Annotated in this window: 61 protein-coding genes (2 of these 61 cut by a window edge); 35 read left to right on the top strand and 26 right to left on the bottom strand. The window is 59.8% G+C overall.

Annotated elements, in window-relative coordinates:
- Both rmuC and GRI41_RS02085 read left to right on the top strand, forming a co-directional pair.
- Positions 1–199, top strand: the end of a protein-coding gene (rmuC, locus tag GRI41_RS02080; protein WP_160602987.1) for a DNA recombination protein RmuC. The gene continues 1205 nt to the left of window position 1, outside the view; the window shows 199 of its 1404 coding nt (coding positions 1206–1404); the start codon falls outside the window, past its left edge; its stop codon occupies positions 197–199.
- Complete coding sequence (locus tag GRI41_RS02085) at positions 196–840, top strand: SH3 domain-containing protein (RefSeq protein ID WP_160602988.1); 645 nt, start codon at positions 196–198, stop codon at positions 838–840. The genes rmuC and GRI41_RS02085 overlap by 4 nt, the downstream gene beginning before the upstream one ends.
- Here GRI41_RS02085 and GRI41_RS02090 read toward each other — a convergent pair whose 3' ends face one another.
- From GRI41_RS02090 to GRI41_RS02120, 7 genes are all read right to left on the bottom strand, one after another.
- On the bottom strand, positions 841–1653 hold the full coding sequence (locus tag GRI41_RS02090) for a TrmH family RNA methyltransferase (RefSeq protein ID WP_160602989.1): 813 nt from the start codon (positions 1651–1653) through the stop codon (positions 841–843). It lies immediately after the preceding gene.
- Entirely contained in the window at positions 1653–1931 is a 279-nt protein-coding gene (locus tag GRI41_RS02095) for an HPr family phosphocarrier protein (RefSeq protein WP_160602990.1), read from the bottom strand. The genes GRI41_RS02090 and GRI41_RS02095 overlap by 1 nt, the downstream gene beginning before the upstream one ends.
- Complete coding sequence (locus GRI41_RS02100) at positions 1928–2341, bottom strand: PTS sugar transporter subunit IIA (RefSeq protein WP_160602991.1); 414 nt, start codon at positions 2339–2341, stop codon at positions 1928–1930. The genes GRI41_RS02095 and GRI41_RS02100 overlap by 4 nt, the downstream gene beginning before the upstream one ends.
- A 61-nt stretch (positions 2342–2402) precedes the next feature.
- Positions 2403–3359, bottom strand: coding sequence for an RNase adapter RapZ (rapZ, locus tag GRI41_RS02105; RefSeq protein WP_160602992.1), 957 nt, complete (start codon positions 3357–3359; stop codon positions 2403–2405).
- A gap of 42 nt (positions 3360–3401) precedes the next feature.
- The gene (locus tag GRI41_RS02110) at positions 3402–3845 is read right to left on the bottom strand and encodes an HPr kinase/phosphorylase (RefSeq protein WP_160602993.1); all 444 of its coding nucleotides are present in this window, start codon (positions 3843–3845) and stop codon (positions 3402–3404) included.
- Positions 3842–5422 carry a sensor histidine kinase gene (locus GRI41_RS02115; RefSeq protein WP_235901027.1) on the bottom strand — a complete coding sequence of 527 codons (1581 nt, stop codon included), beginning with the start codon at positions 5420–5422 and terminating at the stop codon, positions 3842–3844. Before GRI41_RS02115 ends, GRI41_RS02110 begins: the two co-directional genes overlap by 4 nt.
- Entirely contained in the window at positions 5415–6176 is a 762-nt protein-coding gene (locus GRI41_RS02120; protein WP_160602995.1) for a response regulator transcription factor, read from the bottom strand. Before GRI41_RS02120 ends, GRI41_RS02115 begins: the two co-directional genes overlap by 8 nt.
- Before the next feature lie 318 nt (positions 6177–6494).
- On the opposite strand from GRI41_RS02120, the gene GRI41_RS02125 reads away from it, so the two are divergent.
- The 4 genes from GRI41_RS02125 (at position 6495) to GRI41_RS02140 (ending at position 9972) form a co-directional block, all read left to right on the top strand.
- Positions 6495–8087: a phosphoenolpyruvate carboxykinase gene (locus tag GRI41_RS02125; protein ID WP_160602996.1), complete on the top strand. Its 1593-nt coding sequence runs from the start codon at positions 6495–6497 to the stop codon at positions 8085–8087.
- A gap of 128 nt (positions 8088–8215) precedes the next feature.
- Positions 8216–8536 (top strand): hypothetical protein, encoded by a 321-nt coding sequence (locus GRI41_RS02130; protein ID WP_160602997.1) that lies wholly within the window; start codon positions 8216–8218, stop codon positions 8534–8536.
- 50 nt (positions 8537–8586) lie between these two features.
- Positions 8587–9087: a DUF937 domain-containing protein gene (locus GRI41_RS02135; protein ID WP_160602998.1), complete on the top strand. Its 501-nt coding sequence runs from the start codon at positions 8587–8589 to the stop codon at positions 9085–9087.
- 186 nt (positions 9088–9273) lie between these two features.
- Complete coding sequence (locus GRI41_RS02140; protein ID WP_160602999.1) at positions 9274–9972, top strand: hypothetical protein; 699 nt, start codon at positions 9274–9276, stop codon at positions 9970–9972.
- Positions 9973–10004: 32 nt separating this feature from the next.
- On the opposite strand, the gene GRI41_RS02145 is transcribed toward GRI41_RS02140, so the two are convergent.
- The 3 genes from GRI41_RS02145 to GRI41_RS02155 form a co-directional block, all read right to left on the bottom strand.
- Positions 10005–11666, bottom strand: a complete 1662-nt coding sequence (locus GRI41_RS02145; protein ID WP_202388633.1) for a tetratricopeptide repeat protein — start codon at positions 11664–11666, stop codon at positions 10005–10007.
- Between the two features lie 42 nt (positions 11667–11708).
- Complete coding sequence (locus tag GRI41_RS02150) at positions 11709–13565, bottom strand: DUF885 domain-containing protein (protein WP_160603000.1); 1857 nt, start codon at positions 13563–13565, stop codon at positions 11709–11711.
- Between the two features lie 68 nt (positions 13566–13633).
- On the bottom strand, positions 13634–14008 hold the full coding sequence (locus GRI41_RS02155; RefSeq protein WP_160603001.1) for a DUF3597 domain-containing protein: 375 nt from the start codon (positions 14006–14008) through the stop codon (positions 13634–13636).
- A gap of 134 nt (positions 14009–14142) precedes the next feature.
- Between GRI41_RS02155 and GRI41_RS02160 the strand changes: the two genes are divergently transcribed.
- Positions 14143–14358, top strand: coding sequence for a hypothetical protein (locus tag GRI41_RS02160; protein ID WP_160603002.1), 216 nt, complete (start codon positions 14143–14145; stop codon positions 14356–14358).
- Positions 14359–14394: 36 nt separating this feature from the next.
- Here GRI41_RS02160 and GRI41_RS02165 read toward each other — a convergent pair whose 3' ends face one another.
- On the bottom strand, positions 14395–15111 hold the full coding sequence (locus GRI41_RS02165; protein WP_160603003.1) for an energy transducer TonB: 717 nt from the start codon (positions 15109–15111) through the stop codon (positions 14395–14397).
- Between the two features lie 186 nt (positions 15112–15297).
- Positions 15298–15954, bottom strand: coding sequence for an alpha/beta hydrolase (locus GRI41_RS02170; RefSeq protein WP_160603004.1), 657 nt, complete (start codon positions 15952–15954; stop codon positions 15298–15300).
- Positions 15955–16142: 188 nt separating this feature from the next.
- On the opposite strand from GRI41_RS02170, the gene GRI41_RS02175 reads away from it, so the two are divergent.
- From GRI41_RS02175 to GRI41_RS02185, 3 genes are all read left to right on the top strand, one after another.
- Entirely contained in the window at positions 16143–17114 is a 972-nt protein-coding gene (locus GRI41_RS02175) for a cysteine desulfurase family protein (protein ID WP_235901127.1), read from the top strand.
- Between the two features lie 110 nt (positions 17115–17224).
- Positions 17225–18310: a cysteine desulfurase family protein gene (locus tag GRI41_RS02180; protein WP_160603006.1), complete on the top strand. Its 1086-nt coding sequence runs from the start codon at positions 17225–17227 to the stop codon at positions 18308–18310.
- Positions 18310–18642: a 2Fe-2S iron-sulfur cluster-binding protein gene (locus GRI41_RS02185; protein WP_160603007.1), complete on the top strand. Its 333-nt coding sequence runs from the start codon at positions 18310–18312 to the stop codon at positions 18640–18642. The genes GRI41_RS02180 and GRI41_RS02185 overlap by 1 nt, the downstream gene beginning before the upstream one ends.
- A 67-nt stretch (positions 18643–18709) precedes the next feature.
- Here GRI41_RS02185 and GRI41_RS02190 read toward each other — a convergent pair whose 3' ends face one another.
- Positions 18710–19660 carry a DUF4349 domain-containing protein gene (locus GRI41_RS02190; RefSeq protein WP_160603008.1) on the bottom strand — a complete coding sequence of 317 codons (951 nt, stop codon included), beginning with the start codon at positions 19658–19660 and terminating at the stop codon, positions 18710–18712.
- A 318-nt stretch (positions 19661–19978) separates the two neighbouring features.
- On the opposite strand from GRI41_RS02190, the gene GRI41_RS02195 reads away from it, so the two are divergent.
- The 4 genes from GRI41_RS02195 (at position 19979) to parC (ending at position 24862) form a co-directional block, all read left to right on the top strand.
- Positions 19979–20746 carry an ion transporter gene (locus GRI41_RS02195; RefSeq protein ID WP_160603009.1) on the top strand — a complete coding sequence of 256 codons (768 nt, stop codon included), beginning with the start codon at positions 19979–19981 and terminating at the stop codon, positions 20744–20746.
- A gap of 48 nt (positions 20747–20794) precedes the next feature.
- Complete coding sequence (locus GRI41_RS02200) at positions 20795–21712, top strand: TolB family protein (RefSeq protein ID WP_160603010.1); 918 nt, start codon at positions 20795–20797, stop codon at positions 21710–21712.
- Positions 21713–21788: 76 nt separating this feature from the next.
- Entirely contained in the window at positions 21789–22460 is a 672-nt protein-coding gene (locus GRI41_RS02205; protein ID WP_160603011.1) for an HAD family hydrolase, read from the top strand.
- Between the two features lie 89 nt (positions 22461–22549).
- Positions 22550–24862, top strand: a complete 2313-nt coding sequence (parC, locus tag GRI41_RS02210) for a DNA topoisomerase IV subunit A (protein WP_160603012.1) — start codon at positions 22550–22552, stop codon at positions 24860–24862.
- Between the two features lie 281 nt (positions 24863–25143).
- Here the strand turns inward: parC and GRI41_RS02215 are convergent, their stop codons facing one another.
- The 6 genes from GRI41_RS02215 to GRI41_RS02240 all read right to left on the bottom strand — a co-directional run bounded on the left by GRI41_RS02215 (position 25144) and on the right by GRI41_RS02240 (position 31329).
- On the bottom strand, positions 25144–26751 hold the full coding sequence (locus tag GRI41_RS02215; protein ID WP_160603013.1) for a DEAD/DEAH box helicase: 1608 nt from the start codon (positions 26749–26751) through the stop codon (positions 25144–25146).
- A gap of 241 nt (positions 26752–26992) precedes the next feature.
- A complete protein-coding gene (locus GRI41_RS02220) occupies positions 26993–28183 on the bottom strand; it encodes a CCA tRNA nucleotidyltransferase (RefSeq protein ID WP_160604579.1) in 1191 nt (396 codons plus the stop codon).
- Positions 28184–28315: 132 nt separating this feature from the next.
- Positions 28316–28918 carry a CoA pyrophosphatase gene (locus tag GRI41_RS02225; protein WP_160603022.1) on the bottom strand — a complete coding sequence of 201 codons (603 nt, stop codon included), beginning with the start codon at positions 28916–28918 and terminating at the stop codon, positions 28316–28318.
- Positions 28915–29463, bottom strand: a complete 549-nt coding sequence (locus GRI41_RS02230; RefSeq protein WP_160604580.1) for a DUF1285 domain-containing protein — start codon at positions 29461–29463, stop codon at positions 28915–28917. Before GRI41_RS02230 ends, GRI41_RS02225 begins: the two co-directional genes overlap by 4 nt.
- A 77-nt stretch (positions 29464–29540) precedes the next feature.
- A complete protein-coding gene (locus GRI41_RS02235) occupies positions 29541–30062 on the bottom strand; it encodes a GNAT family N-acetyltransferase (protein WP_160603023.1) in 522 nt (173 codons plus the stop codon).
- 88 nt (positions 30063–30150) lie between these two features.
- The gene (locus tag GRI41_RS02240; RefSeq protein WP_328600498.1) at positions 30151–31329 is read right to left on the bottom strand and encodes a PQQ-dependent sugar dehydrogenase; all 1179 of its coding nucleotides are present in this window, start codon (positions 31327–31329) and stop codon (positions 30151–30153) included.
- Here GRI41_RS02240 and GRI41_RS02245 point away from each other — a divergent pair.
- The 5 genes from GRI41_RS02245 to folP all read left to right on the top strand — a co-directional run bounded on the left by GRI41_RS02245 (position 31328) and on the right by folP (position 37046).
- On the top strand, positions 31328–31975 hold the full coding sequence (locus GRI41_RS02245) for a ribonuclease HII (RefSeq protein ID WP_160603025.1): 648 nt from the start codon (positions 31328–31330) through the stop codon (positions 31973–31975). The two genes, GRI41_RS02240 and GRI41_RS02245, sit on opposite strands and share 2 nt — an antisense overlap.
- Positions 31976–31982: 7 nt before the next feature.
- Positions 31983–32897 (top strand): calcium/sodium antiporter, encoded by a 915-nt coding sequence (locus GRI41_RS02250; protein WP_160603028.1) that lies wholly within the window; start codon positions 31983–31985, stop codon positions 32895–32897.
- Between the two features lie 206 nt (positions 32898–33103).
- On the top strand, positions 33104–34261 hold the full coding sequence (locus tag GRI41_RS02255; protein WP_160603030.1) for a site-specific DNA-methyltransferase: 1158 nt from the start codon (positions 33104–33106) through the stop codon (positions 34259–34261).
- Between the two features lie 89 nt (positions 34262–34350).
- Entirely contained in the window at positions 34351–35583 is a 1233-nt protein-coding gene (locus GRI41_RS02260; protein WP_202388634.1) for a Vgb family protein, read from the top strand.
- Positions 35584–35918: 335 nt separating this feature from the next.
- Positions 35919–37046, top strand: coding sequence for a dihydropteroate synthase (gene folP, locus GRI41_RS02265; RefSeq protein ID WP_160603032.1), 1128 nt, complete (start codon positions 35919–35921; stop codon positions 37044–37046).
- Here folP and GRI41_RS02270 read toward each other — a convergent pair.
- The 3 genes from GRI41_RS02270 to GRI41_RS02280 are packed head-to-tail and all read right to left on the bottom strand — an operon-like array spanning position 37012 to position 39760.
- Positions 37012–37464 (bottom strand): hypothetical protein, encoded by a 453-nt coding sequence (locus GRI41_RS02270; RefSeq protein ID WP_160603034.1) that lies wholly within the window; start codon positions 37462–37464, stop codon positions 37012–37014. The genes folP and GRI41_RS02270 overlap by 35 nt on opposite strands.
- Before the next feature lie 50 nt (positions 37465–37514).
- Positions 37515–38279, bottom strand: a complete 765-nt coding sequence (locus tag GRI41_RS02275) for an SDR family NAD(P)-dependent oxidoreductase (protein ID WP_160603035.1) — start codon at positions 38277–38279, stop codon at positions 37515–37517.
- Positions 38280–38329: 50 nt separating this feature from the next.
- On the bottom strand, positions 38330–39760 hold the full coding sequence (locus GRI41_RS02280; RefSeq protein WP_160603037.1) for a sigma-54-dependent transcriptional regulator: 1431 nt from the start codon (positions 39758–39760) through the stop codon (positions 38330–38332).
- A 180-nt stretch (positions 39761–39940) separates the two neighbouring features.
- Between GRI41_RS02280 and GRI41_RS02285 the strand changes: the two genes are divergently transcribed.
- From GRI41_RS02285 to GRI41_RS02315, 7 genes are read left to right on the top strand one after another with little or no spacing between them, the layout of a single operon-like run.
- Entirely contained in the window at positions 39941–40066 is a 126-nt protein-coding gene (locus GRI41_RS02285) for an aa3-type cytochrome c oxidase subunit IV (RefSeq protein ID WP_160603039.1), read from the top strand.
- A 10-nt stretch (positions 40067–40076) separates the two neighbouring features.
- A complete protein-coding gene (locus tag GRI41_RS02290; protein WP_160603041.1) occupies positions 40077–41198 on the top strand; it encodes an NAD(P) transhydrogenase subunit alpha in 1122 nt (373 codons plus the stop codon).
- A complete protein-coding gene (locus GRI41_RS02295; RefSeq protein WP_160603043.1) occupies positions 41195–41608 on the top strand; it encodes a hypothetical protein in 414 nt (137 codons plus the stop codon). The genes GRI41_RS02290 and GRI41_RS02295 overlap by 4 nt, the downstream gene beginning before the upstream one ends.
- A 46-nt stretch (positions 41609–41654) precedes the next feature.
- Positions 41655–41939, top strand: coding sequence for an NAD(P) transhydrogenase subunit alpha (locus GRI41_RS02300; protein WP_160603045.1), 285 nt, complete (start codon positions 41655–41657; stop codon positions 41937–41939).
- Positions 41939–43381, top strand: a complete 1443-nt coding sequence (locus GRI41_RS02305; RefSeq protein WP_160603047.1) for an NAD(P)(+) transhydrogenase (Re/Si-specific) subunit beta — start codon at positions 41939–41941, stop codon at positions 43379–43381. The genes GRI41_RS02300 and GRI41_RS02305 overlap by 1 nt, the downstream gene beginning before the upstream one ends.
- Positions 43378–43713, top strand: coding sequence for a hypothetical protein (locus tag GRI41_RS02310; RefSeq protein WP_160603050.1), 336 nt, complete (start codon positions 43378–43380; stop codon positions 43711–43713). The genes GRI41_RS02305 and GRI41_RS02310 overlap by 4 nt, the downstream gene beginning before the upstream one ends.
- Positions 43714–43723: 10 nt before the next feature.
- Positions 43724–44077 (top strand): hypothetical protein, encoded by a 354-nt coding sequence (locus GRI41_RS02315; RefSeq protein WP_160603052.1) that lies wholly within the window; start codon positions 43724–43726, stop codon positions 44075–44077.
- 13 nt (positions 44078–44090) lie between these two features.
- On the opposite strand, the gene GRI41_RS02320 is transcribed toward GRI41_RS02315, so the two are convergent.
- The gene (locus GRI41_RS02320) at positions 44091–44507 is read right to left on the bottom strand and encodes a DUF2147 domain-containing protein (protein ID WP_160603054.1); all 417 of its coding nucleotides are present in this window, start codon (positions 44505–44507) and stop codon (positions 44091–44093) included.
- A 103-nt stretch (positions 44508–44610) separates the two neighbouring features.
- Here GRI41_RS02320 and GRI41_RS02325 point away from each other — a divergent pair, with 103 nt between their 5' ends.
- The 8 genes from GRI41_RS02325 to GRI41_RS02360 all read left to right on the top strand — a co-directional run bounded on the left by GRI41_RS02325 (position 44611) and on the right by GRI41_RS02360 (position 51590).
- Complete coding sequence (locus GRI41_RS02325) at positions 44611–45819, top strand: parallel beta-helix domain-containing protein (RefSeq protein WP_160603056.1); 1209 nt, start codon at positions 44611–44613, stop codon at positions 45817–45819.
- On the top strand, positions 45816–46835 hold the full coding sequence (locus GRI41_RS02330; protein ID WP_235901028.1) for an SO2930 family diheme c-type cytochrome: 1020 nt from the start codon (positions 45816–45818) through the stop codon (positions 46833–46835). Before GRI41_RS02325 ends, GRI41_RS02330 begins: the two co-directional genes overlap by 4 nt.
- On the top strand, positions 46836–47804 hold the full coding sequence (locus GRI41_RS02335) for an alpha/beta fold hydrolase (RefSeq protein ID WP_160603059.1): 969 nt from the start codon (positions 46836–46838) through the stop codon (positions 47802–47804).
- A 94-nt stretch (positions 47805–47898) separates the two neighbouring features.
- Positions 47899–48600, top strand: coding sequence for an aspartate/glutamate racemase family protein (locus GRI41_RS02340; RefSeq protein ID WP_160603061.1), 702 nt, complete (start codon positions 47899–47901; stop codon positions 48598–48600).
- A 66-nt stretch (positions 48601–48666) separates the two neighbouring features.
- The gene (locus tag GRI41_RS02345) at positions 48667–49827 is read left to right on the top strand and encodes a deoxyguanosinetriphosphate triphosphohydrolase (RefSeq protein WP_160603063.1); all 1161 of its coding nucleotides are present in this window, start codon (positions 48667–48669) and stop codon (positions 49825–49827) included.
- Positions 49820–50512, top strand: coding sequence for an NAD(P)H-binding protein (locus tag GRI41_RS02350; RefSeq protein ID WP_160603066.1), 693 nt, complete (start codon positions 49820–49822; stop codon positions 50510–50512). Before GRI41_RS02345 ends, GRI41_RS02350 begins: the two co-directional genes overlap by 8 nt.
- A 12-nt stretch (positions 50513–50524) precedes the next feature.
- Positions 50525–50992 carry an ABA4-like family protein gene (locus GRI41_RS02355; RefSeq protein WP_160603068.1) on the top strand — a complete coding sequence of 156 codons (468 nt, stop codon included), beginning with the start codon at positions 50525–50527 and terminating at the stop codon, positions 50990–50992.
- A gap of 10 nt (positions 50993–51002) precedes the next feature.
- Positions 51003–51590 carry a DUF938 domain-containing protein gene (locus GRI41_RS02360; RefSeq protein ID WP_160603070.1) on the top strand — a complete coding sequence of 196 codons (588 nt, stop codon included), beginning with the start codon at positions 51003–51005 and terminating at the stop codon, positions 51588–51590.
- 60 nt (positions 51591–51650) lie between these two features.
- Here the strand turns inward: GRI41_RS02360 and GRI41_RS02365 are convergent, their stop codons facing one another.
- Complete coding sequence (locus tag GRI41_RS02365; RefSeq protein WP_160603072.1) at positions 51651–51782, bottom strand: entericidin A/B family lipoprotein; 132 nt, start codon at positions 51780–51782, stop codon at positions 51651–51653.
- 73 nt (positions 51783–51855) lie between these two features.
- The gene (locus GRI41_RS02370; protein WP_160603074.1) at positions 51856–52761 is read right to left on the bottom strand and encodes a DMT family transporter; all 906 of its coding nucleotides are present in this window, start codon (positions 52759–52761) and stop codon (positions 51856–51858) included.
- A gap of 75 nt (positions 52762–52836) precedes the next feature.
- Here GRI41_RS02370 and GRI41_RS02375 point away from each other — a divergent pair, with 75 nt between their 5' ends.
- Entirely contained in the window at positions 52837–53070 is a 234-nt protein-coding gene (locus GRI41_RS02375; RefSeq protein WP_235901029.1) for a hypothetical protein, read from the top strand.
- A gap of 30 nt (positions 53071–53100) precedes the next feature.
- On the opposite strand, the gene GRI41_RS02380 is transcribed toward GRI41_RS02375, so the two are convergent.
- On the bottom strand, positions 53101–54628 hold the 3' portion of the coding sequence (locus tag GRI41_RS02380; RefSeq protein WP_160603076.1) for a CpaF family protein. It continues 11 nt past the right edge of the window; 1528 of the gene's 1539 nt are visible here — the last part of the coding sequence; its start codon lies beyond the right edge, outside the window; it ends in the stop codon at positions 53101–53103.

Consider the following 54628-nt stretch of genomic DNA (forward strand, 5'->3'; position numbering starts at 1 on the left):
CACGGCAAAAGCATATAACGACTTTATCAAAAGTGCTGATGGCAAGGTTATTTTGGGTGCCCGCAAGTTGGAAGATCTGAATCTTACAAAAAGCGAGAAAAGATTAGGCTCTTTCGATCCAGTGGAAACAGAAGCGCGCTCTTTGGCACGCATTTCTGCGGATAATTCTATAAACAATGATGATGAGGCTGCGGGATGAAAGTTGCACTTGTCTTGGCACCGCTGCTCTTGGCGGTTCTGCCGGTATCGGCTGCTGTTGCAGAGGAACCCGCCGGCCCCTTGGCGCCGCGCAATCTGTGCGGATCGTTGCCCGGATTTGCCGCATTTGAAACCAAGCTGAAGGATGCAATTGCGCGGCGCGATGCCGATTTGCTGATGCAACTGGCGAGCGAGGATGTGGCGCTCGATTTCGGCGGCGGCGCGGGCAAGCAGATGTGGCGGGATCGGCTGGACGGCGAATATAACAACTGGTCCGATCTGGCCGGTACAGTGGCGCTTGGCTGCGACCGCAGCGCACAGGCAGACAGCGCTGCCTACCCTTATTTCTGGTCAAACCACCAAGGCAATGGCGATCCCTATGCCGCGATGCTGGTGACCGGCAATAATGTGTTGCTGCGTTCGGGCCCGTCGCCGCATGCGCGCGTGAAGGGGCGCGTTTCGTGGAATTGGGTGACCGGTGGCTACGAAGCGCCGGTCAACGGATATCACAAGGTCACCACGCTGTCGGGTCAGACGGGCTATATGGCCGAGCCTTATCTGCGCAGCCTGATCGATTTCCGACTGATCGTTTCCAACACCGATGACGGGTGGAAAATCACCGCATTCATTGCCGGCGATTGATTATTTCTCCACCGCTGCCAGCACTTCATAGGCCAGCACCGCGCCCGCAACCGCCGCGTTGAGGCTGTCCGCGCGGCCTTTCATCGGCATGGTCACGCGCAGATCGCATTCACCTTCATAGGCTTCGGGAAGCCCGCGCGATTCATTGCCGACCAGCACGAAACACGGGGCGTTATAGGGCGCGCCGCGATAATCCACTGCATCGCGCAGGCTGGCCGCGACCAGCTGCCCATCCGCGCCGCGCAGCCACGGGACAAATTCATCCCAAGTCGCGCGGCCAATCTGCTGGGTAAACACCGCGCCCATGCTCGCGCGCACGGCTTCCATCGAAAACGGATCGGCGCAATCATCAATCAGGATCAATCCGCCGGCGCCCACCGCATCGCAGGTGCGCAGCATTGTCCCGAGATTGCCCGGATCGCGCAGCGCCTGCGCCACCATCCAGATATCGCCCCGGCTGCGATCGAGAGCGCCCAGCGACGTATCGAATTCGGCAAACATGCCGACAACCGCCTGGGCGTTGTCCTTACCGGTGATCTTGGTCAGAATATCGGGGGTGGTTTCGATGATATCGCCGCCATTGCCCGCAACCGCCGCTTCCAATTCATCGAGCAGCGGATGTGCATCGCGTTTGCCCGCCATCACCAGCGTTTCGGGCAATCTTCCGCATTCGCGTGCATCGGTCAGCAGGCGCAATCCTTCGGCGAGAAATTTGCCTTCGCGTTTGCGGTGTTTCTTGTCGCGCAGATTGCGCAGATATTTGACGGTCGGGTTGGAAAACCCGGTAATCTCCCGCCGTTCAATAGCGGACATTATTCCTCGCCAAATCCGTCGCTGATCAGCGCGCTCAGATCCTCTAACACCGCTTCGCAATTGTCGCCCGATACGATCAGTTCGATTGTGTCGCCCTTGGCCGCGCCCAGCATCATCAGCCCAAGGATAGAACCGCCCGCCGCCTCGGTACCGTCTTTGGAAATTTTCACGCTGACAGCATCGGGCAATTCGGCGACCACACCAACGAATTTGGCGCTGGCGCGCGCGTGCAGCCCGCGCTGGTTGACGATTTCAAGAGTGCGGCGATGTTCGCTCATGATGCATTCGCCTCCTGCCCGAGGAATTCCGAAGCGATGGTGATGTAATTTTGACCTGCATCGCGCGCGGCCACAACCGTATCGCGCAGATCGTATTTTTCCCGCGCACCGGCAAGGCGGATCAGCATGGGCAAATTGATCCCGGCGATCACTTCGACCGTGCCCGCTTCCATCAGCGATATCGCCAGGTTGGAAGGGGTTCCGCCGAACAGATCGGTCAGGATCGCTACGCCTTCGCCGCTGTTCACTTTGGCGATGGCATCGGCGATTTGCGCGCGGCGTTCTTCCATGTCGTCATTGGGGCCGATGCAAACCGTTGCCACGGCTTCCTGTTTGCCCACGACATGTTCCATCGCATGGACGAATTCGTCGGCCAGATTGCCATGGGTCACAAGGATTATCCCGATCATAGAGGCGCCATCTGTCCTGAATTGCGCCGCTGTGCAAGGGCCAGGGTGTTAATCGACCGTATCACGCCTGCGGTCCCTCGATCTCGTCCGCCGCGCGCGATCCCAGATTGCGATGCAGAACGGTCGGCGCGAATCCTTGTTCGGTCAATTCTTCGGCCATTTGCGACGCGGTGAAAACCGAACGGTGCCTGCCGCCGGTGCAGCCGAAAGCGATATTGACGTAGCTTTTGCCCTGCGCCTGATAACGCGGCAGCAAAGTCAGCAGCAATTGGCGGATCTGGTCAAACGCGGTTTGGAAGGCCGGGTCTTGGCGGATATGCGCGCCCACCGCCTCATCCAGGCCGGTCTGCTCGCGCAAATGTTCTATCCAATGCGGATTGTCGAGAAACCGCATATCGAACACCAGATCGGCCAGCGGCGGAGTTCCCCTGGCAAAGCCGAAGCTGGAAATAATCACCGACATATCCTGCGGCGCGGTCTGCGCGAATTGTTCGCGGATCGATTGCTGCAACTGGTTGCTGGCGAAAGTGCTGGTGTCGATCACCGCATCGGCCCAGCGGCGCAAAGGTTCCAGCAATTCGCGCTCTGCCTGGATACCGACGCGCACGGGGCGTTCCTGCGCCATCGGGTGGCGGCGGCGCGTTTCGTTGTAGCGCCGCTCCAGCTCGCCGCTGTTACAGTCCAGAAACAAGGTGGTGATGAGCAGATCTTCGCGCGCGGACAGATCTTTCACCAATTCGATAATGTCCTGCGGGACAAAACCGCGCGTGCGCGAATCAAAGCCGATGGCCAGCGGTGACTTCTGCCCGTCGCTGTCGGCCTGGCCGATCAACCCGCCCAGCAGGCGGATCGGGAAATTGTCGATCGCTTCCCAGCCGAGATCTTCCAGCACGCGCAAGGCGGTCGTCTTGCCCGCGCCGGACAAGCCGGTGACCAGCAGAATCCGTTGCCGCGGATCGACGGGCAACGGCTCGATTGGGGAGGGCTCGGTCGGGGAAGGGGGCGAATCGCTGCTCATGCGTTGCCACGGTGTGCGCGTAATTGGACTGTATGAAAAGGGCTATTGATCGGGCCGTTCCGCTGCGGGAAGGCCGTGATGCGCCAGCGCGCGCTCTGCCCTGATCGGGTCCGCCTCGTTCATCCGCGCGAAGAGCAGCTGCGGGATGTCGTGGCCGGCAATGGCTACGCTGCGCGGCTTTTCGACAAATCGCGGGGCTTCTTTTGCCAGCGTCAGGACCAGCGCGACCGGCGCGCTGACGCAGGGCTGATGGACAATGCCGACATTGCGTATTTCGATAAGCCCGGCGGTTTCGGGCGCGGGGGAGGCGACCAGACGCCCGCCTTCGGTGCTCAGCAGCACGCCATCATCGCCGATCAATTGCGCGCCGCGGTCTATTAGCGACAAAGCGAGAGTGGTCTTGCCGATGCCCGGTGGGCCTTCCAGCAGGATCGCGCGGCCATCAATCGCGATCGCGGTGGATTGCCGCAGTTGCTCTTTGCTCATGCCCGTTTGGTGGTTGCGGCGGGCAGTTTCAGCGTCATGCAGGCGCCCGCTTTTCCATCGGCCCTGCCATGCGCGGTCAGCGACCCGTCATGCGCCTCTGCGATCGTGCGGCCAATCGCGAGGCCGAGCCCGCTATGATTGCCGAAATCCTCGGTGTCGGGGCGGTCCGAATGGAAACGCTGGAACACTTTTTCGCGCGCGCCTTCGGGAATTCCCGGCCCTTCGTCGCAAACCGAGAGCGTTACGCTTTCCGCATCGAGAGAGATTTTGACTTCGATCAGACCCTCGGGCGGCGAGAAGGACACCGCATTGTCGAGCAGGTTTTCGATCACCCGCTCCAGCCGGACCGGGACGCCATTGACGATCGCCGCGCCCAGCGGGCTGACCAGATCGACCCGTTTCTCGCCATTTTCAGCGCGGTATTCGCGCCGCTCGATAATGCCCTCGGTCAATTTGGCGAGATCAACCTGTTCGAAAGTGGCGCGCGAGAGTTCCGCGTCGATCCGGCTGGCATCGGATATTTCGGTGACCAGCCGGTCAATCCGGCGCACGTCATGCGATGCAATATCCAGCAGCTGCGCGCGTAGTTCCTTGTCTTCCACGCGGCCAAGCGATTCGATCGCGCTGCGCAAACTGGCCAGCGGGTTCTTGATTTCATGCGCGACATCGGCGGCGAAATGTTCGACCCCGTCGATCCTCTCGCGCAACGCTTCGGTCATGTCCGATGCGGCGCGTGCGAGCAGCCCGATTTCGTCGCGCCGGTTGGGCAGACGCGGGACTTCGACATCGCGTTCGCGGCCCTGCCGCACGCGGATTGCGGCTCTCGCCAGCGATCGCAGCGGCACCACGATGGTCCGCGCGAGATAGAGCGACAGCGCAATAGAGATCAGCAGCACCACAAACACCGCGCTGACCAGGCTGGAGCGGGCGCCGCGCACCGTCTCGGTAATATCCACCGCATTGCGCGTGGTCAGCAGAGTGGAGCCGACCAGCCCGACCGGTGCGGCGGCGTTGATCACCGGCGTCCCGTCGGGCGCATCGCGAAGCTGGATCTGCGAGATGCCTTCGTTCCTCGCGCGCTCCAGCTCGGGCCACGAATCCGCCCGCGCTTCGGCCGGTTCGACATAATCGGGAATCGGTTCCGCGCCGACAATGCTGTCCACCGCGCGGTCCAGCATCTGCGCGAAATCTTCCTGCCACGTATCGCGCGCGGGGTCGTCAAATTCGAACGCGGGCTCGTCCAGCGCGAAGCTGTCGGCCCACAATTCGCCTTGCGCATCGAACATCCGCAGGCGCATCTTCTGCTCTTTGCCGATCTGGATCATCAGCGCTTCCTGCCGTTCGCGCGTCGCACCCGCCAACGCCTCAGCGGTGATCTGCGCTTCGATCCGTGCCAGCTTGTAGCGTTCGTCGAGCAATTGCTTGCGATAGGTGTCGAGATAGAAAATGCCGCCGCCCAGCAGAACCAGCGGCAATAGGTTCACCGCCAGAATGCGCGAGGTCAGCGACGCCCAGCTGGTCCAGCGCATCTTGTCGATGCCAGCTTCAAGCCGGTCGCCGATGCTGTGGTCAGCCATCGGTGAAACTATACCCCGCGCCATACAGCGTTTCGATGGCGTTGAAGCCCGAATCGACCGAACGGAACTTGCGGCGCATCCGCTTGATATGGCTGTCAACGGTCCGGTCATCGACGAACATATCGTCGGGATAGGCCGCATCCATCAGCTGGTTGCGCGATTTGATCACACCCGGCCTGATCGCAAGCGCTTCCAGAATAAGAAATTCGGTCACGGTCAGCGAGACCTGTTTGCCATCCCAAGTGACATGGTGGCGCGCGGGATCCATTTCCAATCGCCCGCGAGTCAAAGTTTCGATTGGCGGATCTGCAGAAGTGAGGTCGGCACCGGTGACCACACCGGCGCGTGCATCGCTGCGGCGGAGAATCGCACGGATGCGCGCGAGCAACAGGCGGATGCTGAAAGGTTTGGCGATATAATCGTCCGCGCCCTGCGCCAGCCCGGCTTCTTCGTCCTGCTCGTCATCCTTGCTGGTCAGGAATATCACCGGCAGCGCGGAATGCTGGCGCAGATTGCGGAGCAATTCCATCCCGTCCATCCGCGGCATCTTGATATCGAACACGGCAAGATCCGGCGGATTTTCAAGCAAGGCTTTCAGAGCCGCCTCTCCGTCCGAGTAGAGCCGCGTGGTGTACCCTTCGGCCTGAAGCGCGATCGAAACGGTGGTCAGGATGTTGCGGTCATCATCAACCAACGCAATCGTCTGTTGCCCCGAATTCCGGGCATTTTGCGATGATTGCTGCGAATCTGACATCAAGGCCCCGCCTCACATTAAAACAATTGCGGATGAAATAGCCCGTTACTCCGCATCAGACAACGCAGAGCCGAAACAAGCGCCGCGCGCCCGCCTTCGCGTATGTTCGCGCGGGGCAGAATCGCGCGCGTGCGGCCAAGGCATACGGATAGCGGGTGGGCGATCATTCCGGTACGGTTTGACGTAGCGCCGCTGCGTCATTATGCGCTGCAACGCGCGCCGATGCATTCGTATGCAGGCGAATCGGACAAATTTACACTCACCCCCAACCGATGGGGACGTTCCGGTCATGTGGCTGGCTACGGCAAGGAGATATTCGTGACGACCCCGCTTTTCTTCCCGCTTTCCGGCCTGGGTATCGATACCAAGGCAACCATCCACCCCAATCTCGGTACCAAGGATCTGGTCGAGCACGCTCTGGCAAATGGCGAAGGCCGCCTGGCAAAGCACGGACCGCTGGTGGTTGAAACGGGCGCGCATACCGGCCGTTCTGCCAATGACAAGTTCATCGTGCGTGACGAGACGACTGAAGACACCGTTTGGTGGGGCAAAGTCAACGCATCGATGACGCCAGAGCATTTCGCCAATCTGAAGGAAGATTTCTTCGCGGCGGTTGGCGCGAAAGACACGCTCTATGTCGCCGATCTGTTTGGTGGCTCGCAGCCGGAACACCGCGTCAATGTGCGCGTGATCAACGAACTGGCGTGGCATAATCTGTTCATCCGCACTCTGCTGGTGCGCCCGACGGTTGATGACCTGTCCGATTTCACCCCTGAATATACGATCATCGATCTGCCCAGCTTCCGCGCCGATCCGGAACGCCACGGGACCCGCAGCGAAACGGTTGTTGCGGTGAACCTGACCGAGAAGCTGATTCTGATCGGCGGCACCAAATATGCCGGTGAGATGAAGAAAAGCGTGTTCGGCATTCTCAATTACCTGCTGCCGACCAAAGGCGTGATGCCGATGCATTGCAGCGCGAATATCGGCCCTGATGGCAAGACCGCGGTGTTCTTCGGCCTGTCAGGCACCGGCAAAACCACGCTTTCTGCCGATGCCAGCCGCACGCTGATCGGCGATGACGAACATGGCTGGTCGGACACCGCAGTCTTCAATTTCGAAGGCGGCTGTTACGCCAAGATGATCCGCCTCGATCCCGAAGCGGAACCGGAAATTTTTGCCACCACCCGCATGGAAGGCACCGTGCTGGAAAATGTGGTGATGGATGATGATGGCGAGATCGATCTCAATGATAACAGCCTCGCGGAAAATACCCGCGGTGCCTATCCGATCGAATCTATCCCCAATACCAGCGCCGACAATCTTGGCCCGGTACCCAGCAATGTCATCATGCTGACCGCCGATGCGTTTGGCGTTCTCCCTCCGATTTCGCGGATGACGCCCGATCAGGCGATGTATCACTTCCTGTCCGGCTACACCGCGAAAGTCGCGGGCACCGAAATCGGTGTGACAGAGCCAGAGGCGACTTTCAGCACATGCTTCGGCGCGCCATTCATGCCGCGCCATCCAAGCGTTTACGGTAATCTGCTGAAAGACCGTATCGCCAAAGGCGGGGTGACCTGCTGGCTGGTCAATACCGGCTGGACCGGCGGCAAATATGGCGTTGGCAACCGGATGCCGATCAAGGCCACCCGCGCGCTGCTGAACGCTGCGCTTGATGGTTCGCTCAACAATGCGGAATTCCGCAAAGACCCCAATTTCGGTCTCGAAGTTCCGGTTGCGGTTGATGGCGTTGACAGCGCCATTCTCGACCCGCGTTCGACCTGGGCGGATGCAGAGGAATATGATCGCACAGCGCAGAAACTTGTGAAGCTGTTCGTCGATAATTTCGCGGAATTTGAAGCACATGTTGATGATGGCGTGAAGCAGGCTGCACCAACCGCGGCCTAATCCGAATTCACCCCGATCACCCTTACAATTGTTTACATGATCGAAGGCCCTCTTTCCGGAACGGGAAGGGGGCTTTTTCGTTTAAGGAATGACGTGCACAATGGTGCGAATCATACAGGAGAAACGAGATGGGACTATTCGACAGCATTTTGAGCCAGGTGACTGACAATCCGACCGTGAAAAACATGGCGGAGAAGCTGGGAATCGATCCGGAAGATGCGGCAAAGGCTGTCGCGGCCTTGGGCGAAGCGCATGGCGAAGAAGGCGATACGGTGGAAGGCGCCGCTGCCAAAACCGGCATGAGCGCAGACATCCTCAGCCAGATCAAAGACCAGATTGGCGGCGAAGGTTCGCTCAGCAAATTTGCCTCGATGATCGACAAGGATGGTGACGGCAATCCGCTCAACGATCTGGCGGGCATGGCGTCGGGCCTGTTCGGCAAGAAGTAAGCGCTGCGCACTTCACCGCGTAATCCAATCACAGCAATCAGGAGAAGACTATGAGCCTCGCACAAATGCTGCAGCAAAGCGGCGTGATCGAAAGCATGGCCGGGGAATTGGGCATCGACCCGCAAATGGCCAAAGCTGGCGCCGGGGCTTTGCTGCCCGCAATTGTCGCCGGAATGGGTAGCAGCGCGTCGGGTGCCGGTGGCGGCGGTGCAGGCGGGCTTGGCGGCCTGGCCGGTGCGATCTTGGGCGGCGGCGGTGGCGGCATGCTCGATGCCGTGCTCGGCCAGACACCAACGCCTACGCAGCAGGGCAACGATATTCTCGGCACGATCTTTGGCAGCAAAGACGTTAGCCGCGGCGTTGCCGGTGAAGTTGCCGCGATTACCGGCATTGACGAAGGCACGCTGAAAAAGATGCTCCCGATCCTCGCAATGGCGGTTGCCGGTTACATGGCGAAGAAAGCCGGCGATGGCGGTGCTGGAAGCGGCGCGGGCGGCGGCGCTTTGGGCGGAATTCTCGGCTCTATCGTGACGGGCATGATGACCCGATAGGCTGGTTGCAGATGCAATGAAGCGGCGGTCCGGAGCAGTCCGGGCCGCCGCTTTGCGTTTGTGGCTGGAATGTCCAGGCCCTATTCAAGCACTATTCAAGCACTATTCACAGACGGTTCACGGGTCTCTACCAAGACAGGCGAGCACATTTCCGCTCGCAAAAGAGCAGCCGATAGGGGGAATATTATGTCACTCAACACCGCGTTTCGAAGCGCACTCTTGGGGGCGGCCTTTGCTTTGCCCGCTGCGGCTTCCGCGCAATCGGCCAGCTTGCCGACACCCGATCCGGCAGCCTTTGAAGTGACCCAGACCGATGGCGATCGCGTTGTCGCGCACAAGCAGAGCGGCGGTATCTGCCCGATGGAACTGGGCGGCCTGCCCTTGGCGAAAACGCACAATCTGCGCCCCAGCGACGGGACAAATGTCGCCTGCCAATATGATTTGCAGCAGGAAGACGGGCTGAGCCGCGTCACGGGCTATATCTACACCTATCGCGGTGCCGAAGCGGAGAGTGAGTATCAAGCCGCGAAAGGCGCAATCCGCCAGGTGTCCGAACGCAGCGCAATTGCAATCACCGAAAAGCCGGAATGGGGCCAGACATGCAATGGCGCGATTTCTTTGGCGCTGGTGGCGGCTGCGGTGAACGATGATCCTGACCAGCCGCACACGGTCAACCAATGGGCGACCATATATCACTATGACATTCCGGCGATGAACGGTGATCCGGCGCGGTCCGAAACGTCACTGCTGTCGGTTTACGAAGCGGGCGATTGGATGGTCAAAACCCGGATCAATATTCCCGGCAACAGCGAAGACGATGCGAAGAAAGTCTGCGATCTGGCGCTAAGCTGGATACAAACGCAGGCCGATGCAATCGGCGATTAACCCGCCGCGGACTGGAAGAGCGGGGTGGAGTGTTAACCGAAGCGCGCCAGCAGCAATCTGGTTTCAGATTCGGCATCGGCGTCTTTGCCATCGGGCGCGTGGTCACTTTCCGGCGTTTCATCCTCTGAAGTGTCGTCATCGGCTGAATCGCCCGTCTGATCGCCGGTTTGATCGTCTTCTGTGTCCAGCGTTTGCGCGACATAGAAGGGCTTGCCTTCCTCAGCATCTGCCATCGCGGTCAGCAAAACCTTGGCCGCTCGCGAACGCGATCCGCCATGGGGATCGTTGGCAATCGGAGTCAGGCTCTGCCGGGCAATGGCAATTTTGCCTTCGCCAGCCTGCATCATCGCCACATTGAACCACCGCGATTGATCGAACGGGGCCAGCACCGCAGCTCTTTCAAGCGCGAACTTGGCTTGTTCGTTGGGTTCTTCGCCGCGCTGGACGTAGCTCCTGTAAAAATGGATCAGCGGGATCGGATGGTCGTTCTCGATCTTGTTCAGCGCCAGAAACGGAACCATCGCGGCCTTATAGGCTGCTTCCTGATCGTCGGCATCTTCCGCGCGGCGGAACAGCGCATAGCCGTGCTGGACATAGGCATTTGCCCTGTTCGGATCGCGCGCAATCGCAGCTGTCGCAGCGGCAATCGCTTTCTCGTCATTTCCGGCATCATATTCCGCTTCGGCAAGCGCTGTCAGGACGCCCGGATCATCGGGAAATTCTTCCGCGATTTTGCGCGCATCCACAACCACTTCGGCTGCGGTTTCGGCATCCACGCCGCGCTGCGACCGCATGCGCACCGGTATCATTTCCGCTTCCCCTTCGGAAAGCCGGGTGACGGTGACTTCGCCGTAAGAGAGCAACTCTCTTTCGATCTTGTAATTGAGCATCCGCCGCTGCCGCAGATAGCGATCAAGATCCTTTTCCAACTGGTCTAGATCGCCAAACACTTCCCGCGCTGCGTCGATAGAGGCTGCCCCGCCTGCGACTTTTTGCCAGTAGGCAGGAAGCTGCCCTTTGCGTTCCCCGTCAAAATTCAGGAAGTGATAAAGCAGCCAGCTGCGCCCATAGAACGCATCGTAACGCTTGCCGCGTTCCTGATTGTAAAGCTCCTGATCGAGCAGATGGTAGATCGATACCTCGTCGGCATAGGCAAGTTCATTTGCGCGGTGCTGCGCCGGGCGTCCGATCTGGACGCTGCCATCGCGATTGAAGGATGCTGCGGCAAAAAATTCAGCCGCGCCTTCGCTCATCCAGCGCGGCATCGCAAAGCGCGAGGTAGATATAAGGAAATGGTGCGCATATTCGTGCAGCAGAATGACCGTCGAAAAATCGGGGTATCCGTTCTTCAGGCGGATGTCCTGAACGAAGGCCTTCGATCCGCCTGCGCGGGGGACATAGAAACCGGCGAGTGACCGGCTGTCCGTTCCCGCCAGCCGGCGAATATCTCTCTGGCTGCCAACCGCAAAAATGGTCACCCGGTTAGACGGGCTGGGCTTGTCGACCTTGCGTCCGGTAACCAGTTCCATCGACGCGTGATATTGCTCCAGCATTTCTGCGAAGCGGCGCACATCCTCTTCGCTGTCATCCGCGTAAATGACAAAATGGTCGCTTTCGGCCTTGTGCCATTTGGCATGGGCAACGCCTTGCATCGCGAAAAACAGCCCGATCAAAATCGCGAAAATACGTATCATTCTGTCCCGCCCTTCAAGCCGTGTCCAAACCGCCCAACAACGCTATCCCGCTGCCCCTTCGATATACCGTTCGACATTCTTGCCCAGCACATCGAGCGGGGCATTGCCGCCCAGGATCACTGCATCATTGAACGCTTTGAAATCATAAGCGCTGCCGAGCTTTTCTTCGGCCATGGTCCGCTGGCGGACGATTTCGCTGTGGCCGACTTTGTACCCGCAGGCCTGGCCGGGCCAGCTGCAATAACGGTCCACTTCGCTTTCAACCTCGGCGCGTTTGCTGCCGTTGCGTTCGACGAAGAAATTGACCGCCTGATCGCGGCTCCAGCGTTTGTGGTGGAGGCCGGTGTCGACCACCATCCGGCAGGCGCGGAAGGCGAGGCTTTGTAGATAGCCGAGACGGCCGACGGCGAAATCATCATAAGCGCCCAGCTCGTCCGCGATCTGCTCTCCATACAGCGCCCAGCCTTCGGAAAAGGCGTTGAAGGCAAGGATGCTGCGGATCAGCGGCAAGCGGTTGGAATATTCGCCTTCCCACACATGGCCGGGGATGGTTTCGTGGTATGTCAGATCGGCCAGATCATATTTGCGGTGCAGATCGGTGCTGCGCAGATTGATCCACATCCGCCCCGGAATCTTGCCGTCCTTGCTGCCCGCGCCGCCATAAGCGCCCGGCGCGCCCATTTCTTCGGCCGGCGGGATCCGTTTCACTTCCATTTTGGGATCGACCAGCGTGTTGAACGCGCGCGGCATTTGCGCCTTGATCCAGTCGACGCGCTCATTGATGAATTCCATGATTTGCGCGCGGCCCGGATCGCCTTGGGCAAATTGATAGCGCGGATCGCTACCCAATTGCTGCATCCGTTCGCCGACAGAGCCGCTGGTATAGCCGATATCGCGCAAGATCGGGTCCATCCGCGCGTGAAGCGATTCGAGCTCTTCCAATCCTTGCTCGTGCACTTCGTCGGGGGTCAGCGGGGTGGTGGTGCTGGCGCGCAGCGCCCAGGCATACCATTCATCACCATGCGGGCGCGCCCACATGCCCGGATCGCCGGTGGCCAATCCGCGCTGGGTCTTGAGCTCTTCCAGTTGCAACGTCAGCGAATCGGCCACGCTCGCGGTCACGATCATGCCCGCTTCGCTTCGCCACTTGCCGCCGCCGCCCAGCTCGTCATCCTTTGCCGCCAGTTTGGGGGCCAGGGCGTCTCCGCTGCGCGCGCCTTCGACGGCCATTTCCATCTGGGCAATGGCCTTGTCGAGCAGGAAGTCGGGCGGGACCACACCCATTTCGCGGGCCGCCTTCATCCGTTCGAATTCACCGTTCAATACGCGCGGCAACTGGCGCAAACGGCTGAGATAGGCGTCGGCATCCCCGGCATTTTCCAGCGGCTGGGTGGATTCGAGGAAGCGCGGCATGTCGATATAGGTCCCGACATTCTGGATCACGACATAGGGCGCATTGCGCCAGCTGCCGACCGCGACATCGCCATAGGGCAGGGCAAACCCGTCCAGCGCATTGGCATAGGCGCTTTCGACCACTTCAAAATTGGTGCGTGTGTCTGAATCGAAACCGGAAGTGTCGATCCCGCGGATGCGTTCCAGATCTTCGCGCAGCGTTTGCGCGTAAGCATCCTGTCCTTCTTGCGACTGGTCCTCCAGCTTGCCGCGCAATTCGGCATAGTCGCCAATATCCACGCCAAGCCCCGTTGCCCGTTCGGGCTCATGCGCGAGCAACCGGTACGCGATCGCGTCCAGTTCTTCTTCGGGTGTGCCGGTCAACCGGGTTTGCGAAGGCTTGCAGCCAGGCAGCAGAGCCAAAGAAACACCCGCCCCAATCCCGGCAAGGGCTTGGCGGCGGGTGATGGAAATCGCGTTTGGCGATAGAGTGTCGGGATTTTTCATTCCCGATGTCTGGCGCGGCAGCGCGGTTTAGTCAAACGCGCGCGGCCGCTGAAAAGTCAGGCGAATTCTCAGTCGAGAAATTCGGCCGGAACCTTGCCGCCATTCTTGGCGAGTTCCTGCATCGTTTTCTTGTGCAGCCAGATGTTTTCTTCTGCGGTGCCCGAATAATCGGTGTCACCCAATTCACCGGCCAGTTCCTTGCGGTTGGCGAAACTGGGATCGACGCCGATCAGTTTCAGCAGATCGACAATCGAACCGCGCCAGTTGAGCTTGTCCGCGCCCGGCTTGGCATCAAGATTGGCGGCCACGTCCACTTCGGAAACCGCCGCTGGCGCTGCTGGCTTGGAAGCCGCAACCGCTGCCGCTGCTGCCGATTTCGCTGCTTCGTTGGTTTCTTTATCGTCCCCGAAAACCGCATTTTTGATCGTGCTGAAAATACCCATAGAATTGATCCCTTTCGTCTGTGGTGAACGGCCACCATGCCGGTCACCCTACAATTTTACAACGGGATTGGCGAGCGATCGTTCCACCGCAAGCACCGGCTTCACAATTTGTTACAAATGGCTATGTTTCGCCTATGAATATCGCGCTTTCGATTACCGTTCTGGCGGCCATTGCGCTGCTTCTGGGGGCCTTTGTGCTGTGGCGGCGCGGCGGCCATCAAAAGCAGGCATTTCTGATGGTTATCCTGGCGCTGATCGCAATGGCCAATGTCGCGATCTGGACCGTGCCGGATGCCGAGGGGACAGCGCCCCTCGACAAGCTGGAGCAGGTGGACGATCCGCCTGCCTGATATTCTGGCCCGGTTTTTTGGGCCTGATACCGCGTCCTAATCGGGCAATTCCCAACTGATCGCTGTGGTAAAGCTGCCGGTGACCTTGTTGCCTTGCGAATCGCGGGCTGCTTCGAATTTTGCCCGCCGCGAAACCAGACTGCAGGTTGCGTTGTCCAATTCGCTATGGCCGGTTGATGACAGCACCCGGCAATCCTGCACGCGGCCATTGGTGCCGATAGACACGCGGAAACGCGCGATGCCGGTCAACTCGCGGCGGATCCAGCTGGAGCGGTAGTCGCGGTTGGATACCCAGCTTCCCGGATTGTTGATCGGCTTTGCCGGGATCGGGTCAAAGGCAGGTGGGGTAATCGGGCCGGGCAGCGAGTCGGTGTTGTTGCCGGCCCCCGTTCCCGGGCCGGGCCCTTCGCCCAGATTGGTGATGATCTCCCCGCCTGCGGGCGGAATTTCGTCGGTCGTGTCGAACGGCGAAGGCGTGTCGGTAAGTTCGATCACCGGATCATCCAGATATATATCGGGTCTGGTGCGGCTGGGGGGATCGACGGGATCCTTCACATCCGGCTTGGGCGGCGGTGGGGGAATATCCGGCGGGTCGGTAAAATCGTGACCGATCAGAATATCCCTAGTGAACTCCGTGATTGCCCCTCCGGCAAAGCCAAACACCAGAACCGATGCCAAGCCCGCATGGATGAGCGCCACCCCGGCGATTGCGGTTTTGCGATCCTCGGGCCCTCCTACATTTACATAGGCCATAAGTTTTTCTCCTCTCCAGAGACCGTACTTTGTGACGGCTCATAAATGCTATGTTACAACATTACATTAAAATTGCAAGAAGAGGCGCGAGGTTTCGCGTGGCGTTTTGCCACTGATCGCGGTTCGCCGCAGGCGAGAACGGGGGAATGAACAGCTAGGGGCCGCTTACTGCGACCCCGCACTGCATCACTTGATCGGGCAATTGGGATCGAGACGGAAGTCGAGATAATTGTCGACCGACGCCATCAATTCTTCCTGCTCGTTCTCGAAGAAGTGGTTTGCGCGCGGGATTTCTTCGTGATGGATCGTGATGTGCTTTTGCGTGCGCAGCTTATCGACCAGCTTTTGCACCGCGCTGGGCTGGACCACCGTGTCCGCAGTGCCCTGGATAAAGATACCTGAAGCAGGGCAGGGCGCGAGGAAGCTGAAATCATACATGTTCGCAGGCGGGGCAATCGAGATAAAGCCGCGCACTTCAGGGCGGCGCATCAGCAATTGCATGCCGATCAGCGCGCCGAAGGAGACGCCGGCGACCCAGGTCGTTTGCGCCTCTGCGTGGATCGACTGGACCCAATCGAGCGCGGCGGCGGCATCGGAAAGCTCGCCAATGCCGTTGTCGAAGCTGCCCTGGCTGCGCCCGACACCGCGGAAATTGAACCGCAATGTGGCAAAGCCGCGATCGGTGAAAGTCTTGAACAGTTTCTGCGTCATCTGTTCGTTCATCGTGCCGCCGCCTTGCGGATGCGGGTGCAGGATCATCGCCACCGGCGCACGGGGACGCGGGGCAGGAGAATAACGGCCTTCAAGGCGGCCTTCTGGGCCGGGAAAAATTACGGATGGCATGCGCGGTACCTGTCAGATGTTTCGAACGCGCGGGTGGCGCGTCGTGTTTCGCCGTCTATATAGTGTCACTTCCGATTTTCGCAATTATCATCAGACGTCTGCGCCAGAACGGGAACACACCTATCTCCGACCGTATCTATCTCGACCATGCCGCCACCAGCCCGCTGCGCCCCGAAGCGCGCGCGGCGATGGAGGAAGGCTTTGCGATATGGGCCAACCCCAGCAGCCCGCATGCAGAGGGCCGCAAGGCGAAACAAGCGCTGGAAGATGCGCGCGAACGGGTGAAGAAAGCGCTCGGCTGGGACGGCGAAGTGATCTTCACCAGCGGCGCGAGCGAGGCGCTATGGATCGCCCTCAACCGCGCCAAAGTAGATCGGCGGATTGTCAGTGCGGTGGAACATGATGCGGTATTCAGGGCTGCGCCGGATGCGGAGGTGGTGCCGGTTGGAGCAAACGGCACAAGCGACCTCTCCCGAATTTCGGGATTTGATCGTTCGGTCGTCGCGATCCAGCACGTCAATTCAGAAGTTGGCTTGATCCAGCCCGTTGCCGATCTTGTGCCTGAAATTCACGCCACCGGTGGTCTTTTGCTGTGCGATTGCTCGCAGAGCGCGGCCAAACATGCGCTACCCGATGCAGATATGGCGGTGATTTCGGCGCACAAATTTGGCGGTCCCATCGGAGTGGCCGCCCTGTTGGTGAAGAATTACAACTTGCTCGATCCGATAGGCGGGCACGAACGCGGATACCGTCAAGGAACCGAAAACCTACCGGGCGCGATGGGCATGGCGGCAGCGCTCGATGCGTGGACCCGTCAGCCTTTTGACCTGGTCGAAGAGGCTTTCGACCGGGTGCACGATGAAGTGTTCACCTCGGGCGGAAGGATCGTCGATTGTGGTGGCAATGTATCAAGCTTCATCCACGCCTTCGCGCATCCCATCATGAAGGCTCAGGCGCTCCTCATCCGTCTCGACGCAATGGGCTTTGCAGTCTCCGCTGGTAGTGCGTGTTCTTCAGGCACGCTCAAGAAAAGCCGCGTGCTGGATGCGTTTGGGGTTGATGATGACACGGCGTCTCGGACGATCCGGGTTAGCATTGGCTGGAATACGACACCCGAGGAACTTGAACGTTTTGCCGAAGCCTGGCGGAAACTTACCTAATCCGTTCGCCCTGAGCCTGTCGAAGGGCTGCACTTCTTTTGGCAAGGCGGCTAAAAGTAGAGGGCAGGGCTTCGACAAGCTCAGCCCGAGCGGTTAGAGGCTGCAGAGCAATGATCTATTTCGATTACCAAGCCACCACTCCGCTTGCTCCCGAGGCGCGCGATGCGATGTTGCGGTGGCTCGATGGCGCGGATGGAAGCGGGTTCGGCAATCCCAACAGCCCGCACCGGCTCGGGCGGCAAGCCGCCGCAGCGATAGAATTGGCGCGCGAGCGGGTAACGGCTTTGCTCCCGCCCGGCGGCAAAGTGATTTTCACCAGCGGCGCGACCGAGGCGCTCAATCTGGCCATTCGCGGAACCGCGGATGGCGGCGATGGCCGTATTGCTGTGTCGACGATCGAACACCTTGCCGTCAGCGATACGGTGCGTTCGCTGGGCTGTCCGGTGGACGAGATTGCGGTCGATGGTGATGGGCTGGTGCAACTGCCCAACCGGCTCGACAAGACCACGCGGATGATTGCGGTGATGCAGGTCAATAATGAGATCGGCACCGTCCAGCCCGCGCTGGAAGTGGCGCGGATGGCGAAAGAGGCGGGCGCGCTGTTCCTGTGCGATGCGGTGCAGGCGGCGGGCAAGATGGATGTTGCCGGCGCCGATCTGATTGCCGTTGCGGGCCACAAGATACACGGGCCCAAAGGCGTCGGCGCGCTGTGGGTGCGCGATGGTGTTGAGCTTGACACGGTCCAGACCGGCGGCGGGCAGGAACAGGGGCTGCGTGCAGGCACGCTCAGCCCCGCGCTATGTGCCGGCTTCGGCGCGGCCGCCAAAGTCGCGCAGGAACGTATGGCAGAAGATGCCGAGCACGTGGCCGCATTGTGGAACCGCGCGCGCGACATGTTTGACGGGTGGACGCTCAACGGCAGCAGCGACGCGCGCTATTTCGGCAATCTCAATATCCGCAAGGATGGCCTCGATGTCGCGCGGCTGATGTCCGACGCGCGCGATGTGTGCTTTTCCGCCGGATCGGCCTGCGCCAGCGGATCGGGCAAACCCAGCCATGTGCTGGCCGCGCTGGGCCTTTCGCAGGAACAGGCCAAAAGCTCTGTCCGGCTGGGCTTTGGCCGCTACACCACGATGGCGGATCTGGAACAGGGCGTTCAGGCGATCCTTACCGCAGCGAAGGTGCAAGGCGTCTGATGGTCAAAGTCACTTTTGTCAGCACCGACGGCGCCGAGACCGAATGCGATGCGGCCGAAGGCGCGTCGCTGCTCGAAACGGGGCAAGCAGCCGGCTTGCCGCTGGAGGGAACCTGCGAAGGGCAAATGGCCTGCTCGACTTGCCATGTGATTGTCGATCCGGGCTGGTTCGACCGCTTGCCCGAAGCGAGCGAAGAGGAAGAGGACATGCTCGACCTGGCCTATGGAGTCGAACGCTGCAGCCGCCTGTCCTGCCAGATCGACATATCCGCCGAACTGGAAGGACTGGTGGTCAGGCTCCCCTCCGAAAGCCGCGATATGTCGCGGATGTAGCGGAAAAAAAGGGCGACCATCCGCGAGTGGGAAGATGGCCGCCCGGAATATGACCGAAGGGGGAGGGTTAGCCCTCGGCCACGGGTGTTTTGCTTCTGCGATTGATCGCCCGGACACCCCAAACCAATCCGCCGATCGGTAGGAAGATCACAGCGAGAAGGATTAGCCCTGCGATTACAAAGCCGAGGATTGATCCCATCGATCCGAGAACGCTCTGGATCGGGGCAAGGAAATCATTGGTCACGGCTGTGCCGGTTTCATAGTGGATGTTGACCTTGCTGTAGGCGACGCGGCCCTGCATTTCCTTCAGCCAGCTGCGGGCCTGATCGATTTCCTCGTTGACCTGCGCAACGCTGCGCTCTGCCTCGACCAATTCGCGCACGCTGCCGGTGCGGGTCCGCAGAACCTCTTGCAAACGGTCGCGCAGCGCAGTGCGGGCTTCCAGCCGCGCTTCGGTATCGACGATGGCTTTGGACAATTCTTCGGCCTGGATATTGGCCGAGACCTGTTCCGCACCCGAGTCGGTCGCTTCTTTCTCGAGCAGTGCGCCGAATGCGCGGGCATGGCGCGTAGCAACGGATAATTGCAGGACACCGGTAACTTCGTCGCCCTCTTCACCGGTTTTGCTCATGCCGATGATCTGGCAGCTGGAGGGGCCTTGCTGGTCACACAGATCGGCATGGCGGCGTTGCAACTTGCCGATATCCTCGCCGGGGAGCTTCCACGAATATTCATAGACATAGGCGAGCTTGGGAAGGCTGATCGCAACATCTGATAGATCGGGAAGCGCCGCTGCCTCACTGGCGTCGGAAGGACCTGCCTCTTCCATCTCCGGCTGGGCAATCGACTCGGCGGCTTCATCGGTAGTGGCCGTTGCCTCCATTGCGATCGACTCGGTGTCCGCCGCCATTTCGGCGTCGCTCATGTGGCTCTCGCTCGCCTCCTGCGAACAAGCCGCGAGCGCGAGAACGGGCAGCGCCGCAGCCAGTAGAAATTTCTTGGAAATTACTTGCCTCATTTTGGCCTCCTTTTTGCCATAATTTCGCCACAATTGGGGCAGGAGGCAGGGTTTAGTCAAGCCGAAATTGCGCTTTGAGCGATCGCGGGGCAGTCAATCCGCTGCGTATATTGCTGATATTGAACGATAAAATATCCCGCAAAAAATCTCGCGCGGCAATGGGGCGAAATAAGGCAGGGGATGCGCGAAAATGCCGCCATCGGACCGGTTTGGCCGCGAATCCGCAGCGGCGGAGGGGGTTGCAAAACATGCCATTTGCGTCCCCCCAATCGCGCCGCTAACGGAGCCTCTTGTCGCTGGCATATTGATAAGGTCCACATGCGCGAGACACTGCGAAATTTCATCGAGTCCCGGCGGTTTGAATGGACAATCACCGCGGTCATTGTCGTCAATGCGGTGGTGCTGGGCCTGGAAACAATGCCCGCGGTCATGCGCGATTATGGCGGGGTGCTCGACTGGCTGGACAAAATTGCGATCGTGATTTTCGTGATCGAAATTCTGCTCAAGCTGTTCGTTTACCGCCTGCGCTTTTTCATGAACGGGTGGAACCTGTTCGACTTTGCCATCGTCAGCGTCGCGCTGATCCCCGCCAGCCAGCAATATAGTGTGCTGCGTGCGCTGCGCGTTTTGCGCGTGTTGCGGCTGATTTCGGTGGTCCCCAGCATGCGCAAAGTCATTGTCGGGCTGTTCAGCGCCATTCCCAGCATCGGCACCGTAATCGTGATGCTGCTCTTGCTGTTTTATATCAGCGCGGTGATGGCGACCAAGCTGTTCGGAGAGGCTTTTCCCGACTGGTTCGGCACGCTTGGCCTGTCGCTCTATTCGCTGTTCCAGATCATGACGCTGGAAAGCTGGTCGATGGGGATCGTGCGCCCGGTGATGGAGGTTTACCCCTATGCCTGGGCGTTCTTTGTGCCGTTTATCCTGCTCACCAGTTTCATCGTGCTCAATCTTTTCATCGGTGTGATCGTCAATGCGATGGCCGAAGCCACCGACGAGGCGGCGCATGGCGAGCGCGAGATGATTATCGCCGAGCTCAAGGCGCTGCGGGAGGATGTCGCCGCGCTGAGAGGCAAGAGAGAATAGGGCGGCCACGCAATATCTGCTAAGGCGCGGCAAACGGAGGAGAGAGATATGCCGATACGCGGATTAGCCCTTGCCCTATGCGCGCCCTTTGCCTTGGCGAGCGCGGCTTTCGCGCAGGATGCAGAGGAAGACGCGCCACCTGCGGCTTTCCCCGAAACCGAAATCTTCCTGTTCGACTATGACGCCGCGGCGCAAGACAATGCGCTGTGGGACGGGCGCAATGTCACCGCGCGTGCGGGCTATGACAACCAGCCCTATTTCACCAAGGACAGCGCGACATTCCTCTATTCACGCGATGACGGGACGCAGACCGATATCTGGGAATATGATCTCGCCAGCGATACGCATGCGCAGATCACGCGCACGCCCGAATCCGAATTCTCGCCCACGCCATCGCCCGACAACCGGACGATCATGATGGTGTTCGAACGTAACAATTCGATCTGGCATATCGATCGCAACCTGCCCGATGTACCGCAATGGTCGCTGGAGGCCGCGGGCGTTACCGAACCGGTCGGCTATTTCGCGCACAATTTCGCGACCGGCGATCTCCTCTACTGGTCGCGCTATGGCTTCAACGTCGCACTGACCCACGCCGACAAGCCGGCCTATCACTTCATCAGCGGCCACGCCGTCCCCGCGACCCCGCATGTGATCCCCGGCAGCAATGAAATCAGCTTCGTCCACCGCCAGACCAACGAACAAGTCTGGATCAAGGCCTTCGACCCGAAGACCAAAGCCATCCGCCCGCTAACCCCGATTGTCGGCACCAACGCCAACTACACCTGGGCCCCCGACGGGGCGATCCTGCAGATCGAAGACGGTAAAGTGCACCGCTGGCGCGAGGGCGGCGAGGGCTGGGAAGTTATTGGTGATCTAGCGGATCACGGCATTGAGTCTGCCAATCGGATCGCGGTCAGCCCGGATGGGAAGCGGATTGCTGTGGTGGGGTTGCCTGTGGGGTAGGGGCGTGTGCTCGCGGTTCGCTTGTCGATGTGATTGATTTTCTTGTCATGAAGCGCGCGTTCGGTACTGTCGCGCTATGAACCTTGCAGATTGTGGCGCAATAATATTCGATAGCGATGGAGTCCTTGTCGACTCAGAAATCATTCATATTGCGGTTGAACAAGAGCTGCTCGCGGAACTTGGGTTGCACTACAAGATTGAAACGTACCTGTCTCGGTTCGTAGGTTTGTCCAATCCAGACTTCTATTCGCAACTGGCATCGGATTATGCGGCGCGTATTGGTGGAGAATTTCCGCCTGACTTCGGCCAACGGCTGCAGAAACGCATTGAGCCACGGATTGAGGCTGAACTTCAGCCGATCGCTGGGGTGGTGCAACTGGTCGAAGCATTTGCAGGCAGGGTTGCTGTCGCTTCCTCAGCACCAATTGAGAGGCTAACGAGGAAACTGGAAATAACAGGTCTCATTTCCCACTTCACGCCTCATGTTTATTCGGTCGATCACGTCAAGAAGGGAAAGCCCGCTCCAGATCTGTTCTTGCACGCGGCAGAGCAGATCGGTGTCCAGCCAGAGCGATGCGCGGTGATCGAGGATAGCGTAAATGGTGTAATGGCTGCACGGGCAGCAGGCATGACCCCAATAGGTTTTGTTGGAGGCGGACACGCTGACAGTGGCTTAAGGGATCGGTTGCTCGCCAACGGCGCGATGTTCGTTGTTTCGAGCCACAATGAAATCATCAAATTGCTTTAAGCCGCCGTTTACTCACACGATTGCTCGCAATGCGATTCCCTGTGGAAACGCCTCTCCCTAGCCGCCGCCCCACTTGCTAGAGAGCGGCCATGGCTGTGACCGATACTGATACCCCCGATTCCGATCCGTTTGACGCAATCGTTGATGCGCCGTTCGATTCTGCGTTGTCCGAGCGTTATCTGGTCTATGCTCTGTCAACGATTACCGCGCGTTCGCTGCCCGATCTGCGCGACGGGTTGAAGCCGGTTCACCGGCGCTTGCTATGGACCATGCGGCAGCTCAAGCTGGACCCGAGCAACACTTACAAAAAGTCCGCCCGCGTCGTGGGTGAGGTGATCGGTAAGTATCACCCGCATGGCGACACCGCGGCCTATGATGCGATGGTCCGGCTCGCGCAGGATTTCTCGCTGCGTTATCCGCTGGTCGAGGGGCAGGGGAATTTCGGCAATATCGATGGCGATAATGCTGCTGCGTATAGGTACACCGAAGCGCGGCTGACCAAGACCGCGATGCATCTGATGCAGGGGCTGGACGAAGGCACGGTCGATTTCATCCCGACATACAATGGCGAGGAAGAAGAGCCCGAGCTGATGCCCGGCCTGTTCCCCAATCTGCTCGCCAATGGCACCAGCGGGATCGCGGTGGGGATGGCGACCAATGTGCCGAGCCACAATGTCGCGGAAATTATCGATGCGACGCTGGAACTGATCGACAATCCGCATGTCGAACATGCGCGGCTGATGGAGCTGTTCCACGGGCCCGATCTGCCGACCGGCGGGCTGATCGTCGATAGCCCCGAAATCATCTCCAACGCTTATGAAACCGGTCGCGGATCGTTCCGAATTCGCGGACGCTTCCACGCTGCCGAGGCGGAGAAAGCTGAGGATAAAGAGCTGGGCATCGAGCGGCTCGGCGGCGGGCAATATCAGCTGGTCATCAGCGAAATTCCGTATCAGGTGCAGAAGGGCAAGCTGATCGAGCAAATCGCTCAGCTTATCGCCGACAAGAAGCTGCCGATCCTCGAAGATGTGCGCGATGAAAGCGACGAGAATATCCGGCTGGTGCTGGTTCCCAAGAACCGCAATGTTGACCCCGAATTGCTCAAGGAATCGCTTTACAAGCTGACCGATCTGGAAACGCGTTTCGGCCTCAATCTCAACGTGCTCGATGCCAGCCGCACGCCGCTGGTGATGGGGCTGAAGGAACTGCTGCAGAACTGGACCGCCGCGCAGATCGAAATCCTGCGCCGCCGCACGCAGCACAGGCTGGACAAGATTGCCTCGCGGCTGGAACTGCTGGGCGGCTATATCATCGCCTTCCTCAATCTCGACCGCGTGATCGAAATTATCCGTACCGAGGATGAACCCAAGCCGGTGATGATGGAGGAATTCGGGCTGACCGATCGCCAGACCGAGGCAATCCTCAACATGCGGCTGCGGTCCTTGCGCAAGCTGGAAGAAATGCAGCTGAAGCAGGAACAGGCCGATCTGCTGAAAGAGCAGGAAGAGCTGGAGAAACTGCTCGGCTCCCCCGCACGCCAGCGCACGCGGTTGAAGCGCGACCTGGCGGCGCTGCGCAAGGAATATGGCGAAGACACCGATATCGGCCGCCGCCGCACCACGATTGCCGAGGCCGCGCCCACGGTGGAATTCAGCATGGATGCGATGATCGAGAAGGAACCGATCACCGTGGTCCTGTCGCAAAAGGGCTGGATCCGCGGGGCCAAGGGACATGTCGATCTGGCAGGTTCCGAAGACGGAATGGGCGATTTCAAATATAAGGAAGGCGATGCGGCTGCTTATGCGCTGCATGCGCAGACCACCGATAAGCTGCTGATCGCGGTCGATAATGGCCGCTTCTTCACACTGGGCTGCGACAAATTGCCCGGCGCGCGCGGCTTTGGCGAACCGGTGCGCAACACGCTGGACATCGATGCAGAGGCGCAGATTGTCGGGGTGGTGGTGCACAAGCCCAAGGGGCAGCTGTTGCTCGCTTCGTCAAACGGCAAGGGCTTTGCGGCGGAAACCGACGAGTTGTTGGCGGAAACCAAAAAGGGCCGCCAGGTGGTCAATCTCAAAGGCGATGCCAAATTCGCGGTCATGCGCGAAATCGCCAGCGAGCATGACCATGTCGCGGTGGTCGGTGAGAACCGCAAGCTGGTGGTGTTCTGCCTGGAAGAATTGCCGATTCTCGGGCGCGGGCAGGGGGTCATGCTGCAACGCTATCGCGACGGCGGCCTGTCCGATGCGACGACTTTCAAACTGGAAGACGGGCTTAGCTGGGCGATGGGCGGCAAGGGCGACCGGACGCGAACCGAAAGCGATATCTGGCAGTGGAAAGTCGCGCGCGGCGCGGCCGGGCGTTTGCCCCCGCAAGGCTTCCCGCGCGACAACACTTTCTAGAGATCAAGCGGGCCCGAAGGTAAGGGGGCCCAAAAAGAAAGAGGGCCAGGAACGCCGAAGCGCGCCTGACCCTCCCGTGCGACCCAAAGGCCTCTGCTCTGTATCGAAACACAGCGCTGAGAGCACTTCAGGACTGCGTGGAACCGCCACCGCCCGAAGAGGGAGGGTGGGCAAGTGGGTGGTCCCAACTCAAATATCCCGTGAATGGATTTTACATTAGCCTAGTAACATTAAGCTATGCTGACGCAATATTAGGCATGCATAGGTTTTACAATTGTTTACTATTTCCGCCTGCGTAGGGGGCGGCCGCCGCCTCCCTTGGCGCCGCGATTTGCGTTGTTGCGATGGCCCGCGGCTGGCGTGTTTGCGCGCCGTTCACCTCGCTCAATATGTTTTTTCGCGGCGACAACGGGTTTGGTTACAGGCCCTTTTTTGTGGCTAACATTCTTCGGGCGCGGTGCATCCGACTGAATCTCGCGCGCAGACTTACCGCGGCTTCGCTGGTCGCGGTCCTCGCGGCTGCGATAATTGCCTTGATCCGGGCTGCGTCCCTCTGCATCGCGCCAGTTGCGGTCGCGCGGTTGCGGGCCGCGTTTGTTTTTGGGTTTGCCGCCTTGCTTGTTCAGGGGTTTTCCGCGTCCCCCGCCGCCGCCACCTTTGCGGAAGCGCGCAGTGCGGTCGTCCGGATTGCGTTCAGCGCCCGATCCCTTGCGCGCCGGTGCGGGCAGCGCGCTAGCTTGCGCAACGAAATCTTCGGGGATCGGTGCTTGCGTCAGTTTTACCCCGGTCAAGCGCTCGATATCGCGAATATAGGGTCGTTCGTCGGGCGCGATATAGCTGACCGCGAGGCCGCTTCGGCCCGCGCGCGCCGTCCGTCCGATACGGTGGACATATTGTTCGGCGACATTGGGAATTTCGAAATTGAACACCGCGCTTACGCCGGGAACGTCGATCCCGCGTGCGGCAATATCGGTGGCCACCAGAACCGGAACGCTGCCCCTGCGGAAACCGTCTAGCGCGCGGGTGCGCTGTGCTTGCGATTTGTTGCCATGGATCGCGCCGGCATTGATGCCCGCTGCGACCAGATGCCGCACGACGCGGTCTGCGCCATGTTTTGTGCGGGTGAAAACCAGCGCAGTCTCGATATCGCCATTGGCGATGCCTTTTTGCAGGCTGATTGTAAGAAGTGCCTGCTTCTCTTTCTGGTCAATGAAAGTGCCGAACTGGTCAACGCGCTCTGCTGTTGTAGATTGCGGGGTGACTTCGACGCGCACCGGATTGTCGATGAAACGTTTGCCCAATTCAACAATGCTTTTGGGCATTGTCGCAGAGAAAAACAGGCTTTGCCGCTTTTTGGGCAGCATATTGGCGATCCGGGTGAGCGGTTTGATAAAGCCCAGATCCATCATCTGGTCCGCTTCATCGAGCACGAAAATCTCGACCCGGTTCAGCGTCAGCGCGCGCTGTTCGACCAGATCGATCAACCGGCCCGGCGTTGCCACCAGCACATCACAGCCCGGGACCAGCTTGCGCGCTTGCTGGCGCACCGGAAGGCCGCCGAAAACGCATTGGACGCTGAGGTCCAGAAAACGCGCATAATCGCGCATATTGTCGGCGATTTGCGCCGCCAGTTCGCGCGTGGGAGAGAGGATCAGCATTCGGCAGGCCGCAGGATACCGTCCGGTAGGATCGGACGCCAAACGGTGGAGAGAGGGCAGCGAAAAGGCAGCGGTTTTTCCGGTGCCGGTCTGTGCGACTCCCAACAGATCGCGGCCATCGAGCAATGCCGGAATGGATTCTCGCTGGATCGGTGTTGGTTCGGAATAGCCCTTCGTGTTCAATGCACGAAGGATAGGCTCGGCAAGGCCGAGTTCTTCAAAAAATGACATAAATACTTTCTATTGTGCGCCATGCGGCCCCAAAAACGGAGTCCGGGCGCAAGTCAGGGGTCCTTACGGCGACCCATGCGTGAAAAGGGAAGCATGCGAATAACGCAAATTCCGTGCATCGGGTGCGGGACTAAGCCCTTGCTCTGAAGGGAAAGTTCACGCTCGCAACCGATTTCGCAGGATTGTCCCGCGCCGGACGTTGCAGGCCATGTAGGTAGCGCAGGCCAATTTGGCAATGAAATTACGCGCCGCGCCGTTCTTGCGCATCCAGTTCCTCGTCCAGAATCGCCAGCACGCGGTCCCTGTCAGGAAAGCTCTCGCTCACCCAGCGGCTCTGGACGGCGTGCAGAATGCGCGCAACTTCCGGGCCCGCACCGACCCCTTTGGCAACGATCTCTCCGCCTTTGAGCGGCAATTGCGGAATGTCCCATCCGTCAAGCTGGTCCACCGTTCCGCCGGCCAGCAGGATCCGGTCCACCGCGCATTCGCGGCCATGCTGGAAGGCAAGCGCTCTCGCCTTGTCCTTATCCGCCGGCAACCGCGCCGCAACACAGCTCAGCCGTTCGCGCTGCGCACGTGACAAGCGCAGGCGCGAGGCAACCGTTTCCGCAACCGGCGGAAGGGCGGGCAGCAATGCCGAAAGCCTGCGCACCGGATCGGGCGCGACAGATTCTGCCAATTCGGCCGCGATCAGCTTGCGCAGAGCGTCAATCTCATGGGTGCCTGCTTCGGGCAAAATCACTTGCAAGACACCGCGCTCGCGCATGCGGGCGACGGTTGCATGCGGATCGGCGAGGCCCAGCAGCGAAAGCAATTCCTTGGCCACACGCTCTCGGCTCAATCCTTTGAGCGTCTCGGCCATTTCAGAGCAGGCATCTTCCGCTTCCTGATCCAGTTCGGCGCCAAATCGCGCCTGAAACCGGAAATAGCGAAGGATACGTAGGTGGTCCTCGCGAATTCTTTCACGCGCATCGCCGATAAAGCGGATACGGCGCGTTTTTAAGTCCTCCTGCCCGCCGAAATAATCGGAGATTTCCCGAGTCTCCGGATGCGCGTAAAGCGCATTGATTGTGAAATCTCTTCTGGCGGCGTCGTCGCGCCATTCGCTTGCAAAAGCGATTGTCGCGCGGCGTCCGTCGGTCGAGATATCCTTTCGCAGCGTGGTGATTTCCACATGTCCGCCGCGCAGAACCGCGGTGATCGTGCCGTGGTCAATGCCGGTCGGGACGCTGGTGATGCCCGCATCTTTCAGCCGGTCAATCACGATATCGGGCGTCAGCGGGGTTGCCGCGTCAATGTCTTCCACCGCATGCCCCAGCAGCGTGTCGCGCACCGCGCCGCCGACCCAGCGGATATTGTCCGCGCCGAGCGTTCTGACGAGCTGCGCCAGATCGTCGCGCTTGGTCCATTCTGCTTGCGGTAATTCGGCCATCATAGAACCCGTTTGCCCAGAGCCAGTGGCGCTTAGCGCCGTCTTCGGCTCCGAAGGGCCGCTTTTACTTGAGCGGCCATGCTAGAAGAAAATGCGCCCCTTCGACAAGCTTGGGGCCAACGCAATTGGGGATCATGGCAGCAGCTCTTCCATCGCGATCCGCCGCGAAAGATTGGCGATGATCGCCGCGGTTACGCCCCATATCCTGAACCCGTCCCAATGCATCTCCAGATAATGGCGCATATCACCGCGCCAGAAAACCTCCTGTTCGGTCCAGTTGGTGGGTGTGAACACTTGCGCCAGCGGGACTTCGAACCATGCCTCGACCTCGCGCGGATGCGGGACCAGATCGAGATCGGGCGGGACAACCCCCAGAACCGGTGTAATCTCGAAGCCGGTGCCGGTCTGGTATTTGTCGGTTGTGCCGATCAGGCGGACATGCTCGCGGTCCAGCGAAAGTTCTTCCTCCGCCTCGCGCAGAGCGGCCTCGATCGCGGTTTCGCCTTGATCCAGCTTGCCGCCGGGAAAGGCGACTTGCCCCGGATGGTCGCGCATCGTGGTCGGGCGTTGGGTCAGGATAATGCCGGGCTCTTCGCGGTCGGTCACCGCGATCAGCACGGCGGCATCGGCGGTCCGCTGCGCATCGGCAAACCGTTTGTCGGTCAGCAGGTCGGTCAGCTCTTCCCGATGCCCTTTCTCGAACAGATCGGACAGCCGATCAAACAGCGCGCTCATGCAGGCAACAGCGAAAATGACGCGCCGCCGCTGGCAACGGTCCAGTCAGAGCCCGATGCCAGGGCGATATCGGCCAATTGTTGGTAGGTACTGCGATTGAGCCGGGCTTCGCAGCCGCGCCTGACGGTCAGATAAAGCGCGGGCGTATCGGCATCGCCGCGTGCGATCAGCGGGTTTTGCGCGCCTGCGACCACCAATTCGTCAGTATTAAGGCGGAAGGCCAGACCGCCATCGCGCTGGGCAACATCGGTTGCAATAAAGGGCGCGTCTTCGATTTCGATCGACAGTTTCTGGAACGGTGTGACCAGCCAATACGTGCCGTCCGCATCGCGCACCAGCAGGCTGGCAAAGGCGCGCACCATTGCCGGCCGGGTGATTTCGCCGCCGTCGTGAAACCATGTTCCATCGGCGGCAATCCGCATCAGGCTGTCGCCGCTATTTTGCGGGTTCCACTGTTCGACAGGGGGCAGTTTGCGCTGTGAGACTTGCTCGCCAATTTCGGCAAGCGACAGGTCCGCAAGTTCGGGTGGGGGTGTGTAGGGCATTGGCTGCTGCGATGGCAGATAGTGCCCTTTCACTCAACATCGCCGGTGTCATTCCTGCCCCGGCGCATTGGATATGATCAGGGTGCAAGCGCGGCGGGCCAGGGGCCCAGCATTCCCTCTTCGGGCAAAATCGCGGGATTGTCGCAGCGGACCAGCAGCCTTTCGCGCTCGAACGGGCCTGGGCAATGCCAGGCTTGTGTCGGACCTGCGGTAAAGCCGAAAAAGCGCCCGTAATATTCCGGATCACCAATCATTACCTGCGGCAGAGCTGCGCCAGCATCGATCGCGCCGAGCGCGGCAAGCATCAACGCCTTGCCGTATCCTTCGCTTTGCTTTTCGGGGAGGACGGCAACCGGGCCGACCATGATCAGCGGATGATTGCGGCCGTCGGGATCGGTCAGCGCGACCGGCCACAGCTGGATTGTGCCCGCCAGATAATCGTCATCATCGAGCGCGGCAAAGCTCAATGCCTCCAGCCACTGGGCCCCTTCGCGGATGCGATAGGCGGTGCGCGCCTGCCGCCCGTCGCCGAAAGCGCGGTCGAGCAATTGCTCGACCAGATCGGCATCGACATTGGCAAGGGGAATGAGTGTGGGCATTGCGCGCGAGCCGATAGGACGCGCTGTGGGCGCTGTCGATCAATTTCGCCTAGGGTGCGGCCAGTTTTAGCTTCGGAGGCAGCGCCCCTTAGCTGGCCGGTGTCAGCCGCAGCAAGCGCCCGCCTTCACCGTCTTCCAGAACCCAGATCGCGCCATCGGCGGCTTCTGCCACCGAACGGATCCGCGCGCCAAAGTCATAACGCGCATTCTCTGTCGCTTCTTCGCCATTGACCGCGACATGGACGAGGCCCTGGCTCTTGAGACCGGCGATCAGGGCGGTGCCTTTCCAACCTTCGAACAGGTCGCCGCGATAGAACATCATGTCGCCCGGCGCGATGACCGGCGTCCAGGTAATTGCCGATTGGGCAAGATCGGGCCGGGTGTCATTGTTGGGAATCTTTTCCCCGCGATAATGATTGCCGTCCGAAACGATCGGCCAGCCATAATTGGCACCGGCCTTGACGAAATTCAGCTCGTCTCCGCCAGCGGGGCCGTGTTCCATATCCCACAGATTGCCGGCCGCATCGAAATCCATGCCCAGAATATTGCGGTGGCCATAGGACCAGATCTCGCTGGTGAGGCCGCCTTCATCTGCCATCGGATTGCCAGCGGCGGGCGTGCCATCGAGATTGAGCCGGACAATGGTGCCGACATTATTGGAATTATCCTGCGCCGGTTGCATTTTCTGCCGGTCGCTGGAGGCAACGAACATCAATTCGCCATCGGGAGAAAAGACGATCCGGTGCCCGTAATGGCCGCGCCCGTCGGTCTTGGGCGATTGCCGCCAGATGACCGTAAGATCATCGATGGTGCAGCTGACATCTCCTGAGCAGGAGACCGTTCCTCGACCGACCACTGCGCCGCGCGTGTCACCATCGCCAGCTTCGGCCCAGCTCAGGTAAATTGCCTTGCTGGTTTCATAATCGGGCGCGAAGGCGACATCGCCGAATCCGCCTTGGCCGCCATAATCCACTTCGGGTGTGCCGGGCACGGTGCTGATCTTGCCAGAGGCGACATGGAACACTTTGAGCGTTCCCGATTTCTCGGTGATGAAAACATTGCCCGTTCCCGGCTCGACCGCTGCGGCCCATGGTTCGTTGTAACCGCCATGCTCGGTGACGGAGAACGGGCCAACCACCTCTGCCCCTTCGGCAGTTGCGACCGGCGCGGCCTCGCTGTCCACGGTTGCGGCCATGCTGCAGCTTGCGACAAACAAAGCCGCGGGTGAGAAGGTAAGGGCGACGAGCGATTTTTTCGAGATCATCATGGTAGCTGGAACTCCCGGAAATGATTTTTGTGCCGAACAATATGTAATCGGCGTTGATGAGGCAGGGCGTGGCCCGCTTGCGGGGCCCGTTGTGGCGGGCGCTGTGGTGCTTTGCAAGCCGCTCCCGCCTGAACTCGACGGGGCGCTCGACGATTCGAAGAAACTATCCGTCAAACGACGTGCGCAGCTCGATCTTGCGGTGCGCCAGCACTGCGCATGGGCTGTGGGGGTGGTCGATGTGGAGGAGATTGACGCGCTCAATATTCTCGGCGCGACAATGCTGGCGATGACAAAGGCGGTGGCGGGGATTTGCGAGCTGCTGGGCGGCAAGCCTGACGCGGTGCTGATCGACGGCAATCTCAGCCCCGCCGGACGCTGCGATCATTGGCGCAAGGCGGAATGGGGGCAGGGCACGCCCATTGTCGGAGGGGACGCGCTGGAGCCGGTCATCTCGGCAGCGTCGATTGTCGCGAAGGAATGGCGCGACCGGATGATGCTGGCCGCGGCTGAGGAGTTTCCGCAATATGGCTGGAGCCGCAACAAGGGTTACGGCACGAGAGAACATATGGACGCCTTGCACCAATACGGCGCAACCCCACATCACCGCAAAAGCTTTGCGCCGGTTGCGCAATTAAATCTGATTTGAGAGCGCAATGACCACAGCAATTTTGATGATTTTCGCCGGGCTGATCGGGCTCGGGCTTGGCGGTGAGTGGCTGGTCCGCGGCAGCGTGGGTCTTGCCCAGCGGATGGGCATTTCCAATCTCGTTACCGGATTGGTGATCGTCGGTGCGGCAACGTCAATGCCCGAAATGGTCGCAAGCGTGCAGGCCGTCGCCGCCGGTTCGCCAGAGATTGCATGGGGCAATATCGCCGGATCGAACATTGCCAATTCGCTGCTGATCCTGGGCGCGACGGCTTTGGTCGCGCCGATTGTCCTGACCGGTACCGGGCGGCGCGATGCGGTGGTCGGACTGTCCGCCTCTGCCGCGCTTTTTGCCATCGCCTGGTGGCAATTGGGATCGCCATGGATCGGCGCCGCGCTGCTCGCCGCGCTGACTGTCTATATCATCTGGCGATACACCCATCCGCGCCCCGCCGATGAGGAAGAGCTGGAGGTTCCCCCGCTATCCCGCTCTTTGGTCTATTTTATCCTCGGCGTTGCCGCATTGGTGATCGGGGGAAAACTGCTGGTCGATGGCGCAATCGACCTCGCCACGCTGGCCGGTGTCAGCGAAACGGTGATCGGCCTGACCGTGGTTGCGGTGGGAACATCGCTGCCCGAACTGGCCGCATCGGTGGCTGCCGCTTTGCGCGGGAAGCCGGGGCTGGCGCTGGGCAATGTTGTCGGTTCAAACATCTATAATCTGCTGCTTATTGGCGGCGTGACCATGGCAATTTCCGCGCGACCGATTCCGGTTGAACTGCTCGATGTGGAATGGCCGCTGGTGATCGCAACCGCGCTGATGATCCTGCTGCTCTGCTGGTTCGCGCATCGCATCAATCGCGCGATGGGCGCGCTGTTATTGGCAGGCTTCGCCGCTTTCAATGTTCTTTTGCTGACATAAAACGGCGACCGAGTCTTTCGCGCAACACCCCACCATATCGAGTCTGCAAAACTGCATAGACTCAACATGTTGTGGGGGACTCTTTTCGTTCTCTCTTGGTTCCGGCATGGTTATCGGCCTGTTAACCATGTTGTGCGACAACTCTTTGCTTGACGTGGAGTCCGCTTGGACTCACCCTGTGGATAAGTTGAATCGGGGGAAAGCATATGGGGGTCCAGGAGACCTTGCTGAAACGCGCGAACACGAAAACACGCGCAAAGAAAACGGCGAAGAAAACAGAAGTCGCCAAGGCTGATTTGCCGCTCGGGCAAATTCTGTCTGGCGACTGCATTGAATCGATGCGCGCGCTGCCCGATGCCAGCATCGATCTGGTGTTTGCAGACCCGCCCTATAACCTCCAGCTTGGCGGCGATCTCAACCGCCCTGATGGCAGCCAGGTCGATGCGGTGACCGATGATTGGGACCAGTTCGACAGCTTCAAGATCTATGACGATTTTACCCGCGACTGGCTGACCGAGGCCAAGCGCATCCTCAAGCCTGATGGCGGGCTATGGGTGATCGGCAGCTATCACAACATCTTCCGCGTCGGCGCGATTTTGCAGGATCTGGGCTTCTGGATTTTGAACGATGTCGTGTGGCGCAAATCGAACCCGATGCCCAATTTCCGCGGCACCCGCTTCACCAACGCGCATGAAACGCTGATCTGGGCGAGCCAGGGTGAAAAGGCGAAATACCACTTCAATTACCGCGCGATGAAAACGCTCAATGACGAATTGCAAATGCGCAGCGACTGGGTGCTGCCGATTTGTGGCGGAGGAGAGCGTTTGAAAGAACGCGGCACCAAAGTGCACCCGACGCAGAAGCCCGAAGCGCTGCTATACCGCGTGATGCTGGCCACCACAGAGAAAGGCGACGTCGTGCTCGACCCGTTTTTCGGCACCGGCACCACCGGCGCGGTGGCCAAACGTCTGGGCCGCGAATGGATCGGCTGCGAACGCGAAGGCGTCTATACCGAAGCCGCGCTCAAGCGGATCGCAAAAGAACTGCCGCTCGATGAAAGCGCGCTGCAGACCATGCAAAGCAAACGCGATGCGCCCAAAGTGGCCTTCGGCGCGCTGGTCGAAAACGGCTATATCAAGCCGGGTACGCAGATTTTCGACAAGAAACGCCGCTGGATCGCCGAAGTCCGCGCCGATGGTTCGGTAACGCATGGCAAGCAAGTCGGCTCGATCCACGGTTTGGGCAAAGAGCTGCAAGGCGCGCCCAGCTGCAACGGCTGGACCTTCTGGCACTATGAAGTCGATGGAGATGTGAAGCCGATCGATGCCGCGCGGCAGGATTATCTGCTGGCGGTTGAGGATTGAAATCAAGCCGCCGCCGCTTGGCAATTTGAAAGCAACACGGCATTATCGCATGGTTGCGTAACGACAAAGCCACTTGCGAGCGTCCAACCATGCCGACCAGAGCCTTTAGCATAGCCATTTCCATTGCCGCATTGATGCTGCCCGCTTCGGCGCAGGCGCTGCCCGAAGGCGAGGGCAAAGCTCTGGTCGAGGGGGTGTGCAGTTCCTGCCACCGGACTAGCGTGATCGAACGGAGCTCTGGCTATACGCGCGAGGATTGGCAGTTTCTTGCCTCGACGATGATCGATCTGTCGAACAATCCGGACACCGAAAACGCAATTCTCGATTACCTTGCGGCCAATTTTCCGCCCAGCGCAAACCGCGCGGCTACACCGGTGCCGGGCCCGCTCAAAATCCGTTTCGAGCAGTGGCAAGTGCCGACATTGGGGCAGCGATCGCGCGATCCGGTTGAGGATGCGGCGGGCAATATCTGGTGGGTCGGCCAATGGGGCGATATTCTTGGCCGGATCGATCCGCGCACGGGCAAGATGGACGAAATCCGTCTGCCAAGGGGGGCGAAACCACACTCGGTGAATATCGGGCCGAAGGGCTTCGCGTGGTATACTGGCAATCGCAACGCAACGATGGGCAAAGTCGATCCGGCGACGGGGCAGATCACCGAATATCCGATGCCCGATCCGGCAGCGCGCGATCCGCATACGGCGGAATTCGACGCCAAGGGCATCCTATGGTTCAGCTTGCAGGGCAGCAATATGATCGGCCGGCTCGATCCGGCGACGGGCGAGGTAAAGCTCGCTGCCAGCCCGCGCGAAAACTCGCGGCCCTATGGCGTGAAAATCGCCGCTGACGGAACCATCTGGGTGGCGTGCAATGGGGCCAATTGCCTGTTGCGGGTCGATCCCGAAACGATGGAGGTCACCGAAATCACGCTGCCGCGGGACAAGACAACGGTGCGGCGGCTCGACATCGATCAGGACGGGATAATCTGGTGGGTCAATTCGGGCCTCGGCGGCCTGGGCCGCTATGATCCCGAAAGCGGCGAAATCACCGAATGGGATTCGCCCAGCGGGCCCAAGTCGCACCCCTATGCGATTGCCGTGTTTGACGGCGCGATCTGGTACAATGAAAGCGGTGTGCGCCCCGACATGCTCGTCCGCTTCGATCCGGATAGCGAGACTTTCCAAAGCTGGCCGATACCGTCCGGCCCTGTTTATGCCGGCATTTTGCGCCACATGCGCACATCGCGCGATGGCAAATCCTTGCTGATCCACCAAAGCGGAACCAACCACATCGCCCGCGTAACCGTTGATCGCGGTGAATAGGCTCTGCCTCGGCTGCGCCAGCCGGGTGACGATAAATTGCCGCGCAATCTGTCCTACATTGCCGTAACCAGCTAGGCGTGAGGAATGACTGCAAATCACCATCTTCCGCCGTGCAAAATCGGTTTTGCAACCCTCCCGGGTTATTTCTCTTTGGACAGTGGTCCATGTGGTCCATGTCTATCATTCACATCGCGGGGAATAGCTGCATGATTGCTAGATTGAACGGAACATCGTTCGTCATTCCCGCGAAAGCGGGAATCCAGGATGGTCAGGCGGTGCGGGATACTCTGGATTCCCGCTTTCGCGGGAATGACGGGGATGGTGATTGAAACGCTATGTCTGAAAGTATCTACATTCGCCCCATCGGCCTGACGCCGGGCCCGCAAAGCGAGGGTGGGGACACAATCCGGCTGGCGGGCGGGATGGTCTATGCGCATCGTTTTGCTGCCGTGCTGCGCCGCGATGGCGAAGTGGTTGAGCGGCAGGTGTTCTCGCCCAAGGGTGTCGAAGAAGCGCTTGGCGCGTTGCCGGATAGCGTAACAGAAGAAGCGCACGCGCAATGGGCGGCGCTTTCAGCCACGCATGCGCCCCTACAATTGGGCGACCGAACGATTGCTCTCGATCAGCCACAGGTGATGGGCATTCTCAATGTCACGCCCGACAGTTTCTCCGATGGTGGTGATTTTCTTGACGATCCCGATGCGGGCCGCGCGCATTCGGCTGCCATGCTGGAAGCGGGGGCGGCGCTGGTCGATATTGGCGGCGAAAGCACGCGGCCGGGTGCGCCCGCGACATGGGAAGGCGACGAGCTTGAGCGGGTTGTCCCCGCGGTTGAATATTGCGCTGCCATGGGCGCGGCGATCAGCGTCGACACGCGCCGCCCTGCGGTGATGGAAGCGGCGCTCGATGCAGGGGCGCATATCATCAATGACGTTTCGGCTTTGCGGCATGATCCGCGCAGTCTGGAACTGATGGCGGCGCGCGGATGCCCGGTCATCTTGATGCATGCACCCGGCGAAGGAGAGGATTTGCATGGCAATGCAAACTATTCGAACGTGGTGTTCGATGTGTTTGACTGGCTAAAGGCGCGGCGCGATGCGGCGATTGATGCTGGTATCGCGCGCGCAAATATCATTCTCGATCCGGGTATCGGCTTCGGCAAATCGCTGGGCGAAAATCTTGCACTGATGAATGCGCTGCCGCTGTTTCATGCGCTGGGTCAGCCGCTGCTGCTGGGCACAAGCCGCAAGCGGATGATTGGCGCGCTATCGAATGAAGTGCCGGCGGACCAGCGTCTTGGCGGCAGTATCGCGCTGGCCGTTGCGGGGATGAATGCAGGTGTGCAACTGCACCGTGTGCATGATGTTCAGCCCGCGGTTCAGGCGCGCAATGTGTGGCGCGGGATGCGCGACGCGGCGCTCACGGATTTTAGTGACCTTGGGGCTGATCTTCCGGTTGGCTAGCGCTCTGCGGCGCGGCGGCCGGCGTACGAATGCGTCCGATCAATATCTTGAGCGTGTCGGAAATCCATTGCTCGTCAACATTGTCATAATCGGTCGCGATCGGATCGCCTGAAGCGATTGTATAGGAACTACGCTCGACAGTGTCGGACGCAAAAACCGCGCGGCCATCCTTGAGCATGAACGCAATCGCGACTGTCCGCATGCCGTGGACTTTGAGGACATATTGTTTGAAATCGCTGGTCGAGCCTTCTTCGGCCAATTCGAAATCGCGGCGACCTTCGAATGCGGCTTTGACCATTTCGACCAGACGCGCGAGTTTGGGCGCCTCGTCGCGGTCCCAGCGGAATCGCTCGAACTGCGCCTCGTCAACGACGCTCGAAAACTGGTCGCATGCCTTTTGAAACTCGTCCTGTTCCATTGCGCCAACATATCGCGAAAGTGCTAAGAAGTTGTGACGGCGTGGTTAAGTTAAAGCGAATATCCGCCGTCGCTGACCAGTGCGGTTCCGGTGATCGTTGCCGCTGCATCGGACAGCAGGAAGGCGACTTGCCCGGCAATCTCGGCCGATGTTGCATAACGGCCCAGCGGCGTCGCCATTGCCGCCATCGCATCGAGCGCGGCCTGCCGGTCACCGCCATGTTCGGTGACAAGATCCTGGAAAAACGGGGTCTGGTCCCAAATCGGGGTATCAACACCGCCCGGCGCAATCGCATTGACCCTGACGCGGCGCGGCGCCGCTTCCTTTGCGGCCACGCGGGCAAGCTGCAAAACGCCCGCTTTCGAACAGCCATAGGCGGCGGTTCCCGGCTCTGCCTTCATGCCCGAAACCGAGGCGGTCAAGACGATGCTGCCGCCTTCCTTGATCGCGCGCATTGCCGCTGCGAGCGAGAGAAACGCCCCGTCGAGATTGGTTGAAAGAACGCGCCTCCAATCGGCGAAATCGAGCTCGGTAATTGGCGACCCGTCGGCTATGCCGGCATTCAGCACCGCGTGGTCCAGCTCGCCAAGGCTCGCGGACACGTCTTCCCAATGCGCGGGATCGGCCACATCGCCCGCGATACGCGATGTTTCGCAGGGCAGATCGAGCGCGGCCAAAGCGCGCGGATCAATGTCGGTGAGTATCAACCGGCTTGCACCGCGCTGCGCGAGAAACTGCACGCATGCGGCACCGATGCCCGATGCGGCGCCGGTTATAAGGATGCTCTTGCCTGAAAACTCGTGATCATTCTGCATGGGCAGCGCGTAGCAGCAAGTCTTTGCGCGGCCTAGGGAGCAGGGCGAAATTACGCCGCGTTGTCGATGCCCAGATCGCCCAGCTTGCGGTACAGCGTGGAGCGGCCAATGCCGAGCCGCCGGGCGACTTCGGTCATGCGGCCGCGATAATGCCCGATGGCGAGCCGGATAACATCGGCCTCGATTTCCTCGAGCGGACGCAGATTGCCGTCGGGTGTGTAGAGCATGACGCCCACACCTTCCTGCATCGGGTTGATCGCTTCGCCGACTTCACCAAGCAGTTCCGACAATTGCGGGAAGCTGCTGGCGGTGAGTGTTTCCTTGTCGCAAAACACCGCAGCGCGGAACAGAACCGCTTGCAACTGGCGGACATTGCCGGGCCAGTCATAAGCGGAAAGAAGTTGCAGCGCGCTGTCGCTGATCGATTTCTGCCGCAAGCCGGGCTCGTCGCCCAACCGGCCCAGAAAATGCCGTGTCAGCGCGGTAATATCGCCCTGCCGGTCGCGCAGCGGGGGTAGAGTGATCTTTGTCTGCGAGATTTCTGCCAGCAGATCGGGGTGGAAGTGACCGATGCTGTTCTTGCCATCGGTCATATCCGACAGCGGAAGGTTGCTCGCGCACAGCACGCGGACATCGATTTTGAAACCGTGCTTGGCGCCAATCGGGCGGACAATCCCGGATGAGAGTGTCTCGGCCAGTTTTGCTTGCAGACCTTCTTCGAGCCGGTCGATCTCGTCGAGGATAATCGTGCCACCATCGCAATGCTGCAAAGCGCCGATCTGGCGGTCGAAAGCGCCGGGAAAGGCGTTTTGTTCGTGGCCGAAGAGCACAGATTCGATCGAATTGGCAGCAACGCTGCGGACATTGATCAGGCGGAACGGGTTTTTCGCGCGTGGGCTGGCTGCCTGCATCGCGCGCATCAGCATTTCTTTACCGGTGCCGCTTTCGCCTTCGATCAGGACCGGGCCGTGGCCGCGCGCAGCCTTGGCCGCCTTTGCCAGAGCCGAACGGAAATCGGGCGAATTGCCGATCATCGCATCGAAATCGAGCGCGGCGACCATTTTTTCGGTCAGCGGCTGCAATTCGTCCTTGGGCGCTTCCTGCTTGGTTGCGCTGCGCAAGGCCTGCATCAGGCGGTCGGGAGAGACCGGTTTGACCAGATAATCGGTTGCACCGGCGCGCATCGCATCAACTGCCAGCATCGGGCTGGCGCTGGTGGTCAACATCAGGATCGGCATAGCCGGGCGGCGCGCCTTCAGCTCTTCGATCAGGCTGCAAGCATCATCGCCGGGAACCCATTGATCGAGAATGATCGCCGAACATTGCATGCCCTGGCGCGTGCCAAGCGTTGCAATGGCAGTTTCGGAATCCTGCACGACAAGCGTGCGCCAACCCTCGCGCGCAGCGAGCGCAGTGATAAGGCGGCTTTGCGCCGGCTCATCATCGATCAGCATCAAAAGGCGTGAATCGCTCTCTGCCATAACCCTCAAAATCGTCCCAATGCGGTACAGGCGTCTCGAATAGGGAAAATCAGTAAAGGTCTAATTAAGGCTAAGAATAGGTTTTCAGGCCTTGAAGCCTCTGCATCTGCGCGATAGACCGCCTGCGAACGGGGGAATTGCCCCGAATATTATCGAAAAACCAAGTGGGGAACACGCGTAATGGCTTCGGCAAATGACATGAAAGCAGCGGAAAAAACCTATGGCGGGTTCATTAACAGCCTGAAATGGAGCGTTCCGGTGATCGCAATCATAACTGCGATCGTTGTCGTATTGATCTCCAACTAAGGTCGCAATTTTGAAAATTGCAGCCCTGAAGGAACGCGCCGACGGCGAATCGCGCGTCGCGGTAACGCCGGAAACGGTGAAAAAGTTTGTCGCGCTTGGCGCGTCGGTGACGGTCGAAAAGGGCGCAGGCGATACGGCGTCAATTTCTGACGCTGAATTCGAAAGCGCGGGTGCAAGCATCGCGAGCGCCGCAAAAGCGGTCGAGGGCGCGGATATTGTGCTGGGCGTGCAAGCCCCCGATGTTGCCGCGCTGAAAGGCGCCGCCAATGGCGCGTGGATTGCCGCCACATTTGATCCGTTCGGCAATAAAGACCGTGTCGAAGCCTATGCCAAAGGCGGCTTTGAAGCGTTGTCGATGGAATTTATGCCGCGCATCACCCGCGCGCAAAGCATGGATGTGCTTTCCAGCCAATCAAACCTTGCAGGTTACAAGGCGGTGATTTCCGCGGCTGACGAATATGGCCGCGCTTTCCCGATGATGATGACCGCTGCCGGCACGGTGCAGGCCGCGCGGTGTTTCGTGATGGGCGTGGGCGTTGCCGGGCTGCAAGCGATTGCCACGGCAAAGCGGTTGGGCGCGCAGGTGTCCGCAACCGATGTGCGCAGCGCGACCAAGGAACAGATCCAGTCGCTTGGCGCGAAACCGATCTTTGTCGAAGATGTCGCCGGGATCGAAGGCGAAGGCAGCGGCGGCTATGCCACCGAAATGAGCGAGGAATACCAGAAGGCGCAGGCTGAACTGGTTTCCAGCCACATCGCCAAACAGGATATCGTCATCACGACCGCGCTGATTCCCGGAAGAGCCGCACCGCGGCTGATTTCGGACGCGCAGATCGCCACGATGAAACCGGGCAGCGTGATTTTCGATCTGGCTGCTCCGCAAGGCGGCAATGTCGAAGGGTGCGAGCCTGACAAGATCGTGGTCAAACATGGCGTAAAAATCATCGGCTTTGCGAACACGCCCAGCCTTTTGGCGGCTGACGCGTCGGCGCTGTTCGCGCGCAACCTCTATAATTTCCTCTCCGCCTTTTGGGATGAAGAGCAGGGCAAACCGGTTCTCGATGAAGAAATCGGCGATGCCGTGCGCCTGACCCAAGGCGGAAAAATCGTGAATGAGAGGCTCCTGGGATGAAAAAGCTGTTTCCAATCGTTCTGTTGGCTCTCGCGGGCTGCTCTGCATTCGAAGGCGATGGGCCAAGCTATGGGCGAGAGGAAGCGATCGCCGGGGCGGCGTTTCGTGCAGAGGCTTTGGAAGTCTATGCCAAGCTCAATCCGGTTTGCCCGTTCACCGAGAACGTCGACCAGCTGGCGCGCTATGATGCGCTCAATGCGCGCTACGAAGCGCTGGGCAAATGGGTCGCCAAGACCCCATTCGCAATCGACCTCGCCATCGCAGAGGGCAATTTCAAACATTATTGGTCGGTCAATTCCGCCGAATGCGGACCAACCGACACCGAAGAAAGCATGGCGGCTTTCGACGCGGAACTGGCGACCGCGGATCAGCGCCTTTCGGCGCTAGAGAAAATGGCGGGAATGATCTGATACCCGCCAAAATCGCCTGACTATGTGACCTGACGAAAGGCCGACCGTGGACTTCATCGCAATACTTTCAATCTTCGTTCTGGCCTGTTTCGTTGGCTATTATGTCGTGTGGTCGGTTACGCCGGCCTTGCACACGCCGCTGATGGCGGTGACCAATGCGATTTCCAGCGTGATTATTGTCGGCGCGCTGATCGCGGCGGCGGAAGCGGGCAGCCCGGCGGCCAAATGGCTGGGGCTGGCGGGCGTTGTTCTGGCGAGCATCAACATTTTTGGCGGCTTTGCGGTGACGCAGCGAATGCTGGCGATGTATAAGAAGAAGGAGAAGAAGTGATGGTTTCTCTCCTTGCATCAGGCGCAGCAAGCAGCGCCGGAACCACTGCATGGGTCGCGCTGGCCTATCTTGCCGCAGGCGTTCTTTTCATTCTCGCTTTGCGCGGGCTGAGCTCGCCCGAAACAAGCCGCGCGGGCAACCGTTTCGGCATGATCGGTATGCTGATCGCGGTGGTGACAACGCTGGTCACGCATAGCATTGCCAGCATCTACGAAATCCTGATTGCCGTCGCGATTGGCGGCCTGATCGGCTTCACCATCGCGCGGCGTATTGCGATGACGGCGATGCCCGAACTGGTCGCTGCGTTCCACTCGCTGGTCGGTCTGGCGGCGGTGCTGGTTGGCTGGGCGGCGTTTCTGGAGCCGGGCGCGTTTGGCCTGCTGGTCGGCGACACAATCGGGCAGGTCAGCCGCGTTGAAATGGCGCTGGGCGTGGCGATTGGCGCGATAACATTCTCTGGCTCGGTGATTGCCTTTGCCAAACTGTCCGGGCGGATGAGCGGTTCTCCGATCCTGCTTCCAATGCGCCATGTGATCAATCTGGGCACTCTGGTCGCGATCATTGTGCTGACCGCATTGTTCACCATGGGCGAGATTGCCAGCCAGGATTATTTCATCGCGATCACCGTGCTGGCCTTCCTTGTCGGCTTCCTGCTGATCATCCCGATTGGCGGCGCGGATATGCCGGTGGTCGTGTCCATGCTGAATTCCTATTCCGGCTGGGCAGCGGCGGCGATGGGCTTCACGCTGGGCAATTCGGCGATGATCATCACCGGCGCGCTGGTGGGCGCATCGGGCGCGATCCTCAGCTACATCATGTGCAAAGCGATGAACCGCAGCTTCATCAGCGTGATCGCGGGCGGCTTTGGCGCGGATGACAGTGGGGGCGGCGATGGCGAACCGCGCGAACAGCGCCCCTATAAACAGGGCAGCGCCGCAGACGCCGCCTTTATGCTGGAACAGGCCGAAAAGGTCATCATCATCCCCGGCTACGGCATGGCGGTGGCGCAGGCCCAGCATGCCTTGCGCGAGATGTGCGATTTGCTGGAGGAAAAAGGCGTTGAGGTGAAATTCGCAATTCACCCGGTCGCTGGGCGGATGCCCGGGCACATGAACGTACTGCTTGCCGAAGCCAGCGTCGATTACGACAAGGTGTTCGAGCTGGAAGACATCAACAGCGAATTCGCCCAGGCCGATGTGGCCTTCATCATCGGCGCGAATGACGTGGTGAACCCGGCGGCGAAAACCGATAAATCATCGCCGATTTACGGCATGCCGGTGTTCGATGTGGACAAGGCCAAACAGGTGTTCTTCATCAAGCGCAGCATGGGCGGGGTCGGCTATGCCGGTGTCGACAATGACGTGTTCTATATGGACCAGACGATGATGTTGCTCAGCGATGCGAAGAAGATGGTCGAAGAAATCGTCAAGGGCCTCGATTGAGCGCGCTTAGCGTTGCCCGCGCTGTGGCGCTGGGCGTTGGCGTGCTGGCACTATCGGGTTGCATCACCAAAATTGCAGAGAGCCGCGTGGAATCCGCTTTGGTGAAAGGCGGCCTTTCGCAAGCCAATTCCGAATGCATGGCCGAACGCATGGTTGATCGCCTGTCGATCAGCCAACTGCGCAAGCTCGAACGGCTCAAGGGCGAAAAGGGAGAGCCTTTGAAGCCGGTCACGATCAGAGGATATATCGAGCGTGTTCGCCGGGTAGGCGATGCCGAAGTAATCGCGGTCACCAGCAGCTCTGCAGTTGTCTGCGCGGCCAAGAACCTATAGCCTCTTCGCCATGAAGAAACTTCTCGTCATTCTGGTGCTGGTCGCAGGCATTGCCGCGCTGGTTGTGGGGCTGGGCGGTGTAGACCGCTATGCCGAATGGCGGGTCAAATCCGCGCTGGTGGAAGCGGGCGTGAACGAAGGCGTTGCCGATTGCATGTCGGTGCGGATGGTCGAACGGCTCAGCTTCGCACAATTGCGCAATCTGCAGGCGGGGATGGAGCCGATAGAGGGCGAGCCGCAGAATCTGGACGGGCTGGGAGACTTGATCGCACAGGTCAGGGACCGGCTGGACCGGATTGGTGATCCCGAAGTCATCAAAGTCACCGCCAGCTCTGCCGGCATATGCACAATTGGCATTGGCTGATTGTTAGGGGGGCTTAGGCGCGCGTAAAAGTCGCCGTTTTGCAGAACACCACGACGCAGCCCTTGATATTCAGCCGGTTGCCACTGCGCCAAACCTGTGCATTGAAATAACGGCCATCTTCGGGGCTGTAGCCTTTGCCCTTATACCGGCTGCCATCGGCGGCCAGGTTCCAGAAAATACGCAGCCCCAGTAATTTGCGGCTGCGCAGCGACGCTTTGGGATTTTTCGTATCGCGCGCACCGCCGCTTGGTTCGGGAACAAGGAATTTCGCAATCTTGCCGCACATTGCATTGCCGCATTTGTAAAACTGGATCACCGATTTGCCATCGTCTGCTTTCCAGTTTCCCGCGATGGAAGCGGGCGCTGCTTGCGCCGGTGCGGCGAAGACAAGGCCGGCAATGACCGGAAGGAGCAGTTTGGCAGGGATCATGGGCGGCATCCTCTTGTGGCTTTGTGCTTATGGATACGTTTGAAAGAGCGACTTGGTTTCAAACTGTTTTTGGCGCAGAGTGGGTTTCAATGGGAGACGTAAGATGAAAACTCTGAATGGAATGTGTCTGGCTGCGGGCGCTTTGCTGATGGCAGCCACACCGGCATGGGCTGAAACCATTACTGTCGCGGCGGGAGAGGGCGCGCAAGAACGCTTGCAGGAAGCGCTGATTTTGGCGGAGCCGGGCGACGAAATCGTTCTGGGTGCAGGGCGTTTTACCCTGACTGACGGGCTGAGCCTTGATGTCGATGGGGTTACCGTGCGCGGCGCCGGGATGGACCAGTCGGTGCTCGATTTTTCAGGGCAGCTCGGGGCGGGCGAAGGCTTGCTGGTCACCAGCGATAATGTCGTACTGCGCGAATTCGGTGTCGAAAACTCCAAGGGCGACGGGATCAAATCCAAAGGCGCTGACAACATCGTCTATTACAAGATCCGCGTCGAGTGGACCGGCGGCCCCGACGAGAAAAACGGCGCCTATGCGATCTATCCGGTCGAGAGCGAGAATGTGCTGGTCGACAGCGTGACCACCATCGCTGCCTCTGATGCAGGGATCTATGTCGGCCAGTCAAAGAACATCATCGTGCGCAATTCGGTCGCCAAATATAACGTAGCCGGGATCGAGATTGAGAACAGCTATGGCGCGGATGTTTATAACAATCTGGCGGTCAACAATACCGGCGGCATTCTGGTGTTCGATCTACCCGATATTCCGCAGCAGGGCGGGCGCGATGTGCGCGTGTTCAACAATATCGTGGTCGATAACAACACGCGCAATTTCGCGCCGGAAGGCAATATCGTTTCCGAAGTTCCCTCCGGCATGGGCGTGATGGTGATGAGCCATTACAATGTCGAAGTTTTCAAGAATGTGTTCGCGGAAAACGCCACCGGCAACGTGCTGATCATCGCCTATCCCAACGAGACAGAGGACGAGGATTACAACCCTCTGCCGGTCAATGTTCTGGTCAAAGACAATATCCAGGGCCGCGCGGGATATAAACCCAATATGGATGGCGGAGAGATGCTGGCCGCGGCCTTTGGCGGTACGATCCCGCCGGTGACGCATGACGGCAATGGCACAGATATTGTGGTGCAGGATGGCGTACCGGTGCTGACGCTGGGCTATACCAAGCCTGCCCAGCCGGTGACCGAAGCCAAGCCGGGCATCGTTGATCTGTCGGGCGATGCAGACAAGCCGCTCAGCCTGAAACCCATTGTTCTGCCCGAAGCGATGGAGGCAGTCGTCAAGCAATGATGGGCAAGGCGGGCTTTTGCTTGTTGGCCGCTGGTGCCTTGGCGTTCGGCAGCGCCATTGCCGCGGATGCCCGCCGCGCTATGCCCGTGGTGTCCGATGAAGCGATCACCAGGCCGGGCATGCCGCGCACATTGGAAGACTATCAATTCTTCATCCACGCGGACGCGCAAATGCCCACCATGGGGGTCGAACCTTACAGCCTGAATACGCCGCTCTATTCGGATGGCGCGGACAAGCTGCGCTTTGTCTATATACCCGCCGGCAAACAGGCCATCGCCGATGGCGAAGGCTTGCTGCAATTTCCGGTGGGGAGCGCGCTGATCAAGACCTTTGCCTTTGGCGAGGGCGAGGATCGCCGCCTGATCGAAACGCGGGTGCTTCTGCACCGCGAGGATGGCTGGATTGCCTTGCCCTATCGGTGGAACGAGGAACAGACCGAGGCAAAGCTGGCGCTGGTGGGCGCTCGGCTGGAGATCGATACGCCCGATCACGGCACGATCAGCTATCGCATCCCGAACAAGAACCAGTGCAAACAATGCCACAGTATTGATGGCACTTTGGTGCCGATCGGCCCGAAGGCGCGCAACCTTTCGCATGAATGGCTCGATCACCGTGTGGCAACTGGCCAATTGGATACGCGGCCCGAACATTCGGACATTCTTCCTGACTGGACACAGCGCGATCATGCGCCGGCAGATCAGGCCGCGCGCGCCTATCTCGATGTCAATTGTGCGCATTGCCACCGGCCCGGGGGAACCGCGTCCAATTCGGGCCTGGATCTCCGATGGGAACAGCAGGATCTGACCGCCATCGGGATTATGAAACGCCCGGTCGCCGCCGGACGCGGCTCGGGAGGGTTGAACTTTTCGATATTGCCCGCCGATCCGTCACGTTCGATCATGGTCCACCGGATGCGGAGCGAGGATCCCGGCGTGGCGATGCCCGAATTGGGCAAATCCACCGTTGACGAAGACGGCGTTGCCATCGTGGAACGCTGGATTGCGGAGATGAAATAGATGAAGCGGATTGCCAAAATTCTCGGTGTTGTTGCGGCGCTTTTGGTGATCGCGTTTTTGATCTTCAGAACGCCCGATACCGACCCGGCGGAAATGCGCGCCAAATATGGCGGTGAACCGTCCCAATTTATCGAACTGGACGATGGCCTGACCGTCCATTTGCGCGACGAGGGGCCGAAAGATGCGCCGGTTATTGTCTTGCTCCACGGTTCGAACGCCGATCTCCATACGTGGGAACCGTGGGTTGAACGGCTCAGCGCAGATTACCGCGTGATCCGCTTTGACCAGATCGGTCACGGGCTGACCGGACCGGCCATGGACGGCAATTACGCGCTCAACGGTTTCGTCGCGGATATCGACGAGATTGCCAACAAGCTGGGCCTCGAGAAGTTTGTCCTTGCGGGCAATTCGATGGGCGGCTGGATCTCGATGGGCTATGCGTTGGAACATCCCGAACGGCTAAATGGTCTTGTGCTGGTCGATGCGAGCGGCGCGCCGATCAAACGCGAAGGCGGCGGAAATCTTGTTTATAAACTGGCGGCGATCCCCGGCGTCGGTGCAGCGATGAGCGCGCTGCTGCCGCGATCGGTTGTGGAAACCAGCCTGTCGCAAAGCGTTTCCAATCAGCAAATTGTCACGAGCGATGCGGTTGATCGTTACTGGGAATTGGCCCGCTATCCGGGCAATCGCGCGGCAACGCGCACCCGCTTCACCACACCGCGCCATGTCTTCACCGAAGCCGAAGCAGCGGCAATGACCGTCCCGACGCTGGTTATGTGGGGCGAAGAAGACTCGCTTGTCCCCTACGATGCGGCGGGTTGGTATATGGGTCATCTGCCCAACGCGGCGCTTGCCAACTATCCCGGCATCGGGCATTTGCCGATGGAAGAAGCGCCCGACATGAGCGCAGACGACATCCGCAAGTTCATGGAAAATCTGCGATTAACCAGCGAAACGCAGGCACAGTAAGGCCTGACGCTTGGCTCTGGACGCACAGCGCGCATCTGCATAGGTTACACGCTGGCGAGGGTCTTCGCGAACAATAGGTTAGGGGCAGTTATTCGTGCGCAAATTGGGTTTGATTGGGGGAATGAGCTGGGTCTCTACCCGCCTGTATTTCGAACAGATCAACAGGATGGTTCAGAAACGGACCACGCCGCGCACAACAGCGCCTCTGCTGATCGAAAGCCTCGATTTTGCCTCGCTCAGCGCGCTTAAAGACGATGCCGATTGGGATGCGGCGACGCGCAACCTGATCGCCTCTGCCCAGCGGATCGAACAGGCCGGCGCCGAAGGGCTGGTGATTTGCGCCAATTCGATGCACCGCGATTTTGAAAAGATCGCGGAATCGGTCAGCATCCCGATCCTGCATGCCGCCGATTGCATTGGTGCCAAAGTGGTCAAGGAAGGCAAAACCAATGTCGCACTGCTTGGCCGCCGCAACGTGATGACCGAAAGCTTCTTTCGCCAGCGTATCGTTGCCCACGGGGTCGATCTGATGGCGCCCGATATGGACAATGTCGACGCGGTGGACCGGGTCATTCATGACGAGCTGCTGGTGGGCAAGGCCAGCCGTGATGCAGAACGTCTGTTCAAGACAATCATCACCCAGAAGGAACAGCGCGGTTCGACAGCGGTCATTCTTGCCTGCACCGAACTGGAGCTGGTGGTCGATGTCGATGCCAATGTGCTGCCGATATTCGATTCAGCGCGAATCCATTGTGCGGCGGCGGTGGACTGGATTTTCGGCGATCAAGAGGCCTGAACCCGCGCTGTTGCCAGATTGTTCCCGTTGTCGGGAATGCTGCACTCAACTAAGTGCGCCTGACCGATGACACGCGCCACCTTCGCCGCAGACCCGGACGCCTCGCGCGGCCGCGAATTCCCCGAAAACCGAGACGGCACGCGCGGTCCGCGCAGCGAATTCCAGCGCGATCGGGACCGGATCATCCACTCCATCGCTTTCCGCCGGCTGCGCAGCAAGACGCAGGTGTTCATCGCGCCCGATGGCGATCATTACCGCACGCGTCTGACGCACAGCCTCGAAGTTGCGCAGATCGGCCGGGTGATCGCCCGCGCGCTCGGTCTGGATGAAGATCTGACCGAGGCGCTGTGTCTCGCGCATGATATCGGCCATCCGCCTTTCGGCCATGCGGGCGAAAAGGCGCTCTCGCTGTCGATGGAACGCCATGGCGGCTTTGATCACAATGCGCAGTCGCTGCGCACATTGATGCGGCTGGAAAGCCCCTATCCGCATCATGACGGGCTGAACCTGACATGGGAACTTCTGGAAGGGCTGGCCAAGCATAATGGCCCGGTCGAAAATCCGGGCTGGGCCTTGGCCGAACTCGATGCCGACTATCCGCTGGCCTTGCGCAAATATCCCTCGCTAGAAGCGCAGGTGGCCGCGATTGCCGATGATATCGCCTATGACAATCACGATATCGATGACGGATTGAGAGCGGGCTTTGTCGATCTGGACGAATTGCTCGAACTGGAATTCATCGCCGACCAATGGCGGACGGTCGAAAAACGCTTTCCCGGCGTGCCGAGAGAGCGTCAGCTGCGCGAACTGGTTCGGGGGCAAATCGGATTGATGGTCAACGACGTGCTCGAAAATACCCGCAAATCGGTGGCGCATATCGAAACGCTTGGCGAAGTGCGCAACGCGGATCGTATGTTGGCGACCTTTTCGCCGGCGATGGCTGCGTCGGAACGGCTGCTCAAGAATTTCATGTATGAGAAGCTCTATTACCACCCCGAACAGCTCGCCACCGCGGAACGCGCGCGCGACGTCATCTCGCGGCTCTATGCCGCCTATGAACAGGACGCGTCGCTGCTGCCCGAAGGCTGGCGCGACAATTTGCCCGATGCCGAGCCCGCGCGAAGCCGCCACATTGCCGACTTTATCGCAGGCATGACCGATCGTTTCGCGATGGATCAATGCGCCAAGATCTACGGCTCTGTTCCCGATGGATTGAGCAATGTCTGAACGCGTACGCATTGCGCTTGTCGGCGCGACAGGGTTGATCGGGCGGTCCATTATCGAGCGTGCGACAGGCCGCGAAGATGTGCGCATCTTGGCGGTCGCGCGGCGCGAGATGAAATTGCCCATGGGCGCCCGGATGGAGATGGTCGTCAGCGAACCGTCCCAATGGGCTGATGTATTTGAAAGCTCGCCCGCAGAGGTTCTTGTCAGCGCGCTCGGCACCACATGGAACAAGGCGGGCAAAAGCGAACAGGCCTTTCGCGAGGTCGATCAGGAACTGGTCCTGGACACTGCGCGCGCGGCACACGCGCAGGGCGTAAAGCGAATGATCGCGGTCAGTTCGATCGGGGCGGATGCTGCGTCGAAAAACTTCTATTTACGCGTGAAAGGCGAAGTGGAGCGGGAATTGCTCACCATTGGGTTTGATCGCGTGGATATTTTGCGCCCGGGCCTGCTTCGCGGACAGCGCAGCAATGACCGGCGCATTGGGGAGCGTCTCGGCATCGCATTGAGCCCGCTTGTCGATCTAATGCTGCACGGGAAATACCGGCAGTACCGCTCGATTTCAGCGCAGGATATGGCCGATGCGGCGCTCGCCCTGTCGATGCGCAAAGCGGCGGGAAAGTTCAAACACGATCACGATGCGATTTTGCGTGCGGCGCATAGTCTGCCACAACCGGCGCAATAGGGGGGAAACGCAATGTGGGACTTTGTCTTCAAAGCGGCGAATTATCTGGCCATGGCAGCATGGGTGATACTGATTTTTCTGCCGCGAAAGCCGCTCGCCACCAGCGCAATCATGTATCTGGGCGTGGCGCTTCTTTGCCTCGTCTACACCGCCAGCATGATCGCGGTTCAGACAGGCTGGGCGGATCCGGTCGGTCCGGCTGATCAGGCGGTAAATTTCACCACGATAGAGGGTGTTCGCGCGATCTTTTCGACCAAGGGCGGAGTGGTGATTGGCTGGGTGCACTATCTGGCATTTGATCTGTTTGTCGGGCTGTGGATCGCCAAAGACGCGGATGCAAAAGGCTTTTCGCGGATTTTGCAGGCGCCAATCCTGTTCTTCACTTTCATGCTTGGCCCTATCGGCCTGTTCATCTGGCTGCTTGTCCGAGAGGGCCGCGCGCGGATGGGCGGATGGAAAAGCAGCATCAAAAAATCCTGAGGGCACGCCCATGAAGCGGCATGCGCCGGCGACCGAACGCAACCGCAGCTTCATCGCGGACGTCTTGAAGGCAGAGCTGCAGCTGCCATGCAGCGTGCTCGAAATTGCCAGCGGCACGGGGGAACACGCGGTGTTCCTCGCGCAGAAATTTCCCGGGCTTGTCTGGCAACCCAGCGATCAGGACGCAGAAGCCCTCGCGTCGATTGCCGCCTGGACGCGGGAGGCTGGCTTGGCCAATATCCGCCCGCCGATTGCGCTCGATGCTTCGAAACCCTGGCCCGCACTCGATTGCGATGCGATTTTCTGCTGCAACATGATCCATATCAGCCCGTGGAGTGCGGCAGAGGGGCTGTTTCGCAATGCAGGCGGGGTGTTGAACGTTGGCGGTCCGCTCATCCTCTACGGGCCGTTTCTGGAAAGCGATGTCGAAACCGCGCCGTCCAATGTGGCTTTTGATGAAAGTCTGAAATCACGCGATCCTGCCTGGGGCATCCGCGACATTGCCGATGTTGATGCACTCGCCAAAGCGCACGGCTTTGCGCGGAGCGCGCGCTACGCGATGCCGGCCAACAATCTGATGCTTGTCTACCGCAAATGAAAAGACGCCCGCCGGTAGTGTCCGACAGGCGTCTCCTTGCGACCCTTGCGGGTTAACAGGTCAATCGATTGCGTCTTCGCCCGACTGGCCAACAGATTGGATATCTTCGCCCAATCCTTTGACCGTATTGCAGGCCGCGGCGGACAGGCTCAAAGCTGCAACGCCAAGAGACAGTGCTATTTTGCGAAACATAATTTTACCTCCAATGCAGGCGCGTTTTGCGCGGGGCTATTGCAAGGTAACGCGCCGAAGCCGGTCCGGTTCCTCAGGGCGCCCTTTTCGCGCTACTCTGCTTCGACAGGACGCGTTCGCGCCATGCGACCAGAATGCCCGAAAGGATGATCAGAGGCGCGCCGATGGCCAAGGTTGCCGGCGGCAGCCGGTCAAACAGGAAATAGCCGAACAAAGTCGCCCAGATCAGTGACGTATAGTCCATGATGATGATCGTGGCTGCAGACCCGAAGCGGAGACTGGATGTGAGCAGCATCTGTGCCAATGCGCCGCACAGGGCCATGGCCAGTATCAGCAGCCACGTCGTCTGGTCATGCGCTGCCGCGACAAAGGGCATGGCAATTGCTGCCAAGGGGGCGGTCAATGCGGTGAACCAGAACACAATCGCCCACGGGCTTTCAGTGGTGTTGAGATCCTGAATCTGGATCGAAATGAGCGCGATCAGGAATGCCGCAATCAGCCCCACCAATGTCCCTGCTGGATTGAGCATATCGCCGCCCGGCTGCATCACAATCAACACCCCGGCGAAGCCGATCGCGATTGCTGCCGCGCGGTATTTGCCCACTTTATCGCGGAACAACACCATCGACAGGATGACCGCCCACATGGGCGTGGTGAAGCTGAGAGTGGTCGCTTCGGCAAGCGGCAGCAAAACGATGGCTCCGTATACAAAAACCATGCCGATAATGCCGTACATTGCCCGCCGGGCATGCGCCCCGATGCGCCGGGTTCGCACCACAGCAATCCGGCCAGCCAGCAGCAAGAATCCGCCGATCAGCAAAAAAGTCAGCGCCTGACGCCAGAAAATCAGTTCCAGCAAATGCGCGCCGCGTTGCTCGGCAAGCTTCAGCAGCGCCCCCATTGTCGCCAGCGTAGCCGCCGTCAGCAGACGCAGACCCAACGCAAGCATCGGGCGGGGCAGGGCAACGGATCCATCCATGCCGCAGCCATAGGGCACGCGCCGAAGCGATCAACTATTGTGAGGGGGTGCATCACCACCCATATGCGCGGGGCAATGGCGATTACGCATTATCTTACATTTGCCAGCGAGGCAGAAATCGTCGGTCTTTGGGGACTGGCGATGTTTGCCGTCGCCATTTTTGCGCTGCTCGCGGAAAAACGCCGCAACAAAGTCGCGCGGATTGACCGGATCGGCTGGGTCCCGTGGCTCAATATCTTCTTGACAAGCGCGATGATTGGGGCAGGGCTCATCGCGCTTGCCGCCAAAGGAATTATCGCTGGCGAGTAACCGGGGGCAGGCCCCAGCTTGCAGGCCTCTTTAGAGGCACGCCTCCAAATACGCCTGATCGAAGCCGAATTGGCGCGATTTTTCGAGCGTATAGGGGCGCAGGCCAGACGCGCGATATTCGCCGATGATCTTGCCGTCATCGTCCTCGTCGAGATATTCGAACTTGAACAATTCCTGCGTCACGATCACGTCGCCTTCCATACCGATCACCTCGGTAATGTTGGTGGTACGGCGCGAACCGTCGCGCAGACGTTTCACCTGTACGATAATATCCACCGATTCAGCGATCTGCCGCGAAATGGCTTCTTTCGGGATCTTGATGTCGCCCATCAGGATCATGTTTTCCATACGGCCAAGGCATTCGCGCGGGCTGTTGGCGTGAAGCGTACACATCGAACCATCGTGGCCCGTGTTCATCGCGGCGAGAAGGTCAAAACATTCGGCGCCGCGAATCTCACCCAGGATGATCCGGTCAGGGCGCATACGCAGGGCGTTCTTAACAAGGTCACCAATCGTAATCGCGCCTTGGCCTTCAAGGTTCGGCGGGCGTGTTTCAAGCGGCAGCCAGTGCGGCTGCTGCAGACGAAGCTCGGCGGCGTCCTCGATGGTCAGCACGCGCTCACCCGGGTCGATCATTTTTGACAGGGCATTGAGCATGGTCGTTTTACCCGAACCCGTACCACCCGAAATAACGATGTTCATCCGGCACGCACCCGCGATTTTCAGCGCGGTCGACATCTTGTCGCTCATCGAACCGAATTCCTTGAGCATGTCGATCGTAATCGGCTTCTCAGAGAATTTACGAATCGAGATCGCGGTGCCTTTGAGCGACAGCGGCGGAACGATCACGTTTACACGGCTGCCGTCTTTCAGACGGGCGTCGGCCAGCGGTGTGGTCTGGTCGACGCGGCGGCCCACCTGGTTCACGATGCGCTGGGCAATCTGGAACAGATGCTGTTCGTCGCGGAACCGGATCGGTGCCTGCACCAGCTTACCCGATTTCTCGATAAAGGTCTGGTCGGGCCCGTTGACCATGATGTCCGAAATGTCGGGGTCGTTGAGCAATTCTTCGAGCGGGCCGAAGCCGAGCAGCTCGTCGATCAGAACTTTTTCCAGCGCGAATTGTTCGCGGCGGTTCAGTGTGACTTTAAGTTCAGCCAGCACTTCCATGATAATCGGACGGAATTCCTCGGAGAGTTCTTCCTTGCTCAGCGTTGCTGCGGCTTCGGGATCGACCCGTTCGAGCAGACGCGGAAGCACCTGTTCCTTGATCTTGTGAACGCTGGCTTCAAAACCGCCCACTTCTGCATTGCCTTCCATCACCGCATTGGCGCGGTCGGTAAGGCGTGTCATCGCATCGCTTTTGTTGGGCTGCGCGCTGCTGGCAGGGATGTCTGCTGCGGTGTCTTCACCGGGAAGCGGCGGGAATTGTTCGCCGCCCGGGGGTGGAACGTCGTCTTTGGCGGGGGCAGCGCTTTCGCCGCCCTTCATCGGGCGTGCTACGCCGAAAGAGGGACGTGCACCGGGTTTCATTCCGCTGGGTCCATTCTTACGTCCG

The organism is Pontixanthobacter aquaemixtae (assembly GCF_009827395.1).
Lineage (GTDB): Bacteria > Pseudomonadota > Alphaproteobacteria > Sphingomonadales > Sphingomonadaceae > Pontixanthobacter > Pontixanthobacter aquaemixtae.

Excerpts from the sequence above, each read along its gene's own strand:
- GRI41_RS02085 (WP_160602988.1), top strand. The coding sequence starts at position 196 with ATGAAAGTTGCACTTGTCTTGGCACCGCTGCTCTTGGCGGTTCTGCCG.
- GRI41_RS02090 (WP_160602989.1), bottom strand. The coding sequence starts at position 1,653 with ATGTCCGCTATTGAACGGCGGGAGATTACCGGGTTTTCCAACCCGACC.
- GRI41_RS02095 (WP_160602990.1), bottom strand. The coding sequence starts at position 1,931 with ATGAGCGAACATCGCCGCACTCTTGAAATCGTCAACCAGCGCGGGCTG.
- GRI41_RS02100 (WP_160602991.1), bottom strand. The coding sequence starts at position 2,341 with ATGATCGGGATAATCCTTGTGACCCATGGCAATCTGGCCGACGAATTC.
- rapZ (WP_160602992.1), bottom strand. The coding sequence starts at position 3,359 with ATGAGCAGCGATTCGCCCCCTTCCCCGACCGAGCCCTCCCCAATCGAG.
- GRI41_RS02110 (WP_160602993.1), bottom strand. The coding sequence starts at position 3,845 with ATGAGCAAAGAGCAACTGCGGCAATCCACCGCGATCGCGATTGATGGC.
- GRI41_RS02115 (WP_235901027.1), bottom strand. The coding sequence starts at position 5,422 with ATGGCTGACCACAGCATCGGCGACCGGCTTGAAGCTGGCATCGACAAG.
- GRI41_RS02120 (WP_160602995.1), bottom strand. The coding sequence starts at position 6,176 with ATGTCAGATTCGCAGCAATCATCGCAAAATGCCCGGAATTCGGGGCAA.
- GRI41_RS02130 (WP_160602997.1), top strand. The coding sequence starts at position 8,216 with ATGGGACTATTCGACAGCATTTTGAGCCAGGTGACTGACAATCCGACC.
- GRI41_RS02135 (WP_160602998.1), top strand. The coding sequence starts at position 8,587 with ATGAGCCTCGCACAAATGCTGCAGCAAAGCGGCGTGATCGAAAGCATG.
- GRI41_RS02140 (WP_160602999.1), top strand. The coding sequence starts at position 9,274 with ATGTCACTCAACACCGCGTTTCGAAGCGCACTCTTGGGGGCGGCCTTT.
- GRI41_RS02145 (WP_202388633.1), bottom strand. The coding sequence starts at position 11,666 with ATGATACGTATTTTCGCGATTTTGATCGGGCTGTTTTTCGCGATGCAA.
- GRI41_RS02150 (WP_160603000.1), bottom strand. The coding sequence starts at position 13,565 with ATGAAAAATCCCGACACTCTATCGCCAAACGCGATTTCCATCACCCGC.
- GRI41_RS02155 (WP_160603001.1), bottom strand. The coding sequence starts at position 14,008 with ATGGGTATTTTCAGCACGATCAAAAATGCGGTTTTCGGGGACGATAAA.
- GRI41_RS02160 (WP_160603002.1), top strand. The coding sequence starts at position 14,143 with ATGAATATCGCGCTTTCGATTACCGTTCTGGCGGCCATTGCGCTGCTT.
- GRI41_RS02165 (WP_160603003.1), bottom strand. The coding sequence starts at position 15,111 with ATGGCCTATGTAAATGTAGGAGGGCCCGAGGATCGCAAAACCGCAATC.
- GRI41_RS02170 (WP_160603004.1), bottom strand. The coding sequence starts at position 15,954 with ATGCCATCCGTAATTTTTCCCGGCCCAGAAGGCCGCCTTGAAGGCCGT.
- GRI41_RS02175 (WP_235901127.1), top strand. The coding sequence starts at position 16,143 with ATGGAGGAAGGCTTTGCGATATGGGCCAACCCCAGCAGCCCGCATGCA.
- GRI41_RS02180 (WP_160603006.1), top strand. The coding sequence starts at position 17,225 with ATGATCTATTTCGATTACCAAGCCACCACTCCGCTTGCTCCCGAGGCG.
- GRI41_RS02185 (WP_160603007.1), top strand. The coding sequence starts at position 18,310 with ATGGTCAAAGTCACTTTTGTCAGCACCGACGGCGCCGAGACCGAATGC.
- GRI41_RS02190 (WP_160603008.1), bottom strand. The coding sequence starts at position 19,660 with ATGAGGCAAGTAATTTCCAAGAAATTTCTACTGGCTGCGGCGCTGCCC.
- GRI41_RS02195 (WP_160603009.1), top strand. The coding sequence starts at position 19,979 with ATGCGCGAGACACTGCGAAATTTCATCGAGTCCCGGCGGTTTGAATGG.
- GRI41_RS02200 (WP_160603010.1), top strand. The coding sequence starts at position 20,795 with ATGCCGATACGCGGATTAGCCCTTGCCCTATGCGCGCCCTTTGCCTTG.
- GRI41_RS02205 (WP_160603011.1), top strand. The coding sequence starts at position 21,789 with ATGAACCTTGCAGATTGTGGCGCAATAATATTCGATAGCGATGGAGTC.
- parC (WP_160603012.1), top strand. The coding sequence starts at position 22,550 with ATGGCTGTGACCGATACTGATACCCCCGATTCCGATCCGTTTGACGCA.
- GRI41_RS02215 (WP_160603013.1), bottom strand. The coding sequence starts at position 26,751 with ATGTCATTTTTTGAAGAACTCGGCCTTGCCGAGCCTATCCTTCGTGCA.
- GRI41_RS02220 (WP_160604579.1), bottom strand. The coding sequence starts at position 28,183 with ATGGCCGAATTACCGCAAGCAGAATGGACCAAGCGCGACGATCTGGCG.
- GRI41_RS02225 (WP_160603022.1), bottom strand. The coding sequence starts at position 28,918 with ATGAGCGCGCTGTTTGATCGGCTGTCCGATCTGTTCGAGAAAGGGCAT.
- GRI41_RS02230 (WP_160604580.1), bottom strand. The coding sequence starts at position 29,463 with ATGCCCTACACACCCCCACCCGAACTTGCGGACCTGTCGCTTGCCGAA.
- GRI41_RS02235 (WP_160603023.1), bottom strand. The coding sequence starts at position 30,062 with ATGCCCACACTCATTCCCCTTGCCAATGTCGATGCCGATCTGGTCGAG.
- GRI41_RS02245 (WP_160603025.1), top strand. The coding sequence starts at position 31,328 with ATGGTAGCTGGAACTCCCGGAAATGATTTTTGTGCCGAACAATATGTA.
- GRI41_RS02240 (WP_328600498.1), bottom strand. The coding sequence starts at position 31,329 with ATGATGATCTCGAAAAAATCGCTCGTCGCCCTTACCTTCTCACCCGCG.
- GRI41_RS02250 (WP_160603028.1), top strand. The coding sequence starts at position 31,983 with ATGACCACAGCAATTTTGATGATTTTCGCCGGGCTGATCGGGCTCGGG.
- GRI41_RS02255 (WP_160603030.1), top strand. The coding sequence starts at position 33,104 with ATGGGGGTCCAGGAGACCTTGCTGAAACGCGCGAACACGAAAACACGC.
- GRI41_RS02260 (WP_202388634.1), top strand. The coding sequence starts at position 34,351 with ATGCCGACCAGAGCCTTTAGCATAGCCATTTCCATTGCCGCATTGATG.
- folP (WP_160603032.1), top strand. The coding sequence starts at position 35,919 with ATGTCTGAAAGTATCTACATTCGCCCCATCGGCCTGACGCCGGGCCCG.
- GRI41_RS02270 (WP_160603034.1), bottom strand. The coding sequence starts at position 37,464 with ATGGAACAGGACGAGTTTCAAAAGGCATGCGACCAGTTTTCGAGCGTC.
- GRI41_RS02275 (WP_160603035.1), bottom strand. The coding sequence starts at position 38,279 with ATGCAGAATGATCACGAGTTTTCAGGCAAGAGCATCCTTATAACCGGC.
- GRI41_RS02280 (WP_160603037.1), bottom strand. The coding sequence starts at position 39,760 with ATGGCAGAGAGCGATTCACGCCTTTTGATGCTGATCGATGATGAGCCG.
- GRI41_RS02285 (WP_160603039.1), top strand. The coding sequence starts at position 39,941 with ATGGCTTCGGCAAATGACATGAAAGCAGCGGAAAAAACCTATGGCGGG.
- GRI41_RS02295 (WP_160603043.1), top strand. The coding sequence starts at position 41,195 with ATGAAAAAGCTGTTTCCAATCGTTCTGTTGGCTCTCGCGGGCTGCTCT.
- GRI41_RS02305 (WP_160603047.1), top strand. The coding sequence starts at position 41,939 with ATGGTTTCTCTCCTTGCATCAGGCGCAGCAAGCAGCGCCGGAACCACT.
- GRI41_RS02315 (WP_160603052.1), top strand. The coding sequence starts at position 43,724 with ATGAAGAAACTTCTCGTCATTCTGGTGCTGGTCGCAGGCATTGCCGCG.
- GRI41_RS02320 (WP_160603054.1), bottom strand. The coding sequence starts at position 44,507 with ATGATCCCTGCCAAACTGCTCCTTCCGGTCATTGCCGGCCTTGTCTTC.
- GRI41_RS02325 (WP_160603056.1), top strand. The coding sequence starts at position 44,611 with ATGAAAACTCTGAATGGAATGTGTCTGGCTGCGGGCGCTTTGCTGATG.
- GRI41_RS02330 (WP_235901028.1), top strand. The coding sequence starts at position 45,816 with ATGATGGGCAAGGCGGGCTTTTGCTTGTTGGCCGCTGGTGCCTTGGCG.
- GRI41_RS02335 (WP_160603059.1), top strand. The coding sequence starts at position 46,836 with ATGAAGCGGATTGCCAAAATTCTCGGTGTTGTTGCGGCGCTTTTGGTG.
- GRI41_RS02345 (WP_160603063.1), top strand. The coding sequence starts at position 48,667 with ATGACACGCGCCACCTTCGCCGCAGACCCGGACGCCTCGCGCGGCCGC.
- GRI41_RS02350 (WP_160603066.1), top strand. The coding sequence starts at position 49,820 with ATGTCTGAACGCGTACGCATTGCGCTTGTCGGCGCGACAGGGTTGATC.
- GRI41_RS02355 (WP_160603068.1), top strand. The coding sequence starts at position 50,525 with ATGTGGGACTTTGTCTTCAAAGCGGCGAATTATCTGGCCATGGCAGCA.
- GRI41_RS02360 (WP_160603070.1), top strand. The coding sequence starts at position 51,003 with ATGAAGCGGCATGCGCCGGCGACCGAACGCAACCGCAGCTTCATCGCG.
- GRI41_RS02365 (WP_160603072.1), bottom strand. The coding sequence starts at position 51,782 with ATGTTTCGCAAAATAGCACTGTCTCTTGGCGTTGCAGCTTTGAGCCTG.
- GRI41_RS02370 (WP_160603074.1), bottom strand. The coding sequence starts at position 52,761 with ATGGATGGATCCGTTGCCCTGCCCCGCCCGATGCTTGCGTTGGGTCTG.
- GRI41_RS02375 (WP_235901029.1), top strand. The coding sequence starts at position 52,837 with ATGGCGATTACGCATTATCTTACATTTGCCAGCGAGGCAGAAATCGTC.